At 58.7% G+C, this 57,095-nt stretch carries 52 protein-coding genes and 1 tRNA gene (1 of these 53 running past the window's edge); 16 read left to right on the top strand and 37 right to left on the bottom strand.

Annotated features, from left to right (window positions below; translation table 11 throughout):
- Window positions 1-2 precede the first annotated feature (2 nt).
- A tRNA-Pro gene (locus BZL43_RS01180) sits at window positions 3-79 on the top strand.
- Between the two features lie 106 nt (window positions 80-185).
- On the opposite strand, the gene BZL43_RS01185 is transcribed toward BZL43_RS01180, so the two are convergent.
- The 8 genes from BZL43_RS01185 to ppk2 form a co-directional block, all read right to left on the bottom strand.
- Entirely contained in the window at window positions 186-602 is a 417-nt protein-coding gene (locus tag BZL43_RS01185; RefSeq protein WP_095630605.1) for a hypothetical protein, read from the bottom strand.
- A gap of 341 nt (window positions 603-943) precedes the next feature.
- Complete coding sequence (locus tag BZL43_RS01190) at window positions 944-2,242, bottom strand: NAD(P)/FAD-dependent oxidoreductase (protein WP_095630606.1); 1,299 nt, start codon at window positions 2,240-2,242, stop codon at window positions 944-946.
- Between the two features lie 113 nt (window positions 2,243-2,355).
- Entirely contained in the window at window positions 2,356-2,529 is a 174-nt protein-coding gene (locus tag BZL43_RS01195) for a DUF3094 domain-containing protein (RefSeq protein ID WP_050681443.1), read from the bottom strand.
- 50 nt (window positions 2,530-2,579) lie between these two features.
- Window positions 2,580-3,107, bottom strand: coding sequence for an MOSC domain-containing protein (locus tag BZL43_RS01200; RefSeq protein ID WP_095630607.1), 528 nt, complete (start codon window positions 3,105-3,107; stop codon window positions 2,580-2,582).
- Window positions 3,104-3,730: a DUF1780 domain-containing protein gene (locus BZL43_RS01205; RefSeq protein WP_095630608.1), complete on the bottom strand. Its 627-nt coding sequence runs from the start codon at window positions 3,728-3,730 to the stop codon at window positions 3,104-3,106. Before BZL43_RS01205 ends, BZL43_RS01200 begins: the two co-directional genes overlap by 4 nt.
- A 109-nt stretch (window positions 3,731-3,839) precedes the next feature.
- On the bottom strand, window positions 3,840-4,961 hold the full coding sequence (locus BZL43_RS01210) for an AI-2E family transporter (RefSeq protein ID WP_095630609.1): 1,122 nt from the start codon (window positions 4,959-4,961) through the stop codon (window positions 3,840-3,842).
- Window positions 4,962-4,993: 32 nt separating this feature from the next.
- Window positions 4,994-6,778 carry a SulP family inorganic anion transporter gene (locus BZL43_RS01215; RefSeq protein ID WP_095630610.1) on the bottom strand — a complete coding sequence of 595 codons (1,785 nt, stop codon included), beginning with the start codon at window positions 6,776-6,778 and terminating at the stop codon, window positions 4,994-4,996.
- 48 nt (window positions 6,779-6,826) lie between these two features.
- Window positions 6,827-7,651: a polyphosphate kinase 2 gene (gene ppk2, locus BZL43_RS01220; RefSeq protein ID WP_095630611.1), complete on the bottom strand. Its 825-nt coding sequence runs from the start codon at window positions 7,649-7,651 to the stop codon at window positions 6,827-6,829.
- Window positions 7,652-7,995: 344 nt separating this feature from the next.
- Between ppk2 and BZL43_RS01225 the strand changes: the two genes are divergently transcribed.
- On the top strand, window positions 7,996-9,333 hold the full coding sequence (locus tag BZL43_RS01225) for an MFS transporter (protein ID WP_095630612.1): 1,338 nt from the start codon (window positions 7,996-7,998) through the stop codon (window positions 9,331-9,333).
- Window positions 9,334-9,441: 108 nt separating this feature from the next.
- Window positions 9,442-10,710 (top strand): OprD family porin, encoded by a 1,269-nt coding sequence (locus BZL43_RS01230; RefSeq protein WP_095630613.1) that lies wholly within the window; start codon window positions 9,442-9,444, stop codon window positions 10,708-10,710.
- A gap of 129 nt (window positions 10,711-10,839) precedes the next feature.
- On the opposite strand, the gene dctM is transcribed toward BZL43_RS01230, so the two are convergent.
- The 4 genes from dctM to BZL43_RS01250 all read right to left on the bottom strand — a co-directional run bounded on the left by dctM (window position 10,840) and on the right by BZL43_RS01250 (window position 15,377).
- Window positions 10,840-12,123, bottom strand: a complete 1,284-nt coding sequence (dctM, locus tag BZL43_RS01235; protein WP_095630614.1) for a C4-dicarboxylate TRAP transporter large permease protein DctM — start codon at window positions 12,121-12,123, stop codon at window positions 10,840-10,842.
- Window positions 12,120-12,752, bottom strand: a complete 633-nt coding sequence (locus BZL43_RS01240; RefSeq protein WP_052967642.1) for a TRAP transporter small permease — start codon at window positions 12,750-12,752, stop codon at window positions 12,120-12,122. The genes dctM and BZL43_RS01240 overlap by 4 nt, the downstream gene beginning before the upstream one ends.
- Window positions 12,753-12,823: 71 nt before the next feature.
- The gene (dctP, locus tag BZL43_RS01245; protein ID WP_095630615.1) at window positions 12,824-13,819 is read right to left on the bottom strand and encodes a C4-dicarboxylate TRAP substrate-binding protein DctP; all 996 of its coding nucleotides are present in this window, start codon (window positions 13,817-13,819) and stop codon (window positions 12,824-12,826) included.
- A gap of 103 nt (window positions 13,820-13,922) precedes the next feature.
- A complete protein-coding gene (locus BZL43_RS01250; RefSeq protein ID WP_095630616.1) occupies window positions 13,923-15,377 on the bottom strand; it encodes a TrkH family potassium uptake protein in 1,455 nt (484 codons plus the stop codon).
- Window positions 15,378-15,621: 244 nt separating this feature from the next.
- Here BZL43_RS01250 and BZL43_RS01255 point away from each other — a divergent pair, with 244 nt between their 5' ends.
- On the top strand, window positions 15,622-16,311 hold the full coding sequence (locus tag BZL43_RS01255; protein ID WP_095630617.1) for an energy-coupling factor ABC transporter permease: 690 nt from the start codon (window positions 15,622-15,624) through the stop codon (window positions 16,309-16,311).
- Window positions 16,312-16,374: 63 nt separating this feature from the next.
- A complete protein-coding gene (locus BZL43_RS01260) occupies window positions 16,375-16,590 on the top strand; it encodes a hypothetical protein (RefSeq protein WP_095630618.1) in 216 nt (71 codons plus the stop codon).
- A gap of 9 nt (window positions 16,591-16,599) precedes the next feature.
- Here the strand turns inward: BZL43_RS01260 and yacG are convergent, their stop codons facing one another.
- The 5 genes from yacG to pilB are packed head-to-tail and all read right to left on the bottom strand — an operon-like array spanning window position 16,600 to window position 21,211.
- Window positions 16,600-16,800: a DNA gyrase inhibitor YacG gene (yacG, locus tag BZL43_RS01265; protein WP_095630619.1), complete on the bottom strand. Its 201-nt coding sequence runs from the start codon at window positions 16,798-16,800 to the stop codon at window positions 16,600-16,602.
- Complete coding sequence (coaE, locus tag BZL43_RS01270; RefSeq protein ID WP_095630620.1) at window positions 16,797-17,420, bottom strand: dephospho-CoA kinase; 624 nt, start codon at window positions 17,418-17,420, stop codon at window positions 16,797-16,799. Before coaE ends, yacG begins: the two co-directional genes overlap by 4 nt.
- Window positions 17,417-18,289 carry an A24 family peptidase gene (locus BZL43_RS01275; RefSeq protein ID WP_095630621.1) on the bottom strand — a complete coding sequence of 291 codons (873 nt, stop codon included), beginning with the start codon at window positions 18,287-18,289 and terminating at the stop codon, window positions 17,417-17,419. The genes coaE and BZL43_RS01275 overlap by 4 nt, the downstream gene beginning before the upstream one ends.
- Before the next feature lies 1 nt (window position 18,290).
- Window positions 18,291-19,508 carry a type II secretion system F family protein gene (locus BZL43_RS01280; RefSeq protein WP_095630622.1) on the bottom strand — a complete coding sequence of 406 codons (1,218 nt, stop codon included), beginning with the start codon at window positions 19,506-19,508 and terminating at the stop codon, window positions 18,291-18,293.
- A gap of 2 nt (window positions 19,509-19,510) precedes the next feature.
- Window positions 19,511-21,211, bottom strand: coding sequence for a type IV-A pilus assembly ATPase PilB (gene pilB, locus BZL43_RS01285; RefSeq protein WP_095630623.1), 1,701 nt, complete (start codon window positions 21,209-21,211; stop codon window positions 19,511-19,513).
- A 226-nt stretch (window positions 21,212-21,437) separates the two neighbouring features.
- On the opposite strand from pilB, the gene BZL43_RS01290 reads away from it, so the two are divergent.
- Window positions 21,438-21,869: a pilin gene (locus BZL43_RS01290; protein WP_095630624.1), complete on the top strand. Its 432-nt coding sequence runs from the start codon at window positions 21,438-21,440 to the stop codon at window positions 21,867-21,869.
- A gap of 316 nt (window positions 21,870-22,185) precedes the next feature.
- Entirely contained in the window at window positions 22,186-22,548 is a 363-nt protein-coding gene (locus BZL43_RS01295; protein WP_095630625.1) for a BON domain-containing protein, read from the top strand.
- 276 nt (window positions 22,549-22,824) lie between these two features.
- Here BZL43_RS01295 and BZL43_RS01300 read toward each other — a convergent pair whose 3' ends face one another.
- The 15 genes from BZL43_RS01300 to dksA all read right to left on the bottom strand — a co-directional run bounded on the left by BZL43_RS01300 (window position 22,825) and on the right by dksA (window position 42,917).
- Entirely contained in the window at window positions 22,825-23,121 is a 297-nt protein-coding gene (locus tag BZL43_RS01300; RefSeq protein ID WP_095630626.1) for a DUF2845 domain-containing protein, read from the bottom strand.
- Entirely contained in the window at window positions 23,121-26,108 is a 2,988-nt protein-coding gene (locus BZL43_RS01305; protein ID WP_095630627.1) for a DUF748 domain-containing protein, read from the bottom strand. The genes BZL43_RS01300 and BZL43_RS01305 overlap by 1 nt, the downstream gene beginning before the upstream one ends.
- A gap of 61 nt (window positions 26,109-26,169) precedes the next feature.
- Complete coding sequence (locus BZL43_RS01310) at window positions 26,170-27,186, bottom strand: class I SAM-dependent rRNA methyltransferase (RefSeq protein WP_095630628.1); 1,017 nt, start codon at window positions 27,184-27,186, stop codon at window positions 26,170-26,172.
- A gap of 195 nt (window positions 27,187-27,381) precedes the next feature.
- Complete coding sequence (acs, locus tag BZL43_RS01315) at window positions 27,382-29,319, bottom strand: acetate--CoA ligase (protein WP_095630629.1); 1,938 nt, start codon at window positions 29,317-29,319, stop codon at window positions 27,382-27,384.
- 232 nt (window positions 29,320-29,551) lie between these two features.
- Window positions 29,552-31,216 carry a glucose-6-phosphate isomerase gene (pgi, locus tag BZL43_RS01320; protein WP_095630630.1) on the bottom strand — a complete coding sequence of 555 codons (1,665 nt, stop codon included), beginning with the start codon at window positions 31,214-31,216 and terminating at the stop codon, window positions 29,552-29,554.
- A gap of 230 nt (window positions 31,217-31,446) precedes the next feature.
- On the bottom strand, window positions 31,447-31,827 hold the full coding sequence (gene panD, locus BZL43_RS01325; protein ID WP_008153310.1) for an aspartate 1-decarboxylase: 381 nt from the start codon (window positions 31,825-31,827) through the stop codon (window positions 31,447-31,449).
- Between the two features lie 243 nt (window positions 31,828-32,070).
- Window positions 32,071-32,931: a pantoate--beta-alanine ligase gene (panC, locus tag BZL43_RS01330; protein WP_095630631.1), complete on the bottom strand. Its 861-nt coding sequence runs from the start codon at window positions 32,929-32,931 to the stop codon at window positions 32,071-32,073.
- Entirely contained in the window at window positions 32,928-33,728 is an 801-nt protein-coding gene (gene panB / locus BZL43_RS01335) for a 3-methyl-2-oxobutanoate hydroxymethyltransferase (protein ID WP_095630632.1), read from the bottom strand. Before panB ends, panC begins: the two co-directional genes overlap by 4 nt.
- 374 nt (window positions 33,729-34,102) lie before the next feature.
- Window positions 34,103-34,588 (bottom strand): 2-amino-4-hydroxy-6-hydroxymethyldihydropteridine diphosphokinase, encoded by a 486-nt coding sequence (folK, locus tag BZL43_RS01340; protein ID WP_095630633.1) that lies wholly within the window; start codon window positions 34,586-34,588, stop codon window positions 34,103-34,105.
- Window positions 34,589-34,591: 3 nt separating this feature from the next.
- Entirely contained in the window at window positions 34,592-35,992 is a 1,401-nt protein-coding gene (locus BZL43_RS01345) for a polynucleotide adenylyltransferase PcnB (protein WP_095630634.1), read from the bottom strand.
- Window positions 35,993-36,717: 725 nt separating this feature from the next.
- Complete coding sequence (locus BZL43_RS01355) at window positions 36,718-38,157, bottom strand: sigma-54 dependent transcriptional regulator (protein WP_095630636.1); 1,440 nt, start codon at window positions 38,155-38,157, stop codon at window positions 36,718-36,720.
- 22 nt (window positions 38,158-38,179) lie between these two features.
- Window positions 38,180-41,134 carry a sensor histidine kinase gene (locus BZL43_RS01360; protein WP_168185049.1) on the bottom strand — a complete coding sequence of 985 codons (2,955 nt, stop codon included), beginning with the start codon at window positions 41,132-41,134 and terminating at the stop codon, window positions 38,180-38,182.
- Complete coding sequence (locus tag BZL43_RS01365; RefSeq protein ID WP_003176118.1) at window positions 41,118-41,294, bottom strand: hypothetical protein; 177 nt, start codon at window positions 41,292-41,294, stop codon at window positions 41,118-41,120. Before BZL43_RS01365 ends, BZL43_RS01360 begins: the two co-directional genes overlap by 17 nt.
- A 77-nt stretch (window positions 41,295-41,371) precedes the next feature.
- Window positions 41,372-42,268 carry a tRNA glutamyl-Q(34) synthetase GluQRS gene (gluQRS, locus tag BZL43_RS01370; RefSeq protein WP_095630654.1) on the bottom strand — a complete coding sequence of 299 codons (897 nt, stop codon included), beginning with the start codon at window positions 42,266-42,268 and terminating at the stop codon, window positions 41,372-41,374.
- Window positions 42,269-42,473: 205 nt separating this feature from the next.
- Window positions 42,474-42,917 carry an RNA polymerase-binding protein DksA gene (gene dksA / locus BZL43_RS01375; protein WP_030130357.1) on the bottom strand — a complete coding sequence of 148 codons (444 nt, stop codon included), beginning with the start codon at window positions 42,915-42,917 and terminating at the stop codon, window positions 42,474-42,476.
- Window positions 42,918-43,251: 334 nt separating this feature from the next.
- Between dksA and BZL43_RS01380 the strand changes: the two genes are divergently transcribed.
- Together BZL43_RS01380 and sfsA are read left to right on the top strand one after the other, a co-directional pair.
- Window positions 43,252-44,424 (top strand): pyridoxal phosphate-dependent aminotransferase, encoded by a 1,173-nt coding sequence (locus tag BZL43_RS01380; RefSeq protein WP_095630637.1) that lies wholly within the window; start codon window positions 43,252-43,254, stop codon window positions 44,422-44,424.
- Complete coding sequence (gene sfsA / locus BZL43_RS01385; protein WP_095630638.1) at window positions 44,424-45,137, top strand: DNA/RNA nuclease SfsA; 714 nt, start codon at window positions 44,424-44,426, stop codon at window positions 45,135-45,137. The genes BZL43_RS01380 and sfsA overlap by 1 nt, the downstream gene beginning before the upstream one ends.
- Here sfsA and BZL43_RS01390 read toward each other — a convergent pair.
- Complete coding sequence (locus tag BZL43_RS01390; RefSeq protein ID WP_095630639.1) at window positions 45,126-45,443, bottom strand: Rieske (2Fe-2S) protein; 318 nt, start codon at window positions 45,441-45,443, stop codon at window positions 45,126-45,128. The genes sfsA and BZL43_RS01390 overlap by 12 nt on opposite strands.
- A gap of 239 nt (window positions 45,444-45,682) precedes the next feature.
- Here BZL43_RS01390 and BZL43_RS01395 point away from each other — a divergent pair, with 239 nt between their 5' ends.
- From BZL43_RS01395 to BZL43_RS01405, 3 genes are read left to right on the top strand one after another with little or no spacing between them, the layout of a single operon-like run.
- Window positions 45,683-46,666 (top strand): iron ABC transporter permease, encoded by a 984-nt coding sequence (locus tag BZL43_RS01395; RefSeq protein WP_168185050.1) that lies wholly within the window; start codon window positions 45,683-45,685, stop codon window positions 46,664-46,666.
- Entirely contained in the window at window positions 46,666-47,433 is a 768-nt protein-coding gene (locus BZL43_RS01400; protein WP_095630641.1) for a heme ABC transporter ATP-binding protein, read from the top strand. The genes BZL43_RS01395 and BZL43_RS01400 overlap by 1 nt, the downstream gene beginning before the upstream one ends.
- Before the next feature lie 21 nt (window positions 47,434-47,454).
- A complete protein-coding gene (locus tag BZL43_RS01405) occupies window positions 47,455-48,321 on the top strand; it encodes a ChaN family lipoprotein (protein WP_095630642.1) in 867 nt (288 codons plus the stop codon).
- A gap of 265 nt (window positions 48,322-48,586) precedes the next feature.
- Here the strand turns inward: BZL43_RS01405 and BZL43_RS01410 are convergent, their stop codons facing one another.
- The 3 genes from BZL43_RS01410 to BZL43_RS01420 form a co-directional block, all read right to left on the bottom strand.
- Window positions 48,587-48,859 (bottom strand): TfoX/Sxy family protein, encoded by a 273-nt coding sequence (locus BZL43_RS01410; RefSeq protein ID WP_007902045.1) that lies wholly within the window; start codon window positions 48,857-48,859, stop codon window positions 48,587-48,589.
- A 233-nt stretch (window positions 48,860-49,092) separates the two neighbouring features.
- Window positions 49,093-49,437: a pentapeptide repeat-containing protein gene (locus BZL43_RS01415; RefSeq protein WP_095630643.1), complete on the bottom strand. Its 345-nt coding sequence runs from the start codon at window positions 49,435-49,437 to the stop codon at window positions 49,093-49,095.
- Between the two features lie 91 nt (window positions 49,438-49,528).
- On the bottom strand, window positions 49,529-51,085 hold the full coding sequence (locus BZL43_RS01420) for a bifunctional aminoglycoside phosphotransferase/ATP-binding protein (RefSeq protein WP_095630644.1): 1,557 nt from the start codon (window positions 51,083-51,085) through the stop codon (window positions 49,529-49,531).
- A gap of 118 nt (window positions 51,086-51,203) precedes the next feature.
- On the opposite strand from BZL43_RS01420, the gene mrcB reads away from it, so the two are divergent.
- The 3 genes from mrcB to BZL43_RS01435 are packed head-to-tail and all read left to right on the top strand — an operon-like array spanning window position 51,204 to window position 54,608.
- Window positions 51,204-53,522 carry a penicillin-binding protein 1B gene (gene mrcB / locus BZL43_RS01425; protein ID WP_095630645.1) on the top strand — a complete coding sequence of 773 codons (2,319 nt, stop codon included), beginning with the start codon at window positions 51,204-51,206 and terminating at the stop codon, window positions 53,520-53,522.
- Between the two features lie 16 nt (window positions 53,523-53,538).
- The gene (locus BZL43_RS01430) at window positions 53,539-54,273 is read left to right on the top strand and encodes a tetratricopeptide repeat protein (RefSeq protein ID WP_095630646.1); all 735 of its coding nucleotides are present in this window, start codon (window positions 53,539-53,541) and stop codon (window positions 54,271-54,273) included.
- Window positions 54,273-54,608, top strand: coding sequence for a YqcC family protein (locus tag BZL43_RS01435; protein ID WP_095630647.1), 336 nt, complete (start codon window positions 54,273-54,275; stop codon window positions 54,606-54,608). Before BZL43_RS01430 ends, BZL43_RS01435 begins: the two co-directional genes overlap by 1 nt.
- A 20-nt stretch (window positions 54,609-54,628) precedes the next feature.
- Here the strand turns inward: BZL43_RS01435 and BZL43_RS01440 are convergent, their stop codons facing one another.
- A complete protein-coding gene (locus BZL43_RS01440) occupies window positions 54,629-55,051 on the bottom strand; it encodes a DUF4124 domain-containing protein (protein ID WP_095630648.1) in 423 nt (140 codons plus the stop codon).
- 400 nt (window positions 55,052-55,451) lie between these two features.
- Between BZL43_RS01440 and BZL43_RS01445 the strand changes: the two genes are divergently transcribed.
- On the top strand, window positions 55,452-57,095 hold the 5' portion of the coding sequence (locus tag BZL43_RS01445) for an acetolactate synthase 3 large subunit (RefSeq protein ID WP_095630655.1). It continues 81 nt past the right edge of the window; 1,644 of the gene's 1,725 nt are visible here — the first part of the coding sequence; it begins with the start codon at window positions 55,452-55,454; its stop codon lies off the right edge, out of view.

The following is a 57,095-nucleotide window of genomic DNA, read 5'->3' on the forward strand; positions in this document are numbered from 1 at the left end:
ACCGGGGTATAGCGCAGTCCGGTAGCGCGCCTGCTTTGGGAGCAGGATGTCAGGAGTTCGAATCCCCTTACCCCGACCATATTAAAAATCCTCGTATCGAAAGATACGGGGATTTTTTTTGCCTGCTGTAAATGCAAAAAAAGCCCTGCTTCTCGACACAGAGGCAGGGCTTGGGTTTCAGAGGCTTAGCTATTGTCTTTAAGGTGTTCAAACAAGCCCTTCGGCATTTTTTTGCCATTGGCTTCGTAGTTGGCTTTCACGTTATCAAAAGCCTCTTGTTCCGAGATTTGACCATCGTGGTTGGTGTCGATCTTGTCGAAGTCAGCCTTGGGCGCCACCTTCAAAAATTCCGCGCGCGATACCTGGCCATCATCATCGGTATCGGTCCGGGCCATGGAGGCGTCGCCGCATTTGCCTTCGCCGCATTTACCTTCTCCACATTTGCCTTCCGGCGTCTTCACGGCCTGTTCCGCCGAGGCCAGCAAGTAGCCTTGAGTCAATGGCTGCGAAGCGAATACGGAGCCGGACATCATCATGCCGCCGGCCAGGACCGCGCCGAGCAGGCCAACAGTGTTTTTGCTGAGAGTAGTGGTACGGGACATTACAAATCTCCTGGGTTGCACAACACAACCGCTCGATAAAGGACGCCACGTGAATGCGGCAATGACCGGAGCAGGCAATGCCTTGCTCGGGTGTGGCCATTTAGCGGGTGTGGTGTATCGCTACTGTGTCGCGCAAGGGGGGCTTTGTAAGCGAAGGGATGGAATCAGTGGGGGAGATACAGTGAGAAACACAGGAGCCTGGAAGTTGGACCGAGGCGCCTGCTTCGCGGGCAAGCCTCGCTCCTACAAGATCGTTATTGGTTGCACATTTTGTGTACGACACAGATCCACTGTAGGAGCGAGGCTGAACTGCGAAGAGGCCAAAAGTAACGCCGAAAATCTTAATGCAGCTTCAATCGCGGTTCAGTCCCGCGACCAATCCTGCTGCCCAGCATCAACATCGCCGTGCGGAACGCGCCATATAGCGCCATCTGGTGCATGCGATACAGCGACACGTAAAACATTCGCGCCAGCCAGCCCTCGAGCATGACGCTGCCGGTCAGGTTGCCCATCAAGTTACCCACAGCCGAAAAACGCGACAGTGAAATCAGCGAGCCGTAATCGGTGTACTTGTATTCCGGCAGGGCTTTGCCTTCGATCCGCAGTTTCAGCGATTTGGCCAGCAACGAAGCTTGCTGGTGCGCGGCCTGGGCACGCGGTGGCACGTTGCGGTCGCTGCCCGGTTGTGGGCACGCCGCACAATCACCGAAAGCGAAGATATTTTCGTCACGCGTGGTCTGCAGAGTCGGCAATACCTGCAGCTGGTTGATGCGGTTGGTTTCCAGGCCATCGATGTCCTTGAGGAAGCCCGGCGCGCGAATCCCGGCGGCCCAGACTTTGAGGCTGGCGTTGATCACTTTGCCATCGGCGGTAATCAGGCTGTCTGTCGTCACTTCGCTGACAGCGGCGTTGGTCATCACATTGACCCCGAGTTTCTCCAGGGTTTTATGCACAGGCCCGCCGATTCGTTCCGGCAGGGCCGGCAACACCCGTGGCCCGGCTTCGATCAGGGTGATGTGCATGTTTTCCGGCTTGATTCGATCCAGGCCGTAAGCCGCGAGTTCATGGGCGGCGTTGTGCAGTTCCGCTGCCAGTTCGACCCCGGTGGCGCCGGCGCCGACGATCGCTACGCTAATCTGTTCGACCTTGTCGGTCTGCCCGGCGTGGGCGCGCAGGTAATGATTGAGCAGTTGTTGATGGAAGCGCTCGGCCTGTTTGCGGGTGTCGAGGAACAGGCAATGCTGCTCCGCGCCCTGTGTGCCGAAGTCGTTGGTGGTACTGCCGACGGCAATCACCAGTGAGTCATAAGGCACTTCGCGCGCCGGCACCAGTTCCAGGCCAGCCTCGTCGTAGGTGGCGGCCAGCTGGATTTTCTTCTGTGCCCGATCGAGCCCGCTCATGCGCCCTAGCTGGAACTCGAAGTGGTTCCATTTTGCCTGGGCAACATAGTTGAGTTCGTCTTCGGAAGAGTTCAGGGAACCTGCCGCCACTTCGTGCAACAGCGGTTTCCAGATGTGGGTCAGGTTCGCGTCGACCAGCATTACACTGGCCGTGCCGCGCTTGCCCAGAGTCTTACCCAGACGGGTAGCCAACTCCAGACCGCCGGCGCCGCCGCCAACGATGACAATACGATGAGTCATGGGGATATCTCGCAAGGCTAAAAGAAATCGGTGCAGTCAACCGAGCGAGCATGAGGGGCTGTTGATGTTTGACGACGCGGTTCGTCATCAAACGTCAACAGACCCTCGGCTGCTCATAGCGTCAGGTAACTGATAAGTCGGCTCAACAGGCCTAAACCAATGGTCACTGCCAACACCAGCACCAGGAGCATCCACGGCCGGAAAGGCCGGCGCTCGACTTGGTGCTGGGACAGGCGCAGGTACTCTTCGACATGCTTTTGGTCGTCGGGGTTCAGGCGGCTGGTCATATTGGCCTCGTCAGGTAGACGTTGCTGAATGTGGAGAAGCTACAGGGCTTTTATCCTGGATTGAACGGAGCATAGCCGCTGTCCGGAATCGGCTCGACGTTCACCCTGTCGTCCAGGCGAATGATGCCACTTTGTAACACTCGGGCAGTGATTCCACCATGTCCGCGCACGGCCTGAAAAGTCCCGGGGCCGAGGTTGTTTTCCAGGCGTGCGCAGGGCTGGCACCAGCCCGTGGTTTCGAAAATCGCCTGGCCAATCCTGAAACGCCGGCCCTTGAGGCTGAACAGGTTGATACCGCTGACAACGATATTGCGTCGCAGATCTTGAGGTCGTACGGGTTGATCGTCCGGGCGGCCCATCAGCGAATGGATGACAGCCAGGTGCTCCCACTGAATCAAGGTCACCTGCCGCGCATTGCGCACACCGGGACGGGCATGATCTCCGGTCAACCCGGCCTCGAGCCGCGCTTCCACGGCATCGAGTTCGATCATTGGCGAGCGGGATTGCGGCCGCACCCCGATCCAGCGGACACGGCCTTGTTGCGGTACTTCGCCGATCAGTGCCTGCAAGGGGCTCACAGGCTGATCCCGACGTCGAAAACAATGCTGCGTCCCAGGTTGCCGCGCAGGAAGTCCGGGGCTTCCGGATGGGCGAACAACACTCGGGCGAAAGTCGGGCCGACCAGCGACAACGAGCGCCAACCCTGACGCAGGTATTCGGTGGGCGGTGGAAAGTGACTGTTGAGGTCCAGCACTTCGCGCTTTAGGCTGGCGAACGCAATAATGTCCAGCTCCCCCAGGTCCATGCCGCGTTCTTGGTAGTTGTGGGCTTTTTTGCGCAAGGTCGGCGCCAGTCTCAGCAGAAACTCATTGGCCGGGATGCGCCGGGGCTTGGCTTCGCGGCGCACCAATTGGCTCAGGGAAAACGCGCTGCGTCGGCGTTGCAGCTCGTCGCGCCATTCGTCGTTGAGGCGTCGACCCTCGTCGAGCACAAAGAACACTTCGAAGTTCGCGTCGCGGAACAACACGTCCGGTGGCTCCCCGGCGGGGGCAAATTCGTCGGCGCGATAGGGAATGTTCAGGCCTTGCAGCAGGCGCTGGCAAACCCAACGCTCACGCTCCCATTTGCGGGCATTGGAGAGGAACGTGTTGGCTTGCTCGGCCGCAATGGTCAGCAGGCGTAAATAATCTGAATCATCCATAGGCCCAAGCTTAGCGTTCAAATGTGATCTGAATAACACGTCTGTTGCAAAACAGAAAAGTCTGTCGGGATTTCTTCAGCCGTTTTGCTGGCATGCCTATGGGTGTTCATCAGCGAATATTTTCTGCCGCCGTATCAGGTACCTGATTATCTGGCCCGGGCTCTTGCGCTTGATCCACCCATTCCCAGAACAGCTGATAGCCGACCGCGAGTATTACAGGGCCGATAAACAGGCCAAGGATACCGCCCGTGACCATGCCGCCCAAGGCACCGATCAGCACCACGGGCATCGGTACATCGACACCTCGCCCCAACAGCAGCGGTTTGAGGACGTTATCGACCAATCCTGCGATGAAGACATAAATGGCAAACACAATGGTCGCCGTACTCGCACCTTCGCTCATGAAAACAAAGACGATGACCGGCAGGGTAATCAGGCTTGCCGGTAATTGCATGATGCCAAGCAGCAGCACCGCCAAGGCGAGAAGGCCGGCGCCGGGGACGCCCATGAATACAAAACCGATACCCACCAACAGCATCTGGATGAAAGCGATGCCGACCACCCCCAATGCCACTGCCCGGATGGTGGCGGTGCACAGATCGGCGATTTTCGGCCCGTTGATTGGACCGCTGAAACGCGTAACGATTTGCACCGCGCTACGATGGCCGCTTTCTCCATACGCTAAAAAAATACCGGCAATAATCAGGGCGACGATGAATAAAAGGAGCCCCATGCCGACACCCGCAAGCTTGCTCAGCAGGGAAAGGCTGACACCTTTGATCTGCGGCATGAACTTGTGTGCCAGATCGGGCAGGTCAGTGGCGGCTTGCGCCCACACGTTATAAAGAGGTTCGCCCACCAATGGCCAGCTGGCTATCGCATCGGAGGGGGGCGGAATATGGAAACTGTCGGTCTTGACCATGGTCATGACCTTTTCCACGGAATCCGCAATCGAGGCGCCCAACAAATAAATAGGCACCATAAGAATACTGATGACGATCAATACGATCAGCGTCGCGGTGGCCCCGTCTTTATTCCCCAGCTTGCTTTTGAACCTGACTTGCAGGGGATAGAGGGTGATTGCCAGGATCACCGACCACAGCATCAGATCGAGGAACGGGCTGAATATCTGAAAGCAGAACATCACCAGAACGGCAATCACTCCGGCACGAATCAGTACATCGAGCAGGTCTCGGGAAAAAACCTTTTCGAGCGTGGGTATGGGAACCATGAATGACCTCCTGTAGAGACTGAACATGCCGCTCAGCGTCCCTTGTTCTCCCGACCCATCCAGTCCACCGGATGCATGGCGAGATAGCTGTCGACCGCTGAGCCTATTGTTGGAAAGAACGCTGTTTCACCCAGCCGCGCAAAAAGCCCGAATCGCTTCAGCTTGTCTTTGACCGGGTCTTTCATTTCGGCCACGCACAACTTGATTCCCGCCGCGTGCAACGTTTCGTCCAGTTCCGCCAACATGTCGGCGGAGGTCACGTCCACGCTGGTGACGGGTTCCGCCGCCACCACCAGCCAGCTCACTGGCGTAGGCGATGCAGCCACGGCATCCAGCACTCGGTCATGGAACAACTCGGCATTGGCGAAAAACAACGGCGCATCCCAGCGAAACAGGACCAGGCCGGGTACAAGGCGCGCGTCGGGATAGCGCTTGATGTCGTGATAACCCTTCACTCCGTCCGCACGTCCCAGGACGGCGGAGTAAGGACGCCAGCCATCCCACAGAAATTCGATGACGGCGATCACAATGGCCAGGCCGATCCCCTCGATCGCACCCAACACGGCCACGCCGACGGTGCAGACGATTGACAGCCAGAACTCCCAACGCTGGATTCGATAAATGCGTCGCAGGTCGGTGACCTCGATCAGGCCGATGGCGGAGGCGATCACCACCGCAGCCAGGGCGCTGGTGGGTAAACTCTCCAAGAGGTCCGGCGCGACCATCAGCAACAAGGCAACCGCAAGCGCGCCGACGACTCCGGTCAACTGGGTTTTGGCGCCTGCGGCCTCGGCCACGGGCGTACGTGACGAACTGCTACAGATCGGAAAACCCTGAAACAATCCGGCGGCGAGATTGGTAAAACCGAGCCCCACCATTTCCTGGTTCGGGTCCACATAGGTACGGCTTCGTGCCGCATAGACACGTGAGAGTACGCTGGTATCGGCGAACGAAACCAGGGCAACGGCGCAACCACCGATGAGGACGGGAACGATGTCGTCCCTGGTGATCCAGGGAATGGCGAACGCAGGCAGGCCTTGTGGAAGAGAGCCGAGGACCGACACTCCCGCGCGCGTTGCAAGGTCCAGCACACCCACAACGATGGTCGCTCCGGTCACGGCAATCAAAATGCCCGGCACGCGCTTGTTGCCCTTGAGCAGCAGAATCACGGCCAAGGTGGCTGCGCCGACCATGAAGGCGGTCCAGTTGGATTTTCCCTCCATGACCGAGGTAACGATCGCCCACAGGTTTCTCAGCGGGCCGTCGGACTCAATCGAAAAACCGAAAAACTTGGGCAGTTGGCTGATCAATACCGTGAGCGCGATTCCGTTCATGTACCCATATCGGATCGGTTTGGAAAGAAGCTCCGTGACGAAGCCCAGGCGCGCGATGCCGGCCAGGATGCACACGACTCCCGACACGATCGCCATCATGCCCGCAAGGGCGATTGCACGATGCGGGTCGCCACCGGACAGTGGCAGGACCACCGCGAGAATGACGGCAGCCAGCGAGGAATCGGGCCCCAGCACCAGGATTCGGCTGGGGCCGAACAGCGCATACGCGAGTAGCCCGACGATGGTTGCGTAAAGGCCGTAAATGCCGGGTACGCCCGATGCCACCGCGTAGGCGATGCCGACAGGCACCAGCATCGTGGTCAGCACCAGTCCTGCCACGAAGTCGTGCCGCAACCAGGTTATTTTGTATTCGCGCAGCGTGCGCAGTCCGGGCAGCCAGCGACTCCAACCGGTGTCGCCGCTATTGCGATGGGCAATGCGGCCCGGTTCCGGGACGGGAGGCAAAGCATCCGAATGGCTCATAGGATGTGGCCCTTTGGTGTACAGCGCAGATTCGCTTGAACGTGCCGGTCAGAATTTTTCCGGAACGCGCCGCAATGGATAATTCGGTTCGCGATAGCTGCCTGATTTCTGCCGCTTGGGCAAAATCACCTTCTCGCGCGGTACATCCTTGTACGGAATACGGCTGAGCAGATCAGAGATGATATTGAGGCGGGCCCGTTTCTTGTCATTCGAGTTGGCCACAAGCCATGGAGCATGTTCGGTGTCGGTCGCCTTGAACATGTCGTCCCGCGCGCGGGAGTAGTCATACCAGCGGCTGTATGACTTGAGATCCATTGGCGTCAGTTTCCAGATTTTGCGGCCATCCTTGATCCGCGCTTCGAGCCGGCGGGTCTGCTCCTCTTCGCTGACTTCCAGCCAATATTTGAACAGCATGACCCCCGAGTCGACCATCATGCGTTCCATCAACGGGGCCAGGGCCAGGAAACGGGTCACCTGTTCATCGGTACAAAATCCCATCACACGCTCGACCCCGGCGCGGTTGTACCAACTGCGATCGAAAATCACCACTTCGCCGGCCGCTGGCATGTGGGCCAGGTAGCGTTGAATGTACATCTGGCTCTTCTCGCGATCGGTCGGGGCCGGTAGCGCCACCACCCGAAAGACACGCGGGCTTACCCTCTCGGTGAGCGCCTTGATCGTCCCCCCTTTGCCGGCACCGTCGCGCCCCTCGAACACGACACAAACCTTGATGCCTTTTTGCTTCACCCATTCCTGCAGCTTGACCATTTCGACATGCAGCTGGCGTAGCTGCTCAAGATACTCTTTGTTCGTCAGTTTCGAGGGGGCAGCAGAGTTACGTTTAGCGGGGGTTTTCTTTTTTTGTTTTGCCATAACCAAAGCCTCACCTATGCCAGTTTCGGATTACCGATAGACCTGCGATGCAACGATCAGTGTGCGGATCGCGCATTGCTTCAAGCAAACCTGGCGTCCGTCGTGGACGGCCTGCTGCTCTTGACGTTCAACTTCATCACTAATCGCGTGAGTCTAGTCGATGATTCAACCCTCTACAGGGTTGGGGCACGCCTCAGCCCACACTCGATTCAGGGCCTTGCACAAAACGGATAGCGATCTGCGCAAAGCGGCTATTGCCCCGTGCCCGGCGTCTCTACCCTCGGCTTTACGGACGTTAGCCGCGTTACCGACTCTTAAAAAAACAACAACAAGAGATAGATGCCATGCGCAAGATCGACGTACATGAGCTGATCGACAACGCTCGATTCAACCGCTTTCACTGGATGGTGCTGTTCTGGTGCGCCCTGATCATCATCTTCGACGGATACGATCTGGTGATCTACGGCGTGGTGTTGCCGATGCTGATGAAAGAGTGGGGGCTCAGTCCTCTGCAAGCCGGGGCATTGGGAAGTTACGCGCTGTTCGGGATGATGTTCGGCGCGCTGTTTTTCGGCCCGCTGTCGGACAAGATTGGCCGCAAGAAAGCCATCACCCTGTGCGTGATGCTCTTCAGCGGTTTTACCGTGCTCAATGGATTTGCGCGTAACCCCACCGAGTTTGGTCTGTGCCGGTTCATTGCCGGCCTGGGTATTGGCGGAGTGATGCCCAACGTCGTGGCGCTGATGAACGAGTACGCGCCGAAGAAAATCCGCAGCACGCTGGTGGCAATCATGTTCAGCGGCTATTCGGTGGGCGGCATGCTCTCGGCGGGGCTCGGCATCGTGCTGATCCCCAGCTTCGGCTGGCAGTCAGTGTTTTACGTGGCGGTGCTGCCGTTGCTGTTATTGCCGTTGATCATGTACTTCCTGCCCGAGTCGGTGGGTTTCATGCTGCGTCAGGGGCGCAATGAAGAGGCGCGCAACGTTCTGCAACGGGTTGACCCGGCTTACGTTGCACTCGCCAGCGATCAGTTGCACATGAGCGAAGTGAAGGGCGTCGGGACCCCGGTGTTGCAACTGTTCCGTGAGGGCCGCGCGCTGCGCACGCTGATGCTGTGGCTGGCATTTTTCTGTTGCTTGCTGATGGTCTACGCCTTGAGTTCCTGGCTGCCGAAACTGATGGCCAACGCCGGTTACAGCCTGGGCTCGAGTCTGTCGTTCCTGCTGGTGCTTAACTTCGGGGCCATTTTTGGCGCGGTTGGCGGCGGTGTGCTGGGCGACAAGCTCAATCTGCCGCGTGTGCTGGCGGTGTTTTTCGTTGTGGCTGCGGTATCGATCACCTTGCTGGGCTTCAACAGTCCGATGCCGGTGCTGTACCTGCTGATCGCCCTGGCCGGCGCCACCACCATTGGCTCGCAAATTCTGCTGTACGCCTGCGCCGCGCAATTTTATTCCATGACCATTCGCTCCACCGGCCTGGGCTGGGCTTCAGGCATCGGCCGCAACGGCGCGATTGTCGGCCCGCTGCTGGGCGGTGCCTTGCTGGGGGTCAACCTGCCGCTGCAACTGAATTTCATGGCGTTTGCCTTGCCGGGTGCGGTGGCGGCCCTCGCCATGACCGTGTTTGCCATCAGCAGTCAGCGTAGCGCTGCTGCCCGGACGTTGACGCCCACCAGCGCTTGAACCAGACGGCGGGCGGCACGGCGGCATGTCGTACCTGTTGTTGAGTGCCCGACGTTCTGCGCCTCAGGTCACTTCAGCCTGTCGATCAATAACAATAAGAGAACAGCGATGAAACAGATTTTTCCAGCAACCGGTTCAGGGTTGTCCCTGGCGCTCGTCTCGGTTTTTTCCAGTGGCGTAATGGCCGCCGAGAGCGGCTTCATCGAAGACACCACGGCCACCTTGCAGGCGCGTAATTACTACTTCAGCCGGGACTTTTCCGACATCGTCGGGGCCAATCGACAGTCCAGGGCCGAAGAGTGGGCGCAAGGCTTCATCCTTAACGTCAAATCCGGTTATACCCAAGGCCCGGTCGGTTTTGGTATGGATGTCATCGGCCTGCTCGGCCTCAAGCTCGACAGCAGCCCGGACCGGGTCAACACCGGTTTGCTGCCGGTGCGCGATGACGGGCGCGCGGCGAATGAGTACAGCCGTCTGGAAGGCGCACTGAAAATGCGCTACTCCAGGACCGAGCTGAAAGTGGGGGAGTTGCAACCCAACGTGCCGGTGCTGGCCTTCAGCGATATCCGCTTGCTGCCGCCCAGTTATCAGGGCGCAAGCATCAGCTCCAATGAAATCGATGGCCTGACCTTGCAAGGCGGCCACTTGAATTCGACCAGCCTGCGCAACGAGGCCGGCGATGAAAAGATGCAAGCCATGCTCGGTCATGTTCCCCAGCGTCAGGTCAGCGGTGATGGTTTCAACTTTGCTGGCGCCGATTACGCCTTCAATGACAAACGCAGCTCGGTCAGCGCCTGGTTCGGGCAACTGGAAGACATCTACCTCCAGCGCTTTCTCGGTCTCAAACACAGCCAGCCGATGGGCGATTGGACCTTGGGTGCCAACCTTGGCTACTACGATTCGCGCGAAGACGGCAAAAAATTACTGGGCAATATCGACAACCAGGCGTTCTTCTCATTGCTGTCGGCCAAGCGCGGCGGCCACACGTTTTATGTCGGCTATCAAGGTATGTTCGGCGACAGCGCCTTCCCGCGGGTGTTTGCCAACATCTCACCACTGGGCAACGAGGTGCCGACCTACGAGTTCGCCTACACCGATGAGCGCTCCTGGCAGGCGCGTTACGACTACGACTTCGCTGCCCTCGGCGTGCCCGGCCTGACCAGCACCGTGCGTTACATCACCGGCCATAACGTCGACACCGGCAAGGGCTTTGAAGGCAAGGACCGCGAACGCGATCTGGACATCGGTTATGTGCTGCAGAGCGGCAGTCTCAAAGGCCTCGGGATCCGCGTGCGCAATGTGATGGCGCGTTCCAATTACCGCAGTGATATCGACGAAAACCGCCTGATCTTTAGCTACACATGGAAGCTGTTATGAGCTCGGGCGCAGTTACCCATGGCTTCGTACTCTACGTGCTGGGTCTGGCCCGGATGATCGATATGCTCCATGGAGCATGCCGTCCTCCCGGCCAAGACTTTCAGCGCAATGTTTGGGCCTGCTCGCTCTTTACATCATCCCGAGCGAGTTCGGCAGAACCAGAGAAATCCACGGAACATAAGTAATCAATATCAGGAACAACAGCAGGATGATCAGCCAAGGCATCGCTGCATGAATGGTGGCCGTCAGTGGCATGCCGGTCACCGCCGATGTGACAAACAGGTTCAGGCCCACGGGCGGCGTAATCAGGCCGATCTCCAGGTTCACCACCATGATGATTCCCAAATGAATCGGGTCGATTCCCAACTTCGTGGCAATCGGGAACAGGATCGGCGCCAGGATCAGGATGATTGCCGAGGGCTCCATGAAGGCGCCTGCTATTAACAAGACGATGTTCACCACGAGCAGGAATGTCACCGGTGTCAGACCCGCGCCGATGACCCAGGCGGTGATTTGTTGAGGTAATTGCTCGGTGGTCAGTACGTGGGCGAAGAGCATGGCGTTGGCGATGATGAACATCAGCATGATGCTCAGCTTGGCGGATTCGAGCAGTACCTTTGGTATCTCGCGAAACGACATGTCCTTGTAGACGAATAGCGCAATGAACGCCGCATAGACCGCTGCCACGGCCGCCGCCTCGGTCGGGGTGAACATTCCGCTGTAGATGCCGCCCAGGATGATGAACATCAGCAGCAGGCCCCAAATGGCCTTGCGTGCTGCACTCAACCATTCACGAACAGTCGCCCGTGGCATGGCGGGCAAGTTCTTCCTCACGGCGACGACGTAGATGGCCACCATCAGCGCTGTACCCAGCAGCAGGCCGGGCACCACGCCGGCCATGAACAGCTTGCCGACCGAAGTTTCCGTCGCCGCGGCATACACCACCATCACAATAGACGGAGGAATAAGAATCCCCAGGGTGCCGGCGTTGCACACAATCCCGGCACCGAACGCCTGTGGATAACCGGAGCGGACCATCCCCGCAATGGCAATGGAACCTACGGCGGCGACTGTTGCGGGGCTTGAGCCGGACAACGCGGCGAACAGCATGCACGCCAGTACGGCCGCGATGGCCAGACCGCCGCGAATATGCCCAACGCACGCGTTGGCAAAATCGATCAAGCGCCGCGCCACCCCGCCCGTGGTCATGAAGGCGCCGGCCAGCAAAAAGAACGGAATGGCCAGCAATGTGTAGTGCTCGGAGGTCTCGAACAGCTTGATGGCCAATGAGCGCACGGAGTCAGGGCTGAAAAAAATGATCGTCAGCGAACCGGCCAGGCCCAGGGAAATGGCGATGGGTACACCGATAAACATCAGTGCGAACAGAGCAGCGAAGAGGAAAAGAATAGTCATTTCTTGTCATCCTCATGCTCGGTCAGTTTCATCACCTCCGCAGCCTCGTCCGCCAGGCCCAGGCCCGTTTGACGGTTTTGCACAATGCGCACCAGGATCTCGGCAAAGCGGATGAATACCAAGGCAAAACCCACGGGCACAATCAGCCCGATGTGCCATTGCATGATGCCGTAATGACCGAGGTCCTCGGCACCGATGTCGGCGATGAACAAGGTTTGAATCCATTCGAAACTGGCGACGCTGAGCAGGCCCGCATAAGCCAGACTGCAGAGGCAGGCAATGATGCCAATGATTCGCTGAACCGGTTTGCTGGCCAGTTTCACCAAGGCATCGACACCGATATGCCCCGCGGTGCGCACGCCATAGGACAAGCCAAAAAAGATCAGCCAGGCAAACAAGGCCTTGGTCAGCGATATGCTCCAGGTCATGGCCTGGGCCATCCCCATGACGCTGTCGCCAATCGCGAATAAGGGTTCGCTGGCGCTCTGCCACTGCTCGGCGAGGCTGTAGAAAACGCTATAGAGGTTGTTAAGGATGACGTAGACGAACGTGACCAGCGTCATTGCCGCCAGCAGGAAGACGATAAAACCTTCTTCGAAGTGATCCCAGATTCGCCGTAAGGCATTCATGAGTGGCATCTCCCGATCGAGTGATGACGATGAAACAGGGGTCGCCCTTTTGGGCGGCGCCCGCCGGCAGATTACTGAGCCTGGTTGGCGGCTTCGGCGGCCTTGATCAGGTCGGCACCGATATCGCCTTCAAACTTTTTCCAGACCGGTTTCATTGCTTCGCGCCACTTGCCACGTTGTTCCGGGGTCAGGGTGATGATTTCACTGGTTTTGGCGTTGATGATGCTCTGTTTGGCATCCTGGTTCAGTTTCTCCGCGTCTTTGTTCACCTGAGTGGTGACCTCGACGATGACCTTTTCCAGCTCGGTTTTTATATCCGGCGGCAGGCCAGTCCAGAACCGGGTGTTGGTGATCAACATGTAATCGAGCAAGCCATGGTCGGATTCAGTGATGAACTTCTGCACTTCGTGCATTTTCTGGCTGTAGATATTCGAGTAAGGGTTTTCCGCGCCATTGACGACGCCGGTCTGCAGGCCCTGATACACCTCGGCGAAGCTCATCTTGCGAGGGTTGGCGCGTACTGCCTTGAATTGCTCCTCGAGCACCGCCGAAGCCTGCACGCGAAATTTCAAACCGCGGGCATCGCCCGGTTCACGCAACGCCTTGTTGGCCGACAACTGCTTCATGCCGTTATGCCAATAGGCCAGACCGGTGATGTTCTTGCTTTCCATGGACTTGAGAAGCCCTTGGCCGTCAGGGCTTTGCTGGAAGCGGTCGACTGCGGAGATGTCATTGAACAGAAAGGGCAGATCGAACAATTGCAGCTTGGGTGTGTATTGCTCGAATTTGGCTAGCGACGGCGCAATCATCTGCACATCGCCCGACAACAGTGCCTCCATTTCCTTGCCATCACCAAACAGCGAAGAGTTTGGATAAACCTCTACCTTGACCTTGCCGGGCAGACGTTCTTCGACGAGTTTCTTGAACAGCAGGGCGCCTTGGCCTTTAGGCGTTTGTTCGGCAACCACATGAGAAAACTTGATAACGACGGGATCAGCCGCCAGCGCCAGGCTCGACGCGCCCAGCGCGAGTGTGCAGGCGACCGCGCTCCACAATGATTTGAGCATTAGATGTTCCTCTTGTTTTAGTTCTCGTGCCGTTCATGTCTGAAACGCATTTGCACGGTGGACAAGAGGAGTCTAGGCAATAAATCACCATTGGTCGTCGAGGCTAGTATTTCCAGAAAACCGGGATGAACAGCACCAGAACGGTGAGGATCTCCAGTCTTCCCAGCAGCATGCCGATGGTTAGCAGCCATTTGGCCGAATCGGGCAGTGTCGAGAAGTTACCTGCCGGGCCAATGATCGAACCAAGGCCTGGCCCCACGTTGCAGACGGCAGTGGCCGCGCCACTCAATGCGGTGGTCCAGTCCAGGCCGATGAGCGCCAGGCCCATGGCGATCACTGCGATGGTGATGGTGAAAAAGAATGAAAACGTCAGGAGTGAGCGGGCGATGTCTTCATCGATGGGGCGATTGTTGTATTTCTTCTGGATGACGGCGCGAGGATGAATCAATTGTTTCAGGCTGCCCATGAGCAAGGCGCCAGCCACTTGAAAACGAAAGATTTTAAGGCCGCCGGCAGTGGAGCCGGAGCAGCCGCCGACAAAGGTCAGATAAAAAAACAGCAACACGGAGAAGCTGCCCCATAAGGTGTAATCCCCTAGCGCCACGCCGGTCGTCGTGACCACCGACGTCACGTTGACCGCCACGATCCGGAACGCTTCCCACCAGCCGTACTCGCTGTGCACGTACAACCAGGTGCCGAACAGCAGCCAGGTAATGAGCAAGAAGCCAATGAAGCCGCGTACCTGATGATCGTTGAACAAGGCCTGTTTATTCCCGCGCAACAGGCTCACATACAGCGTAAAGGGCAGACTGCCCAGAATCATGATAACCACCGACACCCAATGAATGGCCGGTTGCGTCCAGTGCGCCAGAGAAGAATCGGAGGTGGAAAATCCTCCCGTGGAAATCAACGACATTGCATGGTTGATGGCTTCGAACGGCGTCATTCCGGTTAACCACAGCGCCAACGTGGAAATCGCGGTCAGCCCCACATACAGCCCAAGAATATACTTGGCGGCGACATGGGAGCGCGGTGTGACCTTCTCCGACCAGTCGGATGATTCGGTCTGAAACAGCCGCATCCCCCCGACCCGTAATAGCGGCAGGATGGCCACGGCCATGCCGATGAAGCCGATCCCGCCCAGCCAATGCAGCATGGAACGCCAGATCAGCAACCCGGGGGAGGCGGTGTCCAGGCCAGTCAGAATGGTCGATCCGGTGGTGGTGATGCCGGACATCGTTTCAAAAAACGCGTCGGTGTAACTGATGTGCTGGATAAAAACCATGGGCAATGCGGCAAACATGCAGACAACCACCCAACTGGCGGTCGTCAGCATGTACATATCGCGGGGACGCAACTGAGCGTTTTCGGGACGTCCCTTGTTAATCAGCAGCAGCCCGGACACCACCGTGATCAGGATTGACCATAGAAAGGCTGACATCTCATCGTTGCGTTCATAGATCACCAGCGTGAGCAGCGGTATCGCCATGCTCACCGCGAGCGTGATCAGAAAAATACCCAGGATGAAACCGATAAACCGCAAAACCGCAATGGACATAGATAACGCCTGTCTTGTTAGCGCCGCGCAGTATCGACTGGCTTGTGGTTTTGTCTCGTAAAGTTTGCGTAATGTTTTTGATCCTTCGAGGTCTCTACTCGCCGGGGTAAACGCGCGACACGGCCAGTCAGAACGCCGGTATAGACTGAGAGCTATCACGATAGGAGAGACGCGTGAAATATAGAACAGTGTTGCTGCACAGTCTTGCGCTTATGCGGACCTCGCCGCCCAGGAAGGCACGCCCATGATCGGCGCCGAACTGCTGTCACAGCAAAGTCTCACAGTCGGCTGGCTGATTTACGTGCCGGTGGTGATCTGGGCTGCGTGTCGAGTGCCATGGGTCGAACTGTTCAGCGATAGTCGCCGTCAGCACCTGTTGTTCGGCACGGTGTTCGCGCTGTTCATGCTCTGGCTGGTGCGACGGGATTTCGATACCGGAGTGTCCTATCACTTCATCGGCATGACGGCCGTGACGTTATTGCTCGATTGGCCGTTGGCGATTGTCGGCGGATTGGTCGCGCAAACAGGATTGGTGTTGCTCGGGCGGCAGGACATGGTGGCCATGGGGGTCAACGGCGCGCTGCTGATTCTGCTGCCGGTGCTGATTACCGAATGCTGCGCCATCCTGGTCGAGCGCGCGCAGCCGCGTAATCCGTTTGTGTACATCTTCTGTTCGGGTTTTTTTGCCGCTGCATTGTCGGCCCTGTTGTGCCTGACGCTGGCGCTCACGCTGCTGTGGTACGACGAACGTTTCGCCATGCCGTATTGGCTGGCAGATTTTGTCGGCTACCTGTGGCTGCTGATTTTCCCGGAAGCCTTTATCAACGGCATGGTGGTCAGCGCATTGGTAGTGTTCTGCCCTGAGTGGCTGGAGACGTTCAATCGCACACGCTACCTTTCGGCCCCCTGGAAAGACGACGATCCCAAATCTTGATCCACATCAAATCCAAAAAACATTGCCGAATCCATGCTCTGGAAAACCTTCAGGAGCAATGGCATGAGTGTGTATGAGTGGGCCCGGCAGGAGTTGCGTCAGAGTCTGGATGTGGCGCAAGAGGTGGGCTTCGATCCGGGGTTGAGCCTGCGCGCCTTGCTCAGTGCAGTGGTGCAGCAGAGCAAGGCGGTACGCAATCCAGAAGACCTGGCCGATGAGTTGCGGTTTCTCGCCGAGAACCTCGACGAGGGCCAGGACTATGGCTTTATGCGGCCCTGAGGGGCGGGATCAGTGGCGCGGGGCGAAGTCTTCGCTGAACATTTCGTCTTCGGCATCCGGGCTCACCGGGATCTTGTGTTCTTCCGACGCCCAGGCGCCCAGGTCGATCAGTTTGCAACGATCTGAACAGAATGGCCGGAACTTGCTTTCCGGGCTCCATTCGACAGGGGCGCCACAGGTTGGGCAATCGACGGTCGGGATTTGGCTCATGACTGGCCTCCAGGCAAAGTAAGGTAAAAATGATGCAGGCGTTCGACCTCGCTGTGCAGCCAGGCGAGGTCGCGGTCGTTGACCACCACATCGTCGGCATGGCTCACGCGGTCCTGTCGGCTGGCCTGGGCCTTGAGGATCGCCTGGACCTGCTGTTCGCTGGTCTGGTCACGCTGCAGGGTGCGTTCGATCTGTAACTGTTCCGGAGCATCGATTACCAAAACCCGTTGGGTCATGGCGTACTGCCCGGACTCGATCAGCAGTGGCGAAACCAGAATCGCGTAAGGCGATTGTGCCTTGGCCAGATGCTGAGTGATTTCTTCGGCGATCAGCGGATGCAACAGCGCTTCGAGCCAGCGGCGTTCCTCTGGCACTTCGAAGATCAGCTTGCGCAGCGCGGCGCGATCCAGTTGGCCGTCGGCTTGCAGCACGCCGGGGCCAAAGTGCTCGGCGATCTTCGCCAGTGCCGGGCGCCCCGGCTCCACCACCCAGCGAGCCGCATGATCGGCGTCCACCACGTGCACGCCCAGATCGATGAAGTGCTGGGCGGCGGCGCTTTTGCCGCTGCCTATACCGCCGGTCAGGCCGAGAATCCAGGGTTTTTTCACAGGGGTATTCATTTCAAACCGATGAACTGCCAATAGAAGCCGGTTATTTGACCACCCCAGAGCAAGGCAATCCAGCCGGCAATGGCCAGATAGGGGCCAAAGGGCAGCGGCGTCGAGGTTTTCGCGTCTCGCAGGCGCAGCACAACCACCCCGATGATGGCGCCCAGCAGCGATGACAGCAGGATGGTCAGCGGCAGGATCTGCCAGCCGCCCCAGGCCCCAAGCATCGCCAACAGCTTGAAGTCACCGTAGCCGATGCCATCCTTGCCGGTGATCAGCTTGAACAGCCAGAACACCGTCCACAGCGCCATGTAGCCGGCCACCGCGCCCCAAAACGCGTCATGCAGTGAAACGAAGAGCCCGAAACTATTGACGATCAGCCCCAGCCATATCAACGGCAGCACCAGCACGTCCGGCAACAGCTGATGCTCGGCGTCGATCAGGCTCATCGCCAACAGGCCCCAGCTCAGGATCAGCACCATGCAGGCCTGCCAGCCGAAACCGAAATGCCAGGCGACGAACGCCGACAGCACGCCGCAGGCCAGTTCGGTGAGCGGGTAACGTTTGCTGATCGGCGTCGCGCAGTTCGAGCATCGCCCGCGTAAAAACAGATAGCTGAGTAGCGGAATGTTTTCCCACGCTCGAATCCGATGGCCACAGTCGGGGCATTCGGAATGAGGCAGTATCAGGTTATAAGTCGGGGCAGGGGCTTCGGGGGGCAAGTCCAGGACGTCATGGGCCTGCAAGCGCCATTCACGCTCAAGCATTTTCGGCAGGCGCCAGACCACCACGTTGAGGAAACTGCCGACCAGCAAACCGATCACCGATGCGGTGATCGTGAAAGCCAGCGGGTCGAGACTCAGAAATTCGTTCAAGGACATATCAGATCGCTGAGCCGAGTTGGAAAATGGGCAGGTACATCGCAACCACCAGGCCGCCGACGATAACCCCCAGCACCACCATGATGAAAGGCTCCATCAGGCTGGTCAGGTTATCGACCATGTTATCCACCTCGTCCTCGTAGAAGCTTGCGACCTTGTCGAGCATGTCGTCCAGTGCGCCAGACTCTTCGCCGATGGCCGTCATCTGGATCGCCATGGTCGGAAAGATGCCGGAGGTGCGCATGGCAAAATTCAGCTGCATGCCGGTTGAAACGTCCTGTCGGATGCGTAACACCGCTCGCTTGAACACGATGTTGCCGGTTGCGCCCGCCACTGAATCCAGAGCCTCGACCAGTGGCACGCCGGCGGCGAAAGTCGTCGACAAGGTGCGGGCGTAACGGGCCACGGCGGACTTGTACATGAGCGCGCCAACCAACGGCAGTTTCAGCAGCCAGGTGTCCATTCGGTCCCGAAAGCCCGGGGACTTTTTGAAAGCATGGCGGATGCCGAAAATCAGCGCACCCAACATACCCAGCACCATCCACCACCAGGCCTGCAGGAACTCCGACAAGCCGATGACCATCACGGTGAACGCTGGCAGTTCGGCGCCAAACCCCGAGAACACCGACTCGAACTGCGGCACAACCTTGACCAGCAGAATCCCGGTCACAATGATCGCGACGAACACCACCGCCAGCGGATAGGTCATGGCTTTCTTGATCTTGGCCTTGAGGCTTTCGCTCTTTTCCTTGTAGGTCGCAACCCGTTCCAGCAGGGTATCCAGAGCGCCGGCCTGTTCGCCGGCATCCACCAGGTTGCAATACAGTTCATCGAAGTACTGGGGCTTTTTGCGCAGGGCCGCGGCGAAGCTGTTGCCGGCCGCGACTTCCTGTTTCACCTCGTCCACCAGCTTGCGCATGTTCGGGTTATCGAAGCCTTCGCTGATAATGTCGAACGATTGCAGCAACGGTACGCCGGCTTTCATCATGGTCGCCATCTGCCGGGTAAACAGGGCAATGTCCAGGGCCTTGATGCGTTTGCCGGCGTTGAAAATGGACGCGGTTTTTTTCCGCACCTTGCCCGGGTTGATCCCTTGCTTGCGTAACTGAGCCTTGATCAGCGCGGGATTCTGGCCGGTCAATTCGCCGGTCATTCTTGCGCCTTTTTTGTCGGTGCCTTCCCAGGCATATACGCTGATTTTCGCTGCTTTGACCGCCATGTTCAGTCCTTCGTGACCCGGTTGATTTCTTCAAGGCTGGTGATGCCTTGCATGGCCTTGAGCAGGCCCGAAGTACGCAGGTCGTTGAATCCGTCCTTACGCATCTGGGTGTCGATTTCCAGTGAATTGCCTTCGGCCATGATCAGCCGTTGCAGGTCAGGGGTGTTCTTTACCACTTCATAAATCCCTACTCGCCCTTTGTAACCGCTGTTGCATTGATCGCAACCGACCGGTTCATAGATCGTGAACGAGCCGATGCGTTCCTCGGGAAAGCCTTCCTTGAGCAATGCCTCACGGGGAATCTCGATGGGCTTTTTGCAATGACTGCACAGTTTGCGCGCCAGCCGCTGGGCGATGATCAGGCTGACCGACGTCGCGATGTTGAACCCCTGAATCCCCATGTTGTGCAAGCGGGTCAGGGTTTGCGCGGCGCTGTTGGTGTGCAGGGTCGAAAGCACCATGTGCCCGGTCTGGGCAGCCTTGATGGCGATTTCGGCGGTTTCGAGATCACGGATTTCACCGACCATGATCACGTCCGGGTCCTGACGCAGAAACGAGCGCAGCGCCTGGGCGAAATCCAGTCCTTGTCTGGGATTGACGTTGACCTGGTTGATGCCTTCGATGTTGATTTCAACCGGGTCTTCGGCAGTGGAAATATTGATATCGACGGTGTTGAGGATGTTCAGCCCGGTATACAGCGATACGGTCTTGCCCGAGCCGGTGGGGCCGGTCACCAGAATCATTCCCTGTGGCTGCTTGAGCGCGGCGATATACAGGTCTTTCTGGTCGGGTTCGTAACCGAGGGCATCGATGCCCATTTGGGCACTGGACGGGTCGAGGATCCGGATCACTACCTTCTCGCCCCACAGGGTCGGCAGGGTGTTGACCCGAAAGTCGATGGACTTGCTTTTGGACAGGCGCATCTTGATTCGCCCGTCCTGGGGTTTGCGCCGCTCGGAGATGTCGAGACTGGCCATGACCTTCAACCGCGAAGCAATGCGGTTGGCCAGTTGTGTCGGCGGCCTGGCGACCTCCCGCAGCATGCCGTCGGTACGCATCCGCACGCGGTAGATTCTTTCATAGGGTTCGAAATGCAAATCGGAAGAACCGCTCTTGATCGCATCGAGCAGCATCTTGTGAACGAAGCGCACCACCGGCGCGTCATCGGCGTCTTGCCCCACAAGGACGTCTTGTTTCTGCTCATCGACCGACTCGATGTCCAGCCCATCAAGGTCGACATCGGCCATGTCTTCCAGGCCGGTGGAGTGGTTGTCGAAGAATTTTTCGATGGCATCGCTGAGTTTGTCTTCTTCCACCAGGATGGCTTCGGTACTCAGCCCGGTGCTGAACTGGATGTCGTTGATGGCCTGGTGATTGCTCGGGTCGGAGATTCCCACGAACAGCTTGTTACCACGCCGCCAGAGGGGCAGGGCATGGTGCTGACGGATCAGCTTCTCACTGACCAGGCCTCGGGGCTGGGTATCCTTGTCCAGGCAGTTGAGGTCCAGCAGGGCCATGCCGAAATGCTCCGAGGCCACCTCGGCGACCTGCCAGCTTTTCAGCAGTTTGTTTTGCACCAGATAACTGACCAGCGAAATTCGATTGCGTTGGGCTTGCTGATACGCCTGTTGCGCACTTTGGTCAGTGATCAGCTCGGCCAATACCAATTGCTTGGCCAGACCGCTAAGGGCGATGTCATTCATTGGGGTTCCGGACGCAGACAGTGAATGACTTATAGCCTAGTCAAGCAATGGAGCCAAACCAGCTGGGGGGTGGTGACAAAAAGTGTCAGATAGTGCGGATCCGTGGACCAGGAAAGGTCTTTACCGCAATCTTTCGCCCAGCAGGCAGGGCCACGCGCGGCTTGGCATGACCTGTGCTGTACCTTGTTCAGATCATGAGATTCCGACTCATGCATGGAGCCTGTCTATGAAAAATCAAAATGGTTTTACCCTGATCGAACTGTTGATCGTGGTGGCGATCATCGGGATTCTGGCGACGTTTGCGTTGCCGCAGTATTCGAAGTACCAGGCGCGGGCGAAGGTCACCGCTGCGGTTGCAGAAATTTCGGCACTGAAGGTGCCTTTCGAAGACATCATCAATCAAGGCACCAATATTGCCACCCCCGCCGAGATCGGCGCGGTGAGCGCCACGGGTAATTGCACGATTTCGGCGACGGGTACCGCCTCTTCCGGTGTGGGCAGTATTGGTTGCACTATTGTCAATGCACCGGGGCCGGTGCTCGGTAAAACCGTCACACTTTCGCGCACACTTGCCGGTGGCTGGACGTGCTCCACGACGGTCGATTCAGAATACGCTCCTAAAGGCTGCCCTGCCGCTGCCGCTGCCGCGAGCTCCTGATCCATTCATCTTGCCAATGCCCCGCGTTTAACGACGCGGGGCATTTTTTTGTTCGCTATTTTTTGGGCCATTCCGATAATCGAGAAACCCCCGACAATTCATGGCCTTAGGCCTGCGTTAAAACCCGCATGTTGCATGTAGATAATTTCGCAGTCATGCAATTTGCATGATTTCGAAAATGACCGCTGTTATTAACTGATTGATTTATAAGCATTTATTTTTTATCGAGCAGTTGGCACAGCGTTCGCACTCTCTCTCCAGTAACCCTGCTGACAAGACACGCAGCAGACTTTCCAGAAATACAGGAGTTACTTGTATGAAGAAGTTCGCTATCGCTGCCGCTACTGCTACCGCGTTGACCCTGACCCTGACCATGGCCAACGCCGCATTTGCACAGACCACCCAAGCGACTCAGGCACCCTTGATGCTGGCCGCCGGTGAAGTCACTGAAGCGAAAGAGGATGTTTCCGATACCTGGATCACGACCAAAGTCAAAGCCGATCTGCTGACCGAAAAAGGCATTCCTGGCACTGACATCAAGGTCGAAACCAACAAAGGCGTTGTTTCCCTGTCTTCCATGACTGTTCTGACTGATGCTCAGAAAACAACCGCCGTGGCTATTGCCAAGAAAATCAAAGGTGTCAAAGCGGTTTCCGCTGATGGCCTGAAATCCGAGTAAGGCAAGGCTTCTCGCCTGGACCGGGAGAAGGTGCGGTGGACGGGCCGAGTCATACGTCTGCCGCCACTTGAAGGTTCATGCGCAAGGCCACAAGGATGTGGTCATTACAGGCCCCGGCATTCGTGTCGGGGCCTGTCCTATTTGCAGCAACGCATCACTTGTAGGAGCGAGGTTTGCCCGCGAAGAACGATTACGCGGTATCCCTGATGGACCGAGGTGGCTGGTTCGCCGGCAAGCCTGGCTCCTGCATTAGGGAAGTGGGGCAAGCTCGATTGTTCAATTCCCACGCTTGCTGGTGATTCGAACCAACCGGTTGCCTTCAAAACGCAGGTACTGGTACATCCCGCTATTGGGCCCGTAGGTCCATTCCTCGACCTGAAACTCTTCCCGCCGATTGGCGCTGCGCTTGTAGCCCAGCAAGTCGCGGGCAATGGGCTCTCCGCATTTTTGCAGCACCTCGCTGGTCCTGTCTCCGACGCTGATCAATTGGCTACCGCAGCGCAAGGTGTCAGCCGCCACTGCCTGGCCGGCAGCCAGCGCCAAGGCCAGGCTCAGAAGCCAGCGCGCGCCCATCATTCGGCATCCAGATGCATGGACGTGATAACCCGGCCATCGCTCTGTGCCTCGCCAAGGCTGGCGTCGATGAAGTACACACGGTCATCGGCCAACTGACCCTTTTCCACCAGATAATCCTTGATGCTGCTGGCCCGTTCTTGCCCCAGTTGACGCAATAGCACCTCGCTGGAACTCCAGAACGCGATCACGTTTTCACGCATTTTGTTGCTACGTTCTTCCTTGCCCAGATCCTTCCATTCGGCTGGCGGCTGGGTCTTGAGGCGCGTGCGGTAAATCCCTTCCAGCAGCGGGCCTTTCTCGTTGTCCGGTACGTCCAGCAACGAGGCCTGGGCCGGTACTTTGTCACCGCGACGCTGGAGCATTTTGTAGTAGTTGTACTGGTATTCCCGCTCCAGGCGTTGCTCGGCAATCAGCGGGCCATCGCTGCTCTTGGCGGCGGTGCCTTCGATTTCCAGGCGCAGGGCCGGACGTTCCTTGAGTGCTTGGGACAGTTTGACCAGCGCGGCTTCGGCGTCTTTGCTCAGGTCACTCGAACCCGGTGCGAATGCCACGCTGCCCAAATCTTCCGAGCCTCCGCCGCTGACCAGGCCGCCAATCATTTTGAACGGCGCTGCGGCGGCTTTCACGATCAGGTTGCGCAGGGTCTGCCAGACGATAGGCATGACACTGAACTGTGGGTTGTTCAGGTCGCCGCTCACCGGCAGTTCGATGGAGATCTTGCCGTCGACATCCTTGAGCAAGGCAATCGCCAGTTTCAGTGGCAGGCTAACGGCGTCCGGGCTGTCGACCTTTTCACCCAGTTGCAGCTGCTCGACCACCACTTTGTTTTCGGCCAAGAGCTGGCCATTGGTGATCTTGTAATGCAGGTCGAGGTTGAGCCGGCCCTTGCGGATACGGTAACCGGCGAACTTGCCGGAGTAGGGCGTCAGCGTGGTCAGTTCCACCCGTTTGAAACTGGTGGCGATGTCCAGGCTGGCCATCGGGTCGAACGGGTTGACCGAACCCTCGATGGTCACCGGTGCATAGCGGTCGACCTTGCCTTCGATGTCGACGCTGGCCGGTTTGGCCTGGCGGCTGTCGATGGTGCCGATCTTCCCGTTGAGCTGTTGAACGGCGGTGGCGAAGTTCGGGGTCAGGCTGAAGTCGGCGAAGTTTGCCGAACCGTCATTGATGGCAACGCCGCCAATGTGGATGCCCAGCGGTTTTTCTTTTCCGGCTGCCGGTTTGGCCGAGGTTGCCGGGGGGGCGGTATCGGCGGGTTGCGGGATCAGCAGATCATCAACGTTGGTGGTGCGATCATCGTTGATCATGAAGCGCGCATAGGGCTGGAACAGGCTGACCTTGTCGATCGACAGGCTGTCGCCATGCTGATAGTTCAGGCCTTCGAGCACCAACTGTTGCCACTTGAGGAAGTCGCGGGTTTTCAGGGTGTCGAGGGTATGCAGCTGATCGACCTGGGCTTTGCCTGTGATGTTGAAGGCCAGCGGTTCGGTGCTTTTCAGATCGACCGCCAGATCACTGCCCAGCATGCCGCTGCGCAGTTCAAGACGAATGAACGGGTTGATGTAGGACTGGGCGACACGCAGGTCGATGTCTTTGGTCTGCACGTTCAGTTTGGCGCTGATCGGGGCCAGATTGACCATGCCATCTGCGCTGATCTTGCCTTGCTTGCCCACGCCGGTGTCGAGCTTGAGGTTGAAAGGAGAACCGTTGAGGCTGTCGAAATTTTGCAGGTCCAGGTTCAGCGGCCCCAGCTCCAGGGCCACCGCCGGTTGTGCCTTGCGGTCGGCCAGATGCACCTGATAGTCACGTAGCTGCACGTCTTTGAGCAGCACCTGCCAAGGCTTGCTCGGCGCGCTCGGTTCAGGTTTCGGTGAATCGGCAGCCGCTGGTGTACTGCTCGGTTCGGCATTGGCCTTGGCCGCCGCTTTGGACGGCTGGCTGGCGAACAGCTTTTGCCAGTCGAGTTGCCCGTCGGCTTCGAGGGCGGCCCAGGTTTCCAGTTTTTTGCTGCGAATCTTGCCGACCACTACTTGCTGTTTGGCCAGGTCCACAGTGGTTTCGCTGATGTCCAGCCGCTCGAGCTTGGCCAGTGGTCGACCGTCCGGGGTCTTGATGGAGAAAGGCGCGACACTGACGGCAACGTTGCTCAGCAGCAGTTCGGTTTCTTTGGCCAGGTTGAGTTTGTAATCGGTGCTGAGGCTGACGACGCCCTCTTCAAGTGCGAGTGGCACGGCATCACGCACATAGGGCCAGAAGGATTTCATCTTCCCGTCAGTGATTTTCAGCTTACCTTCGGAGGCGATCGGGATCAGGCTGAAATTACCGGTCCAGTCGATCTGTCCACCTGCCGGGCCGACGGCGACCAATGTCATGTCGGCGCTGTCTTCGGGCAGGGTGCTGAGGTTTTTCAATTCGAAATCGAGTTTGTCGTAGAGGAACTCGATGGGTTCGCTGGGCCGTGCATCCTCGAAATGCAAGGAGCCGCCGGCCAGTTTGATCCGCTCCACGCGCAGCGGGAATGGTTGGGCGTCCGGGTCGGCCGGGGTCGGGTCGCTGGCGGGGATTTTGAACAGACCGAGCAGGTTGAGTTTGCCGTCCTTGTCGAAGAGGATTTCGGTCTTGGGTTTATCCAGTTCGATATCGGACAGATGCAGCGCTTTGGTCCAGAGGCTGTCGATCTGCAGGTTGGCGTAGAGCCGTTCGAAGCCTATTTGCTCCTTGCCCGGCTCGCCAATGACCAGGCCCCAAAGGGTGACTTCAAGGCTGAACGGGTTGAGTTCGATCCGCTGAATCGTCGCCGGTGTCGTGGCGTAGTTGGCCAATTGCTGGTTGGCGATTCGCAACGCGATGCCCGGCAAAATCAGAAACCCCAGCAGGCTGTAAAGAGCCAGGGCAGTCAACAAGGCGCCGATAGCGCGAATCAATCCTTTGGGCATGTGCGGCTTCATCTGTCGGAATCGGAGTGCCTTGGAGTATGGCATGCGTTTGCGGTTCCGAAGCAACCACGCTTTATAGGATTTATCTGATTATCGGCGCGGATTTTCAGAGCTGCAGAATCAGGGTTTTCAATGGCGGCTGTTGATCCTTCGACGGGAAATCGCTGCCTGGCGTCAGCACGCTCCACTCCCGCACCGGGCGCCCGGCCTTCTCGGCGCAGCGCAGAACCTGTTCGCGCCAATCGTCCATGCTGACCTTCGCCAGGTTGTTGCAGCAGATCAGCACCCCATCCTTGGCGGTGGTCAGCAGCGCCGGTTTGAGCAGGCTTTGATAGTCACGCAACAGGTCGACCGTACCGAAAGCACTCTTGGCCCAGGCCGGTGGATCGAGCAATACCAGATCGTACTGACGCGGCTCCAGGCGTTGATAACCTGGCAGTTTCTGCCCGCGGCGCTGGCTGATCGGCAGACCAGCCAATTGGCGAATGGCCGGAAAGTAATCGGACTGAATGAACTCCATTGTCGGCAATTGCGGGTTAAGCAAGCCGTTCTCACGACCGACCGCCAGATTGCCTTCGGCAAAGTCCAGGTTACACACTTCGCTCGCACCACCCGCCGCGGCGCTGAGGCCGACGCCACAGGTGTAGGCAAACAGGTTCAGCACACTTTTGTTTTGGCTGTGCGCCTTGACCCAGCCGCGAGCATTGCGCAGGTCGAGAAACAGCAACGGGTCTTGGCCGGCGTGGCGCCCGCGAACCCGGTAGTTCAGGCCCCATTCGTGGCCGACCAGATCTTGCAGGGCCGCTTCGTCGGCGCGGTAGATGGGGTCTTCGCGGTCGATGCGCGAGTTGCCACGGGAACGGTCGTTGTAGACCAGCAGCGTGTCGAAACCCAGCTGTTGATTGACGGTTTCGTGCAGTTGCAGCAGGGCGTCACGCTCCAGCGTCTGGTGAAAACTCTGTACTAATAATTGCGGACCGTAGCGGTCGATGGTCAGGCCGCCGGCGCCTTCCTGGCTGCCGTGGAACAGGCGATAGCAATCGGTGCCTTGCTGATGCAACTCGGCAAGCAGGTCCTGACGATGATCGAGGGCGGCGCGCAGCGCCTGATTCAAGGAAGACATGCTGAGCGCCTTGCAGGAGGAAATTGGGGGCGCGGAAGTTTAACAGCTTGGACGATGAAGAACCTGTACCTGTCCCTGTAACTGTACCTGTAACTGTAGGAGCGAGGCTTGCCCGCGAAGACGGCGGCACAGTCAACATTAATGTCGCCTGACACACCGCTTTCGCGGGCAAGCCTCGCTCCTACAGGGACAGGTTCATTGGTTCAGCCGTTGATCGATCAGCCCTTGCACCACGCTCGGGTCGGCGAGGGTCGAGGTGTCGCCCAGGCTGTCCAGTTCGTTACAGGCGATCTTGCGCAGAATTCGTCGCATGATCTTGCCCGAACGGGTTTTGGGCAGGGCCGGAGCCCACTGGATCAAGTCCGGTTTGGCGAAGTTGCCGATTTCCTTGCTGACATGCGCCAGCAACTGTTTCTTCAGTTCGTCGTTGGGTTCGGTGCCATTCATGGGCGTGACAAAGGCATAGATGCCTTGGCCTTTGACGTCGTGGGGATAACCGACCACGGCGGCCTCGGCGATGCTGTCGTGCAGCACCAGCGCGCTTTCCACTTCGGCCGTGCCGATGCGGTGTCCGGAGACGTTGATCACGTCGTCGATGCGGCCGGTGATCCAGTAGTCGCCGTCCTCGTCGCGGCGGGCGCCATCGCCGGTGAAGTAATAGCCGGGGCAGGGCTTGAAGTAGGTTTCGATCATCCGTTTCGGGTCGCCGTAGACGCTGCGGATCTGCGCCGGCCAGCTGGATTTGATGGCCAGTATGCCGCTGCCGGCGCCTTTGATTTCCTTGCCGTGTTCATCGAGCAATACCGGTTGTACACCGAACATCGGTTGCATGGCGCAACCGGGTTTGACCCGTTGGGTGCTGACCAGCGGGCTGAGCATGATGCCGCCGGTTTCGGTCTGCCACCAGGTATCGACAATCGGGCAGCGCTGCTCGCCGACCGTGTTGAAATACCACTCCCAGGCTTCCGGATTGATCGGTTCACCGACGGTGCCGAGCAATCGCAGGCTCTCGCGGGACGTTTCCTTCAACGGTTCGGGGCCTTCACGCATCAATGCGCGCAACGCGGTTGGAGCGGTGTAGAAGATATTCACGTGGTGTTTATCGATCACCTGCCAAAAGCGTGAAGTGCTGGGGTAGCTCGGTACGCCTTCGAAAATCAGCGTGGTCGCTCCGTTGGCTAGCGGCCCGTAGACGATGTAGCTATGGCCGGTGACCCAGCCGACATCGGCGGTGCACCAGAAAACCTCACCGTCGCGATAGTCGAACACGTACTTGAAGGTCATGGCGGCTTGCAGCAAATAGCCGCCGGTGGTGTGCAGCACGCCTTTGGGTTTGCCGGTGCTGCCAGAGGTGTAGAGGATAAACAGCGGGTCTTCGGCGTCCATCGGCTCTGGCGGGCAGTCGTCGCCAACATCGCGCACCGCCTGGTGATACCAGATATCTCGATCATCGACCCAGTTGACCTGGCCTTGGGTGCGCTCGACCACAATCACGGTGTTCACGTCGGGGCAGCTTTGCAGCGCCGTGTCGACATTCTGTTTGAGCGGCACAAATTTGCTACCGCGTACGCCTTCGTCAGCCGTGATCACGGTGCGGCAATCGGCGTCGAGAATCCGGTCACGCAACGAATCCGGGGAGAAGCCGCCGAACACCACCGAATGAATCGCGCCGATCCGCGCACAGGCGAGCATGGCGTAGGCAGCTTCGGGAATCATCGGCATGTAGATGCACACCCGGTCGCCCTTCTTCACTCCACGGCTTTTGAGCACGTTGGCCAGTCGACAAACGTTGTGATGGAGTCTTTTGTAGGTGATCTGGGCGGATTCGGCGGGGTCATCGCCTTCCCAGATGATCGCGATTTGATCGCCGCGTTTTTCCAGGTGACGATCGATGCAGTTGTAACTGACGTTTAACCTTGCGCCAGCGAACCAGCTTGCCTCACCGGTTTTCAGGTCATAACGCTGGACGGTTTGCCACGGCGCGCTCCAGTCGAGAAAGCGTGTGGCCTGTTCGGCCCAGAAGGTGCTGGGATGCTCGATGGATTGGCGGTACAGGCGATGGTAGTCGTCTTGACTTAACTGTGCAGCCCGGCGGACGGCATCGGCTTGGGGAAACGTGCTGATATCGAACATGACGGTTCCTTATTCTTGTTGCGACAAGAATAAAGATGCGCCGAGTGGGGGAAGGGTTCAAGTCAGATGCCGATCGGTGTGGAAGGTGCCGGCCGTAAAATTTGTGATCGCCGTAAACCAATGTGGGAGCGAGCCTGCTCGCGATGGGACATGACATTCAATGTTGATGTTGAATGTCAGACCGAAATCGCGAGCAGGCTCGCTCCCACAGGGGTAGTCGTGTGGCGTCAAATCACCCGCGGTGACGACCGCGGAAGTAGTTGATCAAGCCTTGGGTGGAAGCATCGTCGGCCGGGGTTTCTTCGCTGCCAACCAGGCGGTTGTAGACGCCTTTGCCCAGTTCCTTGCCCAGTTCCACGCCCCATTGGTCGAAGGCGTTGATGCCCCAGACCACGCTTTGCACGAAGACTTTGTGTTCGTACAGCGCCACCAGTGCGCCAAGGCGACGCGGGCTGATGCGTTCGACCACCAGGGTGTTGCTCGGACGGTTGCCCGGGATCACCTTGTGCGCGGCCAGTTTCTGCACTTCATCTTCGCTCATGCCCTTGTCACGCAACTCGGCTTCAGCCTCGGCGCGGGTCTTGCCGAGCATCAGTGCCTGGCTTTGCGACAGGCAGTTGGCGTACAGCCACTGGTGGTGGTCGGACACCGGGTTGAAGCTGACGATCGGCACGATAAAGTCGGCCGGAATCAGTTGGGTGCCTTGGTGCAGCAACTGGTGATAAGCGTGCTGGCCGTTGCAGCCGACGCCGCCCCAGATCACCGGGCCGGTATCGGTGGACACTGGCGTGCCGTCCTGGCGTACGCTCTTGCCGTTGGATTCCATGTCCAGCTGTTGCAAGTGTTTGGTGATGTTGCGCAGGTAGTGGTCGTACGGCAGGATCGCGTGGCTTTGCGCGCCCCAGAAGTTGCCGTACCAGACGCCGAGCAACGCCAGCAGTACCGGCATGTTCTGTTCGAATGGCGCGCTCTGGAAGTGCTGGTCCATGGTGTAGGCACCGGACAGCAGTTCCTTGAAGTTCGACATGCCGATGGCCAATGCGATCGGCAGACCGATAGCCGACCACAGCGAGTAACGCCCGCCAACCCAATCCCACATCGGGAAGATGTTTTCTTCGCGAATACCAAACGCTACCGCCGCTGCGTTGTTGCTGGAAACGGCGATGAAGTGACGATACAGCTCGGCTTCCGAACCGCCCTGAGCCAGATACCAGGCGCGTGCTGCCTGGGCGTTTTTCAGGGTTTCGAGGGTATTGAAGGATTTCGACGAGACGATGAACAGCGTGGTCTCGGCGCGCAGCTTCATGGTCAGTTCGTGGAATTCACTGCCGTCGATGTTCGCCAGGTAATGGCAGCGCACGCCTTTCTGGGCGTAGGACAACAGCGCTTCGGACACCAGTTCAGGGCCAAGGAACGAGCCACCGATGCCGATGTTGACCACGTCGGTGATCGGCTTCTCGGTGTAACCGCGCCACAAACCATCGTGGATGCGGCCCACGAGGTCGGTGATCTGGTTCAGCACTTTATGCACGTCGGGCATCACGTTGACGCCGTTGACCGACAGCTTGTCGCCCACCGGGCGGCGCAGTGCGGTGTGCAGGGCTGGACGTCCTTCGGAAGCGTTGACGATCTCGCCTGCGAACAGCGCTTTGATCGCGCCCTGCAGATCGACTTCGTTGGCCAGGCCCACCAGCAGGTTGCGGGTCTCGGCGTTGATCAGGTTTTTCGAGTAGTCGAGAAACAGGCCGCAGCTGCTGAGGGTGAATTGAGTAAAACGCTGCGGATCGGCATTAAAGGCTTCGCGCATGCTGAAATCCTGCATGGCTTGGCGGTGGTCATTCAGCGCTTGCCAGGCGGGCAGAGCGGTAACGTCGTGAGGGGTGCGGTAATACGCCATCGCTGCGGTTTTCCTTTTTACTTGAACGGCCTTTTGAACACGATAAATACCGGAGCGCCGTGGGCGGGCGTCCGGTCAACTGCGTCGACACGATTTCATGGCGCAGGGCGAACACAGTAAACCTCGCGCCACAATCTGTCTTGACTTTGTCTGACCTGCTCCCGGTACTTTTTTAACATTTAAACAGGGAGCGGTCCGACAAACGGAAGACAGACAGAGGAACGGTTCGATCAGGCGACCTGAACCGGAATGGCATTACTGGTGTGGCTCAACTCGTTACCCGGCGCCATGTAGAGCATGCGCGGCTTGAAGTTGAGCAGCTCGGCTTCGCTGTAATGGGCGTAAGCGCAGATGATCACGCGGTCGCCGACCTTGGCCTTGTGCGCCGCGGCTCCGTTGACCGAAATCATGCGCGAACCTTCTTCGCCACGAATCGCATAAGTGGTGAAGCGTTCGCCGTTGTCGATGTTATAGATCTGGATCTGTTCGTACTCACGGATGCCGGACAGGTCCAGCCATTCACCGTCGATGGCGCAAGAGCCTTCGTAATCGAGTACAGCGTGGGTAACTTCGGCGCGATGCAGCTTGGCCTTGAGCATGATGGCGTGCATGAGTGTTTCCCCAGGTCGGAATCGAACGGCGGGCAGTTTGCCCGAAGGCATGAAGGGCGGCAATACGATGTGGAAATAGACCCAGGACCCATGTGGGAGCGGGCCTGTGGCGAGGGAGCTTGCCCCCATTTGAGTGCATGGCACTCACAAGGTCGTGGGTACAACAGAGATTTTGGGGCTGCTTCGCTGCCCAACGGGGGCAAGCCCCCTCGCCACAGGCTTGCTCCACATTTTTTGCGGTGTCTAGAGGACGGCGTCGAGGTTCAGATGCAGGTTGTCGATCAACCGCGTCGTGCCCAGGAACGCTGCCACCAGAATCACCAGGTCCCGATCTTGCGCCGTCGCCGGTCGCAAGGTCAGCGCATGGCGAATTTCCAGATAGTCCACTCGCAGACCGGCGGCTTCGAGCTGCTTGATCTGCTCGTTGATCAGCGTCGGGTAATCGCGCTCGCCCTGTTTGATTGCATCGGCAATATGGGTCAGGGTGCGATAGACCACCGGCGCGATGGCCCGCTGTTCTTCGCTGAGGAAACCATTGCGCGACGACAGCGCCAGACCGTCGGCGGCCCGGACGGTAGGCTCGCCGATAATCTGGATCGGCATGTTCAAGTCATGCACCAGGGCGCGAATCACCGCCAGTTGCTGGAAGTCTTTCTGGCCGAAGATCGCCAGGTCCGGCTGGACCATATTGAACAGCTTGCTGACGACGGTCGCCACGCCTTCGAAATGCCCCGGACGGCTGGCGCCGCACAGGCCCTCGGACAGTTGTGGGACGCTGACGCGGGTCTGGCCGGCCATGCCATCGGGGTACATTTCTTCGACGGTGGGTGCGAACAGCAAATGGCAACCGGCCTGAAGCAGTTTCTCCTGATCGGCGGCCAGGGTTCGCGGGTATTTGTCGAGGTCTTCACCGGCGCCGAACTGCAGCGGGTTGACGAAAATGCTCGCGACCACGAAATCCACCCGCTGGGTGGCTTTGGTAACCAGCGCGATATGCCCGCTGTGCAGATTGCCCATGGTCGGCACAAAGCCGATACGTTTGCCTTCGCTACGGGCGCGGGCCACGGCGGCCCGCAGTTCGCGTACGGTTTTTACGGTGTTCATGCAGAGAATCCGTGTTCGATGCCAGGGAAAGTCGCCGCTTTGACTTCAGTGACGTAAGCGCTCAAGGCTGCCTGGACGCTGGTTTGGCCGGTCATGAAATTCTTCACGAATTTCGGCACGCGGCCGGTAATGGACAAGCCCAGCATGTCGTGCAAGACCAGCACCTGGCCGTCGGTGCCACTGCCGGCGCCGATACCGATTACCGGGATCTTCACCGCCTGGGAAATTTCTTCGGCCAGTTCGCTGGGCACACATTCGAGCAGCAGCATGGCCGCGCCAGCCTGTTCCAGGGAAATCGCGTCGGCACGCATCTGCCGCGCCTGATTTTCGTTGCGGCCCTGGACTTTATAGCCGCCGAGAATGTTGACCGATTGCGGCGTCAGCCCCATGTGCGCACACACCGGGATGCCACGTTCGGCCAGCAGACGGATCGAGTCCGCGAGCCACAATGCGCCTTCAACCTTGACCATGTGCGCACCGGCCTGCATCAACAGGGCGCTGTTGGTCATGGTTTGTTCGATAGTGGCGTAGGCCATGAACGGCAGATCAGCGAGGATCAAGGCATCGGTGTTGCCACGTTTGACGGCTGCCACGTGGTAGGCCATTTCGGCGGTGGTCACCGGCAGGGTGCTGTCGTGCCCCTGCAAAACCATGCCGAGGGAGTCGCCCACCAGCAGCACTTCAACCCCGGCCTCATTACAGGCATGGGCGAAGGTCGCGTCATAGCAGGTCAGCATGGTGATCTTTTCACCTTTCTGCTTGAGGCTCTGGAGCGTGGTCAGGGTGATGGCTGGCATGAAAAAATCCTCATTACAGGCGCTATGGAAACTACTGCGAGTAACGCGCGTGATTCGTCATTTATACAGGCGCACCTTCTTTCGTGGTGCTTGTAAGGCCTGGATTGCGCCCTTTGGCGCCGCGTTGGCGGCAGCGGGACGCCTATAGTCGTGAGGAGAACCCGGGAAGTCAATTGCGTGTGTTACCGCATTGTTACGCATGGGGTGTTACCGGCGTAACTGATGCGATTCAGCAGATTTTTGCTGCTGCACATCTTTGATACGACAGAAACCATTGTGGGAGCGGGCTTGCCCGCGATGGCGGACTGTCAGTCAACATTGATGTTGAATGTAAAGTCGCTATCGCGGGCAAGCCCGCTCCCACAAGGTTTTTGTCAATTTTGAGAGAGGCGTTCCAACCCGACGAACGGACAGTCGGCGAGTAATGCTGCGAGGCTACGGCCATCGGCCAGGCGCAGATCAGCCGGTGCCAGCTCGGCCAGCGGATAGAGCACAAAGGCTCGTTCCTGCAGATGATAGTGGGGGATTTTGAGGCGAGGTTCGTCGATCAGGCGATCGCCGAACAGCACGATGTCCAGGTCCAGCGTGCGTGGCCCCCAGCGTTCAAGGCGCTCGCGGCCCTGGTCGTTCTCGATGGCTTGCAGCGCATCGAGCAGGTCGAGCGGCGTGAGGCGGCTGTCGAGCGCGGCGACGGCGTTGGTATAGCGCGGTTGGCCGGGCAGCAGCGAGTCGCTTTGATAAAACCCGGAAACCCCGACCAGTTCGGTTTGCGGCAATCGCGCAAGCGCTTCGACAGCGCTACGCAACTGTTCGGCGGGATCAGCCAGATTGCTGCCCATGCCGATATAGACGCGTTCCATGGCTTATTCGCCTGTAACGCTCGGTGCGCCGGCAGCGCGCTTGCGCTTGGCACCGCCGCTGCGGCGACGTTTGCGGGGAGCGCCGGTACCGTCTTCCTTGCCACTCAAGTCGCGGATCATGTCCCGGCGTTCGCTGTCATTGGCATCCTGATAGTCGGTCCACCATTCGCCCAGGCCATCGGTCTGCTCACCGGCGCTTTCACGCAGCAGCAGGAAGTCGTAACCGGCACGGAACCGCGGATTGTCCAGTAACAGATCGGCGCGTTTGCCGCTGCGCCGTGGCAAGCGCTCCTGCATGTCCCAGATCTCGCGGATCGGCATAGTGAAGCGTTTCGGAATGGCGATGCGCTGGCACTGCTCGGCGATCAATTCGTGAGCGGCTTCCTGCATCGCCGGAATCGGCGGCATGCCGCGTTCCTGCAGACGCAACACACGGGCCGGCAGGGCAGGCCAGAGCAGGGCGGCAAACAGGAACGCCGGGGTGACCGGTTTGTTCTGTTTGATTCGCAGGTCTGTGTTGATCAGCGCTTCACTGATCAGCGTGTGGGTGTAGGTCGGGCTGTATTCCAACGCCGCCGCACTCGCCGGGAACAGCGGATCGAACAGCTGCAGGTCGACCAGCATTTCGAAGGTGTCCGCCGCATAGCCGGACAGGAACAGCTTGAGCACTTCTTCGAACAGACGAGCCGAAGGGATCTCGCGCAACAACGGTGCCAGTTCGCGAATGGGCGTGGCGCTGTGTTTTTCGATGCCGAAATTAAGCTTGGCGGCGAACCGCACGGCCCGCAGCATCCGCACCGGGTCTTCCTGGTAACGTTGCTTCGGATCGCCGATCAGGCGGATCAGGTGATTGCGGATGTCGTGTACGCCGTTGGCGTAATCGAGAATGCGCTCGCTGACTGGATCGTAATATAAGGCGTTGATGGTGAAGTCGCGGCGTTGCGCGTCTTCTTCCAGGGTGCCGTAGACGTTGTCGCGCAAAATGCGCCCGCTTTCATTGCGAGACGATTGGTTGCTGTCTTCGTCTTCGTCGTTTTGCGGGTGATTGGCGCGAAAGGTCGCGACTTCAATGATTTCGCGGCCAAAGTGGATATGCACCAGTTTGAAACGCCGACCGATGATCCGCGCGTTGCGGAATTCAGCGCGTACCTGTTCAGGCGTGGCGCTGGTGGCGACGTCGAAATCTTTCGGCGTGATGCCGAGCAGCATGTCACGCACACAGCCGCCGACCAGGTATGCCTGGTAACCGGCGTTCTGCAGGCGTTCGACGATATTCACCGCGTAACGGCTGAATTGTGCCTTTTGCAACGAATGTTGGCCGCTGTTGAGCACTTCAGGCGTACTGCGAATGTGTTGCGTGTGACGCTTGGGAGAACGGAATGACTGGAACAACTTCTTCAGCATGGGATGCACTGTTTGAAGGAATGTTCGGCCATAACGAAGAATGACCGCATGATGGGCGGGGATTCTAGCATTTAGTCAGGGGATGGTGTAGGACACAGCAGATTTGAGCTGCAAGTCGCAAGCCGCAAGCTACAGGAGGGGAGGTTTTTCAAATCGCAGAAACCACAAGGGGAGCCGAAGCTCCCCAAGAAGTAGTTGCATGCTCTATTTTTATTATTGGTTTCGGGCTTCTTGTTTTTGTTGAGCGCCCTCGCCATGAAGTTTTCCTTCATGACCCTCCCAATCGGGAGCCAAGAGCAAACGGATTGCTTTGGTCGCTGTGTTGCTGTGATCGTTCGATCCAACCAGTTCAGGCACTGTCTCGGGACAGTTTTTATTGTTCTCGGCCTGGTCGTGGGGCAAGCCCCAAATGCAACGCCTCTCCAAAAGAATCAGTTAGCTACGCCTCTCGCCGTCTTGTTTTTATTGTGCGTGAGTCGATACGTCTTATTTTTATTGTCTTGTTCATTGCTTGTTATTGTTCTTGTACTGAACATATAGCAGGGTGCGTGCCAACTTTTGTGAAACCCAGTAAAACAAGGGGTTAGGCGGGCTGATGAGATGATTGGGGGCCAAAAAAAGCCGGGGCTTCGTTACCGTAAGCCCCGGCTTCTGTTACGTGAAAAAGCTGAGGTAACAGTTTTTTCACAATGTCATGTGTTACCCGCACATGCGACAGGTGCGGTTCAGCTCTCGCTGGCCACGCCGGTCTTGCGCCGCGGAATGCCCAGGCGCTGACGGCGTTCCCACAGGCATTTGCGACTGACTCCGAGTTTGCGGGCCAGTTCGGTTTCGGTCATGTGGTCCTGATGCTCGAGGACGAAATGCTGGAAGTAGTCTTCCAGGGACAAATCTTCAGTCGGTTCATGGCTGGTGTTACCGGCGCCATTGCCCTGCTGGGGCGCCAGACCGATGAAATCATCGTCTTCCAGATCGCTCAATTCGATATCGATGCCCAACAGCTCTGCGGAAATCTCCGGGCTTTCGCACAGAATCACTGCACGTTCGACCGCGTTTTCCAGCTCACGAACATTGCCCGGCCATGAGTAATGTCGAATGGCCTGTTCGGCATCAGCAGCAAATCTCAAATCGGTACGGCCAATCCGAGCGCTCTGTCGCGCGAGGAATGCAGTGGCGATTTCATTGACGTCCGCGCCGCGCTCACGCAAGGCCGGCAGTTTCAGGGCGATTACGTGAAGGCGGTAATACAGGTCTTCACGGAACTGGCCAATCTTCGCCAGGCTCTTGAGGTCCCGGTGTGTCGCAGCAATCAGGCGTACGTCGACCTTCTGCGACTGCACCGAACCGACCCGGCGGATTTCCCCTTCCTGCAACACCCGCAGCAGGCGTGCCTGGGCTTCCAGCGGCAATTCGCCGATTTCATCGAGGAACAAGGTGCCGCCGTCCGCTGCTTCCACCAACCCGGCACGCCCGGCACTGGCGCCGGTAAACGCGCCTTTTTCGTGGCCGAACAGTTCGGACTCGATCAGGCTTTCCGGAATGGCCGCGCAGTTCACCGAAATCATCGGCGCCTTGGCGCGTTTGGACAGGTTGTGCAGGGCGCGTGCTACCAGTTCTTTACCGGTACCGGATTCGCCCTGGATCAGGACATTGGAATCGGTTGGCGCGACTTTGCGGATCTTGCTGTACAGGTCCTGCATCGGCGGACACGAGCCGATGATGCCGATTTCGCCGTTGCTGTTGTCGACACCGTTTTTCGCGGCGCCATTGCTCGTTTTACCGACGACCGGTTCACCGCTGGCTTGTTGCGCCGATTGCCGGTCTCGCAGGATTCGCGCGACCGCCTGGAGCATTTCGTCGTGATCGAAAGGCTTGGCGATGTAATCCACCGCGCCCATTTTCATGGAATCGACGGCCGAACGCAGGCTGGCGTAACTGGTCATGATCAGCACCGGGGTGCCTTGGCCAAGTTTGATCAACTCGGTACCAGGTGCGCCCGGCAGACGCAGGTCGCTGACGATCAAGTCAAACGTGGGGATGCTGAAACGCTCTTGTGCTTCCTGCACGGATCCGGCTTCGCTGACCTGGTACTGGTTACGTTCCAGCAGACGGCGCAAGGCGGAGCGGATAATTGTTTCGTCTTCGACGATCAAAATGTGCGGCATTGATTCGATACTCTCGACGGTCTCAGTTCACAGCGGACGTCGCTTCGACATGACGCGGCAAAGTTACCCGGATACGGGTGCCGCGTTGGCTTTGAACATCAGCCGGGCTGTCGATGGTGATTTGTCCATAATGCTCTTCAACGATGGAATAGACCAGTGCAAGGCCCAGACCGGTGCCTTCGCCAGGGTCCTTGGTGGTGAAGAAAGGTTCGAATAGTCGGTCCATGATGTTCGAGGGGATACCACTGCCTTCGTCTTCGACGATCAGATCGACCGTGTGTTCGCCGGCTTCGCTTTTAACGCGCACTGCGCTGCCCGGAGGCGAGGCGTCGCGGGCGTTTGAGAGCAGATTGATCAATACCTGGGCAAGCCGCTGCGGGTCACCTTCTACCCAGTGGTCGGGGTCGCACAGGTTGTAGAACTGTACTTCGAAATTGCGCCGGTTCAAGGCCAGCAGGCCGATGGCATCCTGGGCCACTTCCGCCAGACAGACGGGCTCGTCACTGTGCTGGTAACTGCCGGCGTGGGCGAAGCTCATCAGCGACTGAACAATGCGGGACACGCGTTTGGTCTGCTCGAGGATCTGCCCGCTGATTTCCGTGAGTTCGGTGTCGTCCTCGCGTTCTTCACGCAAATTCTGCGCAAGACAGGCAATGCCGGTGATCGGGTTGCCGATTTCATGGGCCACGCCGGCCGCCAGTCGACCGATGCTGGCCAGGCGCTCGGAGTGCACCAGTTTGTCTTCGAGCATCTGGGTTTCGGTCAAGTCTTCTACCAGCAGCACCAGGCCGCTGTTACCCGGCGCCAGCGGCTCATCAATCGCCGCTTTGTGCAGGTTCAGCCAGCGCGTCTGACCGTCGAGGGCCAAGTGCTGTTTATGCAAATGCTCGTCCGGCAGGTTGATGAAACCTTGCAGCAGCTCTTTCCAAGGATCGGCAATGGTGCTCAAGCGCGAACCGACCACACGCTGCGCGGCAATCCCGGTCAGTTCCTCCATGGCTTTGTTCCACATGAGGATTTCCTGATCCTTGGCCAGCGAGCAGACGCCCATCGGCAATTCCTGCAAGGTCTGGCGGTGGTAGCGGCGCAAGGCATCGAGTTCGGCGGCAAGACCGGTCAGGCGCGAGTGGTAGTCCTCGAGGCGGCTTTCGATGAAGTGGATGTCTTCAGTGACGTAGTTTTCGCCGCCAGCCTTGTAGGGCAGGAAGGTTTCGACCATATCCTGCGCCACGCTCGGTCCCATCAGGCCGGAAAGGTTGGCTTCGATACGGTCCCGCAGACGGCGCAAGGCGTATGGCCGGCGTTCGTCGAACGGTAGATAGAGATCACGCAGCGCCTGTTCGACTTCTTTCTGCGCAGCCTTGGCGCCCAATGGTTTTGCAAGCTGCGTGGCAAATTCCTGAGGCGAGGCGGCATGCAGTTCGCGGCGTTGCGGGCGGCGAACGTTATCCACGGCGCAGGCTTCGGCGGCGCTGGCCTCTTCGGGGCTGGCGTTGGTGAACAACGAAATCAGGGTGAACATCAGCACGTTGGCGGCCAGCGAGGCAATTGCTGCCATGTGCCAGCTGGTGTCGTCCAGTACGTAGATCATGTTCAGCAGTGGAATGTAGAAGCCCTGCAGATTGCCGACCAGCGGCAGCAGCATGGTGACCAGCCACACCAGAATTCCCGCCAGCAGGCCGGCGATGAAGCCGCGACGGTTGGCGGTCGGCCAGTACAGCACCGACAACACGCCCGGCAGGAACTGCAACGTGGCAACGAAAGCGACGATGCCGAGGTTAGCCAGGTCCTGCTCGGCGCCCAGCATCAGGTAAAAACCGTAACCGGCCATGATGATGGCGACGATCAGCGCCCGGCGGGTCCATTTCAGCCAACGGTAGATATTGCCCTCGGCGGGCGGCTGATAGAGCGGCAGCACCAGATGGTTCAGCGCCATCCCGGACAACGCCAACGTAGTGACGATGATCAGGCCGCTGGCCGCCGACAATCCGCCGACATACGCCAACAGCGCCAGAGCTTTGCTGTTGGCGGCGATGCCAATGCCCAGGGTGAAATATTCCGGATTGGTCGTGGCGCCCAGTTTCAGCCCGGCCCAGAGAATCAGCGGCACCGCGAGGCTCATCAACAGCAGAAACAGCGGCAGACCCCAACTCGCACTGACCAGCGAGCGTGGGTTGAGGTTTTCGGTAAAGGTCATGTGATACATGTGCGGCATCACGATCGCCGAGGCGAAGAACACCAGCAGCAGCGTGCGCCATGGGCCTTCCTGCAATGGTGTGTGCAGGGCGGCGAGGGCGGTCTGGTTTTGCAGCAGCCACAGTTCCAGCTGTTGCGGGCCGTCGAACACGCCATACAGCGCATACAGACCGACGCCGCCAAGCGCAATCAGCTTGATCACCGACTCGAAGGCAATCGCGAACACCAGGCCTTCATGTTTCTCGCGGGTAGCGATGTGGCGTGAGCCGAAGAAAATCGTGAACAGTGTAATCAGTGCGCAGAAGCTCAAGGCCACGCGATGCTGCACCGGCTCGCGGGTGAGGATGCTGATGGAGTCGGCCACTGCCTGAATCTGCAACGCCAGCAACGGCAGCACGCCGATCAGCATGAAAATTGTGGTCAGTGCACCGGCCCAGGTGCTGCGGAAACGAAACGCAAACAAGTCAGCCAGGGATGAGAGCTGATAAGTGCGGGTGATTTTCAGGATCGGGTACAAAAGCACCGGCGCCAGCAGGAAGGCCCCGGAAACCCCGAGGTAGCTGGACAGAAAGCCATAGCCGTACTGATAAGCCAGGCCCACCGTGCCGTAAAACGCCCAGGCACTGGCGTAGACGCCCAGCGACAGGGTGTACGTCAGCGGGTGGCGAATGATCGCCCGGGGGATCATGCCCCGTTCGCTGATCCAGGCCACGCCGAACAGCACCGCCAGGTACGCGGCGCTGATCAGGATCATCTGGGTCAGGCTAAAGCTCATCAGCATCTTTTTGGCTCTGCAGGATGAAGGTCACGACAATCAGAATCAGCCAGAGCAAATAAGGGCGATACCAGGCGCCCGTGGCGTCGATCCACCAATCCATGATGGCCGGGGAGAACAGATAAATCCCCACTACCAGGAGCAGGACCAAGCGATAGATGTACATCCCGGCCTCTCTTTTTTATGCGCGTGCCCGAAAACGTGCGGCGATGGTAACGGATGGGCGCGCCACTGCAAGCGGCATCACTGCAATTGCGCTTCGGGCAACGTCAGTGTGCGCGGGATCAGCGCTGCATCCCAGTGGGCAATTCCCCAGTTCAGCACTTGCCGTGGCGTGGCGTCATTCAGTTCGGTCGCAGGCTTGTGCCCCAGCGCGCGCAATGCGCGCAGCAACAGTGGCGTGGCCTGATCTTCGGTCAGCGGCGGCGATCGATAGGATTTGCCGAGTTTGTGGCCGTCAGGCTGGGTAATCAGCGGGATGTGCAGGTAGCGCGGTTGCGGCAGGCCCAGCAGTTCTTGCAGATAGAGTTGGCGCGGCGTGGAATCCAGCAGATCGGCGCCGCGCACGATATCGGTGATGCCTTGCCAGGCGTCGTCCAGCACCACTGCCAATTGATAGGCGTAAAGCCCATCGCGGCGGCGGATCACGAAATCACCCACCTCCCGTCCCAGATGTTGACGGAACTCGCCCTGCACCCGGTCGATGAAGTGGTATTCCAGTTCCGGCACGCGCAGGCGGATCGCGGCGTTTTCGGTGCCGTGCCCCGCGTTGCGGCAGAATCCGGGATAAATGCCGTGATACGGCTCCAATTGCTTGCGTGAACAGGTACAGGCGTAGGCCAGGCCCTGATTGAACAGGCGATTGATGACTTCGTCATAGGCCGCGTGCCGGTCACTCTGTCGGACCATGTCGCCATCCCACTCGAACCCGTAGCTTTCCAGCGCCTTGAGAATCGCCGCTTGAGCGCCCGGTTCTTCGCGGGGCGGATCGAGATCTTCCATGCGCACCAACCAGCGGCCGCCGACCGAACGGGCATCAAGGTAGGAGGCCAGTGCTGCGACCAGCGAACCGAAATGCAAATGCCCGCTGGGGGTGGGGGCGAAGCGGCCGATGTAGGCAGGGGAGGCGATGGCGGTCATAAGGGCGATGTCAGGCTGTTTAATCGTTTTGAGCATGGCTTGAAGCCGCCTTCGCGAGCAAGCTCAGCTCCTACAGGAAATTGCGTTGCCTTTGTAGGAGCGAAGCTTGCTCGCGAAGGCAATTTCAAGACGCAACAAATCAGCAAATGTCAGAAACAAAAAACGGAGCGTTCGCACGCTCCGTTCTTCGTTCAAGTGGCCAGGATTACTTGCCGACTTGTTTTTCCTTGATTTCCGCCAGGGTCTTGCAATCAACGCACATGTCGGCGGTAGGGCGGGCTTCCAGTCGCTTGACGCCGATTTCGACGCCACAGGATTCGCACCAACCGTATTCTTCGTCTTCGATCAATTGCAGGGTTTTGTCGATTTTCTTGATCAACTTGCGCTCGCGATCGCGGGCGCGCAATTCGAGGCTGAATTCCTCTTCCTGGCTGGCACGATCTGCCGGGTCAGGGAAGTTGGCCGCTTCGTCTTTCATGTGATCAACAGTACGGTCGACTTCCTGCATCAAGTCCTGTTTCCACTTGTTCAGGATCTTGGTGAAGTGAGCGCGCATGGGCTTGCCCATATACTCTTCGCCCTTCACTTCTTTGTAGGGTTCGAAGCCGCTGATCGACTGGTTTTGCTGTTGCTTTGCTTGGGTGGGCATGAAATGGACCGCCTCTACTCTTGTAATCCATTGCGCAGGATTGCTCCATCACCGACACCTGCCGGCCCTGCGGCTGCAAGCGGGCGAACTTACCAGATCAAATCGGACCGCGCTACTCCCGGATGTCGAGCCCGCAGCCCGTGGCGCTTGCAAAATATTGCAAAGCCTTGCCTGGTGGCTCTGGAGACCTGATCAATTATTGATTTTAGTCAAACCTGGAGCATACGCTTGAATCGTTTGAGACCCACGTTATATGGGCTCTGACCGCTTTAGGTTCTCGCTCGTTCCCGGGCTTGGGTAGAATCGATTCTTTTCCCCGTTGTAAGGAAGGCTAATGGCTCTGTCCTACAGTGCGCGCAGTCGCGCCATCGAACCGTTTCACGTCATGGCCCTGCTGGCGCGGGCCAACGAGCTGCAAGCAGCCGGCCACGACGTGATTCACCTGGAAATTGGCGAGCCGGACTTCACTACCGCCGAGCCGATCATCCAGGCTGGCCAGGCCGCGCTGGCGGCGGGGAAAACCCGTTATACCGCCGCACGCGGCATTCCCGAGCTGCGTGAAGCCCTTTCGGGCTTTTATCAGCAACGCTACGGGCTGAACATCGATCCGCAACGAATTCTCATCACGCCCGGCGGTTCAGGCGCGTTGCTGTTGGCCAGCGCCTTGCTGGTGGACCCGGGCAAGCACTGGCTGCTGGCAGACCCGGGCTACCCGTGCAACCGGCATTTCCTGCGATTGGTGGAGGGCGCGGCGCAACTGGTGCCGGTCGGCCCGGACGTGCGTTATCAACTGACTCCGGACCTGATCGCGCGTCACTGGGATCACGACAGTGTCGGCGCCTTGGTGGCATCGCCGGCCAACCCGACCGGGACCATCCTGACCCGCAACGAGTTGGCCGGGCTCTCTGCAGCGATCAAGGCCCGCCACGGCCATTTGGTGGTCGACGAGATTTACCATGGCCTGACTTACGGCACGGAGGCGGCCAGCGTGCTGGAAGTCGATGACAGCGCCTTCGTCCTTAATAGTTTTTCCAAGTATTTCGGCATGACCGGCTGGCGTCTCGGTTGGCTGGTTGCGCCGGAAGCGGCGGTCGGAGAGCTGGAGAAACTCGCCCAAAACCTCTACATCAGTGCCCCGAGCATGGCCCAGCACGCTGCATTGGCTTGCTTCGAACCGGCCACTATCCAGATTTTCGAGGAGCGCCGCGCCGAGTTCGGCCGACGCCGTGATTTCCTGCTGCCCGCCCTGCGTGAATTGGGTTTCGGTATCGCCGTAGAGCCGGAAGGCGCGTTCTATTTGTACGCCGATATCAGCAAGTTCGGCGGCGATGCCTTCGCGTTCTGCCGGCATTTCCTCGAAACCGAGCACGTAGCGATCACGCCGGGCCTGGACTTCGGGCGTTATCAGGCGGGGCATCATGTGCGGTTTGCCTATACCCAAAGCCTTCCACGCCTGCAGGAAGCAGTCGAACGGATCGCTCGCGGCTTGCGCAGTTGGCAAGGCTGATGCGATTTCATCCTCCCCTCGAAGAAGGTCGCTTGATTCGTCGTTACAAGCGTTTTCTCGCTGATATCGAAACCGTTGGCGGCGAGTTGCTGACTATTCACTGTCCAAACACCGGTTCTATGCTTAATTGCCAGGTCGAAGGCGGGCAGGTCTGGTTCAGCCGTTCCAACGATCCCAAGCGTAAATTGCCCGGCACCTGGGAAGTCGGAGAAACCCCACAAGGGCGGTTGTTTTGCGTAAACACCGGGCGCGCCAACGGTTTGATCGAGGAGGCGTTGCGGGCCAATGTCATCACCGAACTGAACGGCTTTACCGAACTGAAGCGCGAAGTGGCCTACGGTCAGGAAAGCAGCCGCATCGATTTCTGTCTCGATTACCCGAGCGGGCCCGCCTATGTAGAGGTCAAAAGCGTCACCTTGGGCTTCGATGGCTCGTTGGTGGCGGCATTTCCCGATGCCGTGACCCAGCGCGGGGCCAAGCATTTGCGCGAGCTGTCGCATTTGGCCCGGGACGGAATTCGTGCGGTGCAGCTGTATTGCGTGAACCTGACCGGTATCGACTCCGTACGTCCTGCTGAAGAAATCGATTCGGCCTACGCGGCGGCGTTACGCGAAGCGGTGGCGTGTGGGGTTGAAGTGCTGGCCTATGGCGTGCACTTGACCCACGAAGAGATGGTGGTCGATCGGCGCCTGGAGGTGCTGTTAAACGGTTAGCCAGATCCCTTGCGCGTCTTCGAGGCAGGGGATGGTGGTCAGGGATTGCCCGGCGCACGGGCCAGCAACGCATTCGCCGTCTTCGATCAGAAACAGCGCGCCATGGGTGGCGCACTGGATCAGGCTGTTGCTGGGGTCGAGAAACTGGTCGGGCTTCCATTCCAGTTCGACGCCCCGGTGCGGGCAGCGATTTTCATACACATACACCCGGCCGCCCCGGCGCACGGCCAGGAGTTTCTGACCGTCGACGTCGAAACCGCGACTGCTGGCATCAGCCAATTCGGCGCCAGCGCAAAGAAACTTCATGTCTATCCTCAAGTCTCGCCGCTCGTGACCGGAGAGGTCCGAACTTGACGTTCAAATGCAAGCAACTATCAAATGGCCGCTCACCCACAGGGCGATTGCCGGATGCCGAGGATACTTGGCCTGTTCTCTCGATGCCCGGCAAAACTTTCAAGGAAGCTGTTTATGCGTCTGAGTACGACCGGCCAATGACTCTTCTGGTTAAACCCCGTGCATTATTCATCGGCCTGAGCCTGCTGTGTTTGCTGGCGATCTGGTTGTCGCTGGCGTTGGGGCCGGTGAGTTTGCCGTTATCCGACACGTTATGCGCGGCGTTGCGGCTGCTGGGTTTACCCATCGCGCCCGACGGGTTGGAGCAGGCCGAGCTGATCCTGGGACAGATTCGCTTGCCACGAACCTTGCTGGGCCTGGCGGTGGGCGGCGTTTTGGCGTTGTCTGGGGTGGCAATGCAGGGCCTGTTTCGTAACCCTCTGGCCGATCCGGGATTGGTGGGTGTCTCCAGCGGCGCGGCTTTGGGTGCAGCCATCGCGATTGTCAGCAGCTCGGTGTTCGGCGGTCTGCCTGAATCCTTCGGGCCTTACCTGTTATCGGTGTGCGCGTTTCTCGGTGGGCTGGGTGTAACGGCGCTGGTCTATCGACTGGGGCGGCGCAATGGCCAGACCAACGTCGCCACCATGCTGCTGGCCGGTATTGCATTGACTGCACTGGCCGGTTCGGCGGTCGGGTTGTTCACCTACCTGGCGGATGACGCGACCCTGCGCACGTTGACGTTCTGGAACCTGGGCAGCCTTAACGGCGCCAGTTATTCACGACTTTGGCCATTGCTGCTGGTGAGCATCGGTGTGGCGCTGTGGCTGCCGCGACGGGCCAAGGCCTTGAATGCATTGTTACTGGGGGAGTCAGAGGCCGGTCACTTGGGTATTGATGTCGAAAGGCTTAAGCGCGAACTGGTGTTCTGCACGGCACTGGGCGTCGGTGCGGCGGTCGCGGCAGCGGGGATGATCGGCTTCGTCGGTCTGGTGGTACCGCATCTGGTGCGACTGCTGGCTGGCCCTGATCATCGGGTGCTGTTGCCGGCGTCTCTTTTGGCGGGGGGCAGTTTATTGTTGTTCGCAGATCTCGTGGCGCGGCTGGCCCTGGCGCCGGCCGAGTTGCCGATCGGGATTGTCACGGCCCTCATAGGGGCTCCGTTCTTTCTGTATTTACTGCTCAGAGGGCGTGCCTGATGTTGCGCACGCAAAATCTGCAAATCCGGCGCGGTCGAAAGATTGTCCTTACGGGCATCACCCTTGAACTCAAACCGGGCACAGTCCTCGGTGTGCTCGGGCCCAACGGTGCCGGCAAAAGCACGTTGCTCGGCGCCCTGTGCGGTGAATTGCAGGCGGACCACGGCAGTGTCTGGCTCGATGAACGCGAACTGAGTCATTGGACCGGGGCGCAGCGAGCCCGGCGTTTGGCGGTGTTGCCGCAAGTGTCGACCCTGGACTTTGCCTTTCGCGTCGAAGAAGTGGTCGGCATGGGGCGCCTGCCTTATCAAAGCGGCCGGCTGCGGGATGACGAAATTGTCGCCGCCGCGCTGCACGCGGCCGATGCGCGGCACCTGAGTGGACGCAGTTATCTGGCGCTGTCTGGCGGTGAGCGTCAGCGGGTACACCTGGCACGCGTCCTGGCGCAGCTCTGGCCGGGGGAGGCGGGGCAAACGTTGTTGCTCGATGAACCGACATCGATGCTCGACCCGTTGCATCAACACACTACTCTGCAAGCGGTACGCGAATTCGCCGACCGTGGCGCCGCGGTGCTGGTGATCCTGCATGATCTGAATCTGGCGGCACGTTATTGTGATCGTCTGTTGTTGCTCGAGGGTGGGCGCCCCGTGGCGCTGGATACGCCGGAGCAGGTGCTGCGCCCAGAGCCGCTCAAGGCCGTGTTCGGGCTGGAAGTACTGGTACAACCGCACCCGGAGCGTGGGCATCCGCTGATCATCGCCCGCTGAACATTTCATTGAGGTGAGAACATGCGTGTGATGGTGATTCTGGCTGTGCTGATATTGAGTGCCTGCCAACATGGGCCGGTGCCGCCGCCACCCGTCAGCGGCGAAATCCTGGAGTTGCGCAGCGGTAAAAGCCTGACGGCGCATGAGCTGCTTGCACGGTTAGCCAAGCCTTCGCGGTTGATTGTCGGCGAGCAGCATGACAATCGTGATCACCATCAAGTGCAACTGTGGTTGTTACAGACGCTGAGTGAGCAGCGACCCCAAGGCAGTTTGCTGCTGGAAATGCTCACGCCGGATCAACAAGGGCGCGTCGATCACATCAAGCATTCTTCACCGCTACCCGCTGACTTGCCCAATGCGCTGGCCTGGCAACCGGGGTGGGACTGGAATCTCTATGGGCCGATCGTCGGCTTTGCCCTGACTCAACCGTACCCGTTGCTGGCGGCCAATCTGGATACGCTTGAAGTCCGTAATGTCTATGCCAAACCCCCGGTATTGAGTGGTTCGCTTTCCAACGCGCCGATGGTCAAGGATAAGTTGCTGGCGCAGATCAACGATTCCCATTGCGGCCTGCTGCCTGCATCGCAAATGCCCGCGATGTTGGCGGTCCAGCAGCAACGTGACCGGCGGATGGCCGGGCGACTACTGGCTGCACCAGCGCCTTCATTGCTATTGGCCGGCGCCTATCACGCGCGTAAGGATGTCGGGGTGCCAATCCATGTGCAGGATTTGGGTGAGCCTGAAGCGCCGATGGTGTTGATGCTGGCGGAGCAGGGCGCCGAGGTCACGCCGGCCATGGCCGATTACGTCTGGTATACGCCTGCCATGCCACCTCAGGATTACTGCGCGCAAATGCGCAAACAGTTTGGCAAGCAGGCAGGGCAGTAAACCGGCGAGTTTTCCACAGGCAAAAAAAGACCCGGCAAGAGCCGGGTCAAATAACCGTGATTAGCCTGATGAGGAGATAATCTGAGAGTCCGAACCAAGGGCTTTTCAGAATATCGACCAGTCTCGCGACCAGTTGTGGTAATCATAGCGATTCTCATTACCATGTCAATCGCTGATTTTTGGTTTTCTTTGACCTCACCCGTTCCCTTGGGTGAAAGGCTTGCAATCATTGGTTTTCAGGCTGCGTGCAAACGTAATGATCCATTCAAATCTTGTGGCGTGACGAAATGGCGTCCAGCTGTTTGTTCAAAGCTTCCTTGCGTTCGGCGGGAATGTCGTTCCAGTGAACATCCATCAGTGCGCCTTCGATCGCATACAACAACACCTTGGAAGCCCGAAAACCGCGCGTGCGCACGGCTCGATAAGCATCTACAGCTCCCAGCCGACGCAAGTCCGATGCACTGTGGATGCCCACGGCATGCAGCCATTGCGCCGACGTCTTGCCAAGATTTTTCAGGTGTTGCAGTTCATCATTCATCAAGCCTCCTTGCGACAGCCGAACGGTGCGTGGGCGAGCCTCTCAGCAGTGTAGCCATCAGTAGGAAAAGCGTGATTGTTTGGTCGGTTTCGGCGCAAATGCTTCTAAGACGCGGGCTCTGGAAGTGGCGGGTAAAGGCTGCGAGTGCGCTCGGAAAGACGTGAATTTCGGGGGGGTAAAAAAATACAAGTCCAACGCAAGGCAGGGGCGCCGGACTTGTCAGGGCGTCGCTTTTAGCGAGTGCGATAACGCAGGCGCGTACCGAAATTCATCGACATCAGAATTTCATCGGCACTCAGTTCCGGCGGAAAGTAGGCGCCGGAGATCTGCGCGTGGGCCAGGCTCGCCCCTTCAAGGGAAGCGTTGCGAAAATCGATGCCGCGCAAGTCGGCGGAACGGAAATAGGCATCGGTGAAATCGATGCCGTCGGCGTTCAGTTCACGCAGATCGAGACCACGGAAGTCGCCACCGACCATGTCGATAGGTCCGCCCGAGGGCCGTTCGTTGTTAAAGCCTGTGATGTCGTCTTTGTGCAGCAAGGCATAAAGCGGGGTGTCGAGAAGTTTCGGCTGGCTCATGTCGCATCACCTGATGGTTTTATGACGCCAGTATAGTGCCACTATTTGACAGCCGTGAAGCCGGTGAGGGCTTCACGGTTGAATTAGTTTCTTACAGGCCTGGAAGGCGCTGACGAATCTGCGCAACGACGGTATCGAGCGTGCCACTTTCATTGGTCTGGACGCGTTTGCTGCACAGGATTTCTGCTGGCGTCAGGGCCTCGCGGCTGGCTTGCTGGGCGGTGATTACGGCCAGGTTGGCATCGGAGGGATCGTTATTGTCTGCCTGACGTTGCTTCAGCCAGCTCTCGATCACCGCTTGCGGTGCGTCACAGTCGAGAATCAGGAATGGCGCCCCCGTGGCTTCGGCGATTTTTGCCGCACCGTCGCGTTGGTCACGCTTGAGGTAGGTGGCATCGACCACCACCGGGAAACCGGCATGCAAAATTACCCCGGCGATTTCATGCAGGCGGCTGTAAGTGGCGGCGCTGGCGTCGGCACTATAAATGCCGGCCTGCAGGTCGTTCGGTACGGCTTGCTCGCCGAACATACGCTTGCGCTCGACATCGGAACGCAGGCGTATGGCGCCCAGCGCTTCCACCAGGCGCATGGCCACGTGGCTTTTACCGACAGCGGAAACGCCGTGGGTAATCGCCAGAAAGCGCGAAGGAATGGTGCTGTAGCTTTCCGCCAGGTTGGCGTAGTTGCGGTACTGACGCAGCGTGGTGGCGCGCTGCACCGGATCGGCCTCGGCTGGCATGCTGAACAGGCTGACCTTGGCGCGAACCAATGCGCGGTAGGCTTTATAGAAGTTCAGCAGCTCCAGGCCCTGATAGTCGCCGGTCAGCTCCAGATATTGGCTGATGAAACGGCGCGCCAGGCTTTTCAGGCCGCGATCTTCCAGGTCCATGGCCAGGAAACCGGTGTCGGCGTAAACGTCGGTGAAGCGGAACGGTTCGTTGAACTCGATGCAGTCGAAGATCACGACCTTGCCGTCGATCACGGTGGCATTGCCCAAATGAATGTCACCGTGGCATTCACGAATGAAACCATCGGCCTTGCGCTGGGCGAACAGCGGCTTGAGACGCTCGAAGCTGCTTTCGGCCCAGGCTTGCAACGCCTCGAGTTGCAGCAGATCGGCCTTGTCGCTGAGGAATGGACGGATCTGTTCGAAGTTCTGCCGTACCGGCGCCATGACGCTGTCTGGCGTGCCAGCTTCATGTTCGGCAGGTACTTTCGGCGCGCTGAGATGGAACTGAGCGATCTGCGCCGCCATCTCGTCGATGTGCGTGGTGGTCAATTCGCCGTTGGCTTGCAAGGTGCTGAGCAATTGGCTTTGTGGGAACTGGCGCATCTTCAGGGCGTAATCGACGACCGGTCCTTCGCCGCCCAGTTGGGGGGCCTCGGCGCTGCCAGTGATCGGCAACACTTCCAGATACAAATCATGGGTCAGACGCTGGTTCAGGCGCAGCTCTTCAGCACAGAAATGCTCGCGAGCCTGGAGGCTGGTGAAGTCGAGGAAGCCGAAATTCACCGGCTTCTTCACTTTATAAGCGTAGGGGCCGGTGAGCAGCACCCACGAAATATGGGTTTCGATGACCTGAAACCCTTCTACGGGATGCGGGTAGAGGGCCGGGTTTTGCAGGGCAGCGATCAGGGACTGGCTCACAGGCGATCCTTCAGAGTCTGGGAAAAATTCAAGGCCGCCATTATGGCCGCAAGTCTGCCCGACGCAAACCTCAGCAGGCTTCTGTCGAGGACGAATAAAGTGCGTATAATCCGCCGCCATGACTCGTACTCGATCCCCCCGCACCCCAAAAAAACCACCTTCCAAGGGCATGCGTCCCTGGCTGGGCTGGGCCCTTAAACTCAGCCTGGTAGGCCTCGTGGTGCTTGCCGGGTTCGCGGTTTATCTCGACGCTGTCGTCCAGGAGAAGTTCTCCGGCAAACGCTGGACCATCCCGGCCAAGGTGTACGCGCGCCCGCTTGAACTGTTCACTGGCCAAAAGCTGAGCAAGGAAGACTTCCTCACCGAGCTCGATGCCTTGGGCTACCGACGCGAAGCCATCAGCAACGGCCCCGGCGCGGCGGCGGTCAATGGCAATACCATCGACTTGAACACCCGAGGCTTCCAGTTCTATGAAGGCATGGAAACGGCTCAGCCTGTGCGCGTACGCTTCTCCGGCGATTACGTGGCCGAGCTTTCGGCGACCAACGGTTCGAAGCTTTCTGTGGTGCGACTGGAGCCCCTGCTGATTGGCGGGATTTATCCGAAAAACCTTGAAGACCGCATCCTGATCAAGATCGATCAGGTTCCGCCGTATCTGCTCGAAACACTGATTGCCGTGGAAGACCGGGATTTCTACAGTCACTGGGGCGTGTCGCCGAAGTCGATTGTCCGAGCCGTCTACGTCAACACCTCGGGCGGCAAAATGACCCAGGGCGGCAGTACGCTGACGCAACAGTTGGTCAAGAATTTCTACCTCACCAGCGAACGCAGCCTGACCCGTAAGCTCACCGAAGCCATGATGGCGATGTTGCTTGAGCTGCATTACGACAAGCGCGAAATTCTTGAGGCTTACCTTAATGAAGTGTTCGTGGGCCAGGATGGTCAGCGCGCGGTGCACGGTTTCGGTCTGGCCAGCCAGTTCTTCTTCGGGCAGCCATTGTCCGAGCTGAAGCTGCATCAAGTCGCTTTGTTGGTGGGCATGGTCAAGGGGCCGTCCTATTACAACCCGCGTCGCAACCCTGAGCGGGCGCTGGAGCGTCGCAACCTGGTGCTCGATGTTCTGGGGGAACAAGGCGTTGCCACCGCCGCACAGGTTGAGGCGGCGAAGAAAATGCCACTGGGTGTGACCACGCGCGGCAAGTTGGCCGACAGCTCGTTCCCGGGCTTTCTGGACCTGGTTAAACGTCAGTTGCGCGAAGATTACCGCGACGAAGACTTGACCGAAGAAGGGTTGCGGATTTTCACCAGTTTCGACCCGATCCTGCAGATGAAAGCCGAAGCTTCGGTCAATGACACGTTCAAGCGTCTGGCTGGGCGCAAAGGGTCCGATGAGGTTGAGGCGGCCATGGTCGTGACCAATCCGGAAACCGGAGAAGTCCAGGCCATGATCGGCAGCCGTCAGGCAGGTTTCGCCGGTTTCAACCGGGCGCTGGACGCCGTACGACCGATCGGCTCGTTGATCAAGCCGGCGGTTTATCTGACAGCCCTCGAGAAGCCGAGCCAGTACACGCTGACCAGTTGGCTGTCGGACGAATCCTTCTCGGTCAAAGGCGCGGACGGTCAGGTCTGGAAACCACAGAACTATGATCGCCGTTCCCACGGTACGGTGTTCCTTTATCAAGGGCTGGCGCATTCCTACAACCTGTCGACCGCGCGTCTGGGCTTGGCAGTGGGCGTACCGAATGTCTTGAAGACCCTGGCGCGTCTGGGGGTGAGTCGCGAGTTTCCCGCGTTCCCGTCAATGCTGCTGGGCGCTGGTGGCTTGACCCCGATCGAAGTGGCGACCATGTACCAGACACTGGCCAACGGTGGGTTCAATACGCCAATGCGCGGAATTCGCAGCGTGCTGACCGCCGAGGGCGAGCCCCTCAAGCGTTATCCGTTCCAGATTCAGCAGCAGTTCGATCCGGCGTCCATTTACCTGGTTCAGAGCGCCATGCAACGGGTCATGCGTGAAGGCACCGGTAGCTCGGTATATAACGTGTTGCCGAAAACCCTGACGCTGGCCGGCAAGACCGGTACCAGTAACGATTCGCGGGACAGCTGGTTCGCCGGTTTCAGTCAGGATCTGTTGGCGGTGGTCTGGCTGGGGCGCGATGATAACGGCAAGACGCCGTTCACCGGCGCCACCGGTGCGTTGCAGGTCTGGACCAGTTTCATGCGCAAAGCCGATCCGCTGCCGCTGGATATGCCGCAGCCAGATAACATTGTTCAGGCCTGGGTCGATTCGCGCACTGGGCAAGGTTCTGAAGGCAGCTGCCCAGGCGCAGTGCAGATGCCGTATATTCGCGGCAGCGAACCGCCCCCGGGTCCCGCTTGCGGTGGTGAAAACCCCGCTGAATCGGTGATGGATTGGGTCAAGGGCTGGATGAATTAAGCAAAGAGGGTTTCAAGTGAACAAGTGGTTGATTCCGGCGGTAACTGCCGTGGCTTTGCTCAGCGGTTGCTCTACTGTACAGCGCGGCTCGATTCCGGTTGTGGATTCCGGCACCGCCGTCTCCAACAGCGAACGGATTTCGGCGAATGGCGGTTTCCGGCAGTCGACGGTAAAACGTCCTGCACAAGCCCAGACTCAGGCAATCCCGCAAGGTGACACTGGCGTCGTCGTGATGGTGCCAGGTGGTGGCGCGGTTTCCTCGGCCCCGATCAGCACTTCGCCTATTACCCCGGGCCCGATCACTCCGGGGCCGATTGATACCTCGCCGGTCCAGTCGGCACCGATCAACCAGGGCAGCTACAGCATGCCGTCGACGCCGAGCGGGATTCCTTCCGCAAGCTCCGGCGGCCTGTCCGCCGATGAGCAACTGGACGGTCCGGTCCTGGCGTTGTTGACCACTGCCCAGCAGCAACAGGCCAGTGGCGACCTTAATGGCGCGTCTTCCAGCCTCGAGCGGGCCCAGCGTGTCGCACCGCGTGAGCCGCAAGTGCTTTATCGTCTGGCTCAGGTACGTATGGCTCAAGGCGATGCGGCTCAGGCCGAACAATTCGCTCGCCGTGGTTTGACGTTCGCCAATGGTCGTCCGGCTCTTCAGGCCAGCTTGTGGGAATTGATCGCCCAGGCGCGTGAGAAACAGGGTGACTCCGCCGGCGCAGCGTTGGCGCGTCAGAAGGCCAAGGTCTCGCTGTGATGGATGCACGCTTCCCGAAGATTGCCACACAGTTGCTGTTGATCGAGCGCGAACTGCGCGTTCAGGGCTGGTGGGACGAAGTTTCGCCATCCGCTGAGGCGCTATCCAGCGTCGAACCGTTCTCGGTGGATACGCTGGATTTCGAGCAATGGCTGCAATGGATCTTCCTGCCAAGAATGAAGTCGATCCTGGAACAAGACCTGCCATTACCCAACGCGTCGGGGATTCAGGAAATGGCCGAAATGGTCTTCGCCGCCCGCAACGTCCAGGGTAAGGATCGGCAGCTTCAGATCTTGCTCAAAGAGTTCGACCTGTTGATCACCACCTCTCGCTAACTCCAATCCGTTGCAGGGTCCTACATGCAGTTTTTTGCGATCTGTTTCTGTGCTTCGGTGATGCGTTCCTGACGTTGTTGGTCGGTCAGGCGGCGCATCTCACCTTCGACATCCTCCCGTAGTCGCGGATTATTCTGCAGTTGAGCCAGGTTGGTTCGAGCCTGCTCGCAGAACACTTTTAACTGGGCTTGCTGCTCGGCAACCTGCTTTTTCACTTTGTTGTCGATAGCCCGTTGATCGCCTATGACATCGCTGCGCGTTGGCGTACTCGGTTTGCCGATGGGCGGGGCGGGCGTCACGACGAGGGTAGGCTCCTGGCCTGGGGGCGGTTGCCCATCGAAATGGGTGACGCCCTGGGCATCGACCCATTTATAGATCTGACCCGCCATGCACAGAGGGCTCAGGCTGATCAGCAGGCCGGCGGTGAGGAAGAACGTTCGCATGCCATTTCCTTGTCATAAGTGCGCAATCGAAGCTAACACAGTTGCGGTTTAAAGGTTTTTTCTTGCGTTCTCATGTGCTTAGTTCGAATAAAGCACATTGACGGCTTGACTTGCGATGGGCGAAACAGAAGAATCCAAAGTCCGCTGTAGAGGGACTGCCAGAAGCAGACCCACTCGGTAGATCATGAGGCGCACATCCGCGCCGACCTGTTACACCCGCAACGCGTTACCTCGCGCTGGGTGGGAAAGGCCCGCAACACTTGGGACGATCCCAATACTTGCTCAGTCAGTGCTGACGTAGTCGGCGACCACCGTCGCTCATGCTCTGCCGAGAAGTAAACCTATTAAGACCCGTCCTCTTGTATGTGGGCGGTATTCTGGCGTTTTAGAGGTGAACAACGTGGAGCTTTTATCTGGCGGTGAGATGCTCGTCCGCTTTTTGCGTGACGAAGGCGTCAAATATATCTACGGGTACCCGGGTGGTGCTCTTCTTCATGTCTATGATGCCCTGTTCAAAGAACCGGAAGTGACCCACATCCTGGTTCGCCACGAGCAGGCTGCGACCCATATGGCTGACGGCTATGCCCGCGCCACCGGTAAAGCCGGTGTGGTGCTGGTAACCTCCGGCCCGGGCGCAACCAACGCCATCACCGGTATTGCCACGGCCTACATGGACTCCATTCCGATGGTGATCATTTCCGGCCAGGTGCCTAGCACCATGGTAGGTACCGATGCATTCCAGGAAACCGACATGATCGGTATCTCCCGGCCAATCGTGAAGCACAGCTTCATGATCAAGCATGCCTCGGAAATCCCGGAAGTCATGAAGAAAGCGTTCTATCTGGCGCAATCCGGTCGTCCTGGTCCGGTCGTTGTCGATGTCCCGAAAGACATGACCAACCCGGCCGAGAAGTTCGAATACATTTTCCCGAAAAAAGCCAAGCTGCGTTCCTACAGCCCGGCCGTTCGCGGTCACTCCGGGCAAATCCGCAAGGCAGCCGAAATGCTCCTGGCGGCCAAGCGTCCTGTGCTTTATTCAGGTGGCGGCGTGATTCTCGGTGGTGGATCCGCGCCGCTGACCGAACTGGCCAAAATGCTCAACCTGCCAGTGACCAATACCCTGATGGGCCTGGGTGCCTACCCTGGCACCGACCGTCAGTTCATTGGCATGCTCGGTATGCACGGCAGCTACACCGCCAACCTGGCGATGCACCATGCCGATGTGATCCTTGCAGTCGGCGCGCGTTTCGATGATCGCGTGATCAACGGTCCGGCCAAGTTCTGTCCGAATGCCAAGATCATTCACATCGACATCGACCCGGCTTCGATCTCCAAGACCATCAAGGCAGACGTGCCTATTGTCGGTCCGGTCGAAAGTGTCCTGACCGAAATGGTCGCGATCCTCAAGGAAATCGGCGAGACCCCGAACAAGGAGTCCGTCGCCAGCTGGTGGAAGCAAGTCGATGAGTGGCGCGGCGATCGCGGCCTGTTCCCTTACGACAAGGGCGACGGCAGCATGATCAAGCCACAGACCGTGATCGAAACCCTGTGCGAAGTGACCAAGGGCGACGCCTTTGTAACCTCCGACGTGGGCCAGCACCAGATGTTCGCCGCGCAGTACTACACGTTCAACAAGCCAAACCGCTGGATCAACTCCGGTGGCCTGGGCACCATGGGCTTCGGTTTGCCGGCGGCCATGGGCATCAAGTTGAGCTTCCCGGATGACGACGTCGCCTGCGTTACGGGCGAGGGCAGCATCCAGATGAACATCCAGGAACTGTCGACCTGCCTGCAATACGGTTTGCCGGTGAAGATCGTCATTCTGAATAACGGTGTGCTGGGTATGGTCCGCCAGTGGCAGGACATGAGTTATGGCAGCCGTCACTCGCATTCCTACATGGAATCGTTGCCTGACTTCGTCAAGCTGGCCGAGGCTTATGGCCACGTTGGCGTGCGCATCACGGAATCGAAAGATTTGAAGTCGAAGATGGAAGAGGCGTTCGCCATGAAAGATCGCCTGGTGGTAATCGACATTTCGGTCGAC

Source organism: Pseudomonas sp. PICF141 (genome assembly GCF_002286815.1).
Lineage (GTDB): Bacteria > Pseudomonadota > Gammaproteobacteria > Pseudomonadales > Pseudomonadaceae > Aquipseudomonas.

Bases quoted from the DNA above. Each gene is read 5' to 3' on its own strand.
- BZL43_RS01185 (WP_095630605.1), bottom strand. From the start codon at position 602: ATGTCCCGTACCACTACTCTCAGCAAAAACACTGTTGGCCTGCTCGGC.
- BZL43_RS01190 (WP_095630606.1), bottom strand. From the start codon at position 2,242: ATGACTCATCGTATTGTCATCGTTGGCGGCGGCGCCGGCGGTCTGGAG.
- BZL43_RS01195 (WP_050681443.1), bottom strand. From the start codon at position 2,529: ATGACCAGCCGCCTGAACCCCGACGACCAAAAGCATGTCGAAGAGTAC.
- BZL43_RS01205 (WP_095630608.1), bottom strand. From the start codon at position 3,730: ATGGATGATTCAGATTATTTACGCCTGCTGACCATTGCGGCCGAGCAA.
- BZL43_RS01210 (WP_095630609.1), bottom strand. From the start codon at position 4,961: ATGGTTCCCATACCCACGCTCGAAAAGGTTTTTTCCCGAGACCTGCTC.
- BZL43_RS01215 (WP_095630610.1), bottom strand. From the start codon at position 6,778: ATGAGCCATTCGGATGCTTTGCCTCCCGTCCCGGAACCGGGCCGCATT.
- ppk2 (WP_095630611.1), bottom strand. From the start codon at position 7,651: ATGGCAAAACAAAAAAAGAAAACCCCCGCTAAACGTAACTCTGCTGCC.
- BZL43_RS01225 (WP_095630612.1), top strand. From the start codon at position 7,996: ATGCGCAAGATCGACGTACATGAGCTGATCGACAACGCTCGATTCAAC.
- BZL43_RS01230 (WP_095630613.1), top strand. From the start codon at position 9,442: ATGAAACAGATTTTTCCAGCAACCGGTTCAGGGTTGTCCCTGGCGCTC.
- dctM (WP_095630614.1), bottom strand. From the start codon at position 12,123: ATGACTATTCTTTTCCTCTTCGCTGCTCTGTTCGCACTGATGTTTATC.
- BZL43_RS01240 (WP_052967642.1), bottom strand. From the start codon at position 12,752: ATGAATGCCTTACGGCGAATCTGGGATCACTTCGAAGAAGGTTTTATC.
- dctP (WP_095630615.1), bottom strand. From the start codon at position 13,819: ATGCTCAAATCATTGTGGAGCGCGGTCGCCTGCACACTCGCGCTGGGC.
- BZL43_RS01250 (WP_095630616.1), bottom strand. From the start codon at position 15,377: ATGTCCATTGCGGTTTTGCGGTTTATCGGTTTCATCCTGGGTATTTTT.
- BZL43_RS01255 (WP_095630617.1), top strand. From the start codon at position 15,622: ATGATCGGCGCCGAACTGCTGTCACAGCAAAGTCTCACAGTCGGCTGG.
- BZL43_RS01260 (WP_095630618.1), top strand. From the start codon at position 16,375: ATGAGTGTGTATGAGTGGGCCCGGCAGGAGTTGCGTCAGAGTCTGGAT.
- yacG (WP_095630619.1), bottom strand. From the start codon at position 16,800: ATGAGCCAAATCCCGACCGTCGATTGCCCAACCTGTGGCGCCCCTGTC.
- coaE (WP_095630620.1), bottom strand. From the start codon at position 17,420: ATGAATACCCCTGTGAAAAAACCCTGGATTCTCGGCCTGACCGGCGGT.
- BZL43_RS01275 (WP_095630621.1), bottom strand. From the start codon at position 18,289: ATGTCCTTGAACGAATTTCTGAGTCTCGACCCGCTGGCTTTCACGATC.
- BZL43_RS01280 (WP_095630622.1), bottom strand. From the start codon at position 19,508: ATGGCGGTCAAAGCAGCGAAAATCAGCGTATATGCCTGGGAAGGCACC.
- pilB (WP_095630623.1), bottom strand. From the start codon at position 21,211: ATGAATGACATCGCCCTTAGCGGTCTGGCCAAGCAATTGGTATTGGCC.
- BZL43_RS01290 (WP_095630624.1), top strand. From the start codon at position 21,438: ATGAAAAATCAAAATGGTTTTACCCTGATCGAACTGTTGATCGTGGTG.
- BZL43_RS01295 (WP_095630625.1), top strand. From the start codon at position 22,186: ATGAAGAAGTTCGCTATCGCTGCCGCTACTGCTACCGCGTTGACCCTG.
- BZL43_RS01300 (WP_095630626.1), bottom strand. From the start codon at position 23,121: ATGGGCGCGCGCTGGCTTCTGAGCCTGGCCTTGGCGCTGGCTGCCGGC.
- BZL43_RS01305 (WP_095630627.1), bottom strand. From the start codon at position 26,108: ATGCCATACTCCAAGGCACTCCGATTCCGACAGATGAAGCCGCACATG.
- BZL43_RS01310 (WP_095630628.1), bottom strand. From the start codon at position 27,186: ATGTCTTCCTTGAATCAGGCGCTGCGCGCCGCCCTCGATCATCGTCAG.
- acs (WP_095630629.1), bottom strand. From the start codon at position 29,319: ATGTTCGATATCAGCACGTTTCCCCAAGCCGATGCCGTCCGCCGGGCT.
- pgi (WP_095630630.1), bottom strand. From the start codon at position 31,216: ATGGCGTATTACCGCACCCCTCACGACGTTACCGCTCTGCCCGCCTGG.
- panD (WP_008153310.1), bottom strand. From the start codon at position 31,827: ATGCACGCCATCATGCTCAAGGCCAAGCTGCATCGCGCCGAAGTTACC.
- panC (WP_095630631.1), bottom strand. From the start codon at position 32,931: ATGAACACCGTAAAAACCGTACGCGAACTGCGGGCCGCCGTGGCCCGC.
- panB (WP_095630632.1), bottom strand. From the start codon at position 33,728: ATGCCAGCCATCACCCTGACCACGCTCCAGAGCCTCAAGCAGAAAGGT.
- folK (WP_095630633.1), bottom strand. From the start codon at position 34,588: ATGGAACGCGTCTATATCGGCATGGGCAGCAATCTGGCTGATCCCGCC.
- BZL43_RS01345 (WP_095630634.1), bottom strand. From the start codon at position 35,992: ATGCTGAAGAAGTTGTTCCAGTCATTCCGTTCTCCCAAGCGTCACACG.
- BZL43_RS01355 (WP_095630636.1), bottom strand. From the start codon at position 38,157: ATGCCGCACATTTTGATCGTCGAAGACGAAACAATTATCCGCTCCGCC.
- BZL43_RS01360 (WP_168185049.1), bottom strand. From the start codon at position 41,134: ATGCTGATGAGCTTTAGCCTGACCCAGATGATCCTGATCAGCGCCGCG.
- BZL43_RS01365 (WP_003176118.1), bottom strand. From the start codon at position 41,294: ATGTACATCTATCGCTTGGTCCTGCTCCTGGTAGTGGGGATTTATCTG.
- gluQRS (WP_095630654.1), bottom strand. From the start codon at position 42,268: ATGACCGCCATCGCCTCCCCTGCCTACATCGGCCGCTTCGCCCCCACC.
- dksA (WP_030130357.1), bottom strand. From the start codon at position 42,917: ATGCCCACCCAAGCAAAGCAACAGCAAAACCAGTCGATCAGCGGCTTC.
- BZL43_RS01380 (WP_095630637.1), top strand. From the start codon at position 43,252: ATGGCTCTGTCCTACAGTGCGCGCAGTCGCGCCATCGAACCGTTTCAC.
- sfsA (WP_095630638.1), top strand. From the start codon at position 44,424: ATGCGATTTCATCCTCCCCTCGAAGAAGGTCGCTTGATTCGTCGTTAC.
- BZL43_RS01390 (WP_095630639.1), bottom strand. From the start codon at position 45,443: ATGAAGTTTCTTTGCGCTGGCGCCGAATTGGCTGATGCCAGCAGTCGC.
- BZL43_RS01400 (WP_095630641.1), top strand. From the start codon at position 46,666: ATGTTGCGCACGCAAAATCTGCAAATCCGGCGCGGTCGAAAGATTGTC.
- BZL43_RS01405 (WP_095630642.1), top strand. From the start codon at position 47,455: ATGCGTGTGATGGTGATTCTGGCTGTGCTGATATTGAGTGCCTGCCAA.
- BZL43_RS01410 (WP_007902045.1), bottom strand. From the start codon at position 48,859: ATGAATGATGAACTGCAACACCTGAAAAATCTTGGCAAGACGTCGGCG.
- BZL43_RS01415 (WP_095630643.1), bottom strand. From the start codon at position 49,437: ATGAGCCAGCCGAAACTTCTCGACACCCCGCTTTATGCCTTGCTGCAC.
- mrcB (WP_095630645.1), top strand. From the start codon at position 51,204: ATGACTCGTACTCGATCCCCCCGCACCCCAAAAAAACCACCTTCCAAG.
- BZL43_RS01435 (WP_095630647.1), top strand. From the start codon at position 54,273: ATGGATGCACGCTTCCCGAAGATTGCCACACAGTTGCTGTTGATCGAG.
- BZL43_RS01440 (WP_095630648.1), bottom strand. From the start codon at position 55,051: ATGCGAACGTTCTTCCTCACCGCCGGCCTGCTGATCAGCCTGAGCCCT.